This window comes from Martinezella sp. CNPSo 3957, assembly GCF_057784395.1.
Window position 1 is genome coordinate 112,759 of record NZ_JBXSOU010000005.1, and the last position, 55,263, is coordinate 168,021.

The window sequence follows — 55,263 nt, forward strand, 5'->3', positions numbered from 1 at the left end:
CTCGGGATCATGCCCTATCTCTCCGAGGCGGCCTTATCCGCTCCACTTGATGAATTGCGCAGCCAGTTTCCGCAATTGACGCTGCGCATCGTCACCGGCTGGTCGCCGCAGCTGATCGAGCAAGTCGCTCATAGTCAGCTCGATGCGGCAACCGTCTGCCTGGCGGAGGGGTTGCAGCCGCCCGACAATGTCATCGGCGAGATGCTTGGAGTCCATGCCGTCATTCTCGTCGCAGCACCGTCGCTTGGCGTCCCTAAGCAACCGAGGCTCGAAGATCTTTCCCGTTTTCCCTGGATCATGAACCAGAGCGGCTGCGGCTTCCGCGCCTTCATTCAGCATCGCTTCGAAGCCGAACGGCTGCCCTTCGATGTCGGGGTCGAGGCCATGAGCGCCGATCTGCGCATGTCGCTGGTTGCGCGCGGGCTCGGCATTGGCGTCCTGACGCCGGCGGCATTGGCGCACAGCCGCTGGCGCGATTTGGTCGAAATCGTCGAGGCACCGGATTTCAGCCCGAAAGTCGTCAACTGGCTGGTGCATCGACCGCCGGCCGGGCGGCTGGCGCGGCCGATCGAAACCTTTGGAGATGCGCTAAAGGAAGCGCTGAAATCGAAGAGACCGCTTCTGGCGTGAAGATTATGGAGCGGGTGAAGGGAATCGAACCCTCGTATTCAGCTTGGGAAGCTGCTGCTCTACCATTGAGCTACACCCGCCTGACACCCTGAGATGTCCAACAGTTGGCGGCCTCTGTCAAGGCCGCCAAAGTGTCGATCACAGCCGGAAGTGCTTCGAGAGCTTCAGGCCCTGTGCCTGATAGTTCGAGCCGAGGCCGGAGCCGTAGAGGCTGCTCGGCTGTTCCAGCATATGTTCGTAGATCAGGCGGCCGACGATCTGGCCGTCTTCCAGAATGAAGGGTACTTCGTGGCTGCGCACTTCCAGCACGGCGCGGCTGCCGCGGCCGCCGGCCGGCGCATGGCCGAAGCCCGGATCGAAGAAGCCGGCATAGTGGACGCGGAATTCGCCGACCAGCGGATCGAACGGCGTCATCTCGGCGGCGAAGTGCGGGGGAACATGCACCGCCTCGCGCGAAACGAGGATGTAGAACTCGTCGGGATCGAGGATCAGCTCGGTACGGCCGCGGCTATAGAGCGGCTCCCAGAAATCGAAAATATCGTGCTGGGCTTTCTTGTCGACATCGACGACGGCCGTGTGATGCTTGCCGCGATAGCCGATCAGCCCTTCCTTGTCGCCGGCAAGGTCGATCGACAGAGCGATGCCGCCGCCGGTGATGTTCGGCTTCTTGCTGGCAACCAGTGTTTCGCTCTCGTGCAGCGCCAGCAATTCCGGCTCGGTGAGCAGGGCCTGGCCGACGCGGAAGCGGATCTGCGACAGGCGCGAGCCGCGGCGCACGACGATCGGGAAGGTGCGCGGGCTGATTTCGAGATAGAGCGGGCCGGAATAGCCGGCTGGGATCTTGTCGAATTCCTGCGCCCGGTCGGTGATGACGCGGGTGAAGATGTCGAGACGGCCGGTCGAGCTCTTCGGGTTGGCCGATGCGGACATATCTTCGGGCAGGTCGAGGCGCTCCATCAACGGCACGATATAGACGCAGCCGGTTTCCAGCACCGCGCCTTCCGAGAGATCGACGACATGCAGCTTCAGCCGGTCGAGCTTGTCGGCGACCAGATGCGACGGGCCGGGCATGAAGCTGGCGCGAACGCGGAAAGCATGCGAACCGAGCCTGAGGTCGAGGCTTGCCGGCTGGATCTGATCGACGTCCAGTTCTCTCTCGCTCGTCAGCCGCCCTGTTTCAAACAGCGCTGCAATGGCCCGGTCGGCCAGAATTCCAGTATTGCGAGCCATCATGCTTCTCTCATAATTTGCCGCAGACAAAACCAAACTCAGGGAATTGACGCAAGCCGTCAACGGCAGTATTGCAACTTATCCCGTGGTGATTTGGCCGGTCGGCTTGCAGCCACGTTAAACAAATGGCTAAAAAGACCGGGGTTGAACCGGTCTGCTTTTGCGACCGGTTTTTTTGTTTTGAAAGTGGTGATGGCATGAGCAAGACTTGGCGCCCCGCAACCCAGCTCGTTCACGGCGGAACACTCCGTTCGCAATTCGGCGAGACCTCCGAAGCAATCTATCTTACCCAGGGCTTCGTCTATGACACGTCGGAGGCGGCGGAAGCCCGCTTCAAGGGCGAAACGGATGGGTTCATCTACGCCCGCTACGGCAGCCCGACCAACGACATGTTCGAAAAGCGCATGTGCGCTCTGGAAGGCGCTGAAGACGCCCGCGCCACAGCTTCGGGCATGGCCGCCGTTTCTGCCGCCATCCTCTGCCAGCTTAAGGCCGGCGATCATATCGTTGCCGCCCGTGCGCTCTTCGGCTCCTGCCGTTGGGTGGTCGAGACGCTCGCGCCGAAATACGGCATCGAATGCACGCTGGTCGATGGCCGTTTCACCGAGAACTGGGAAAAGGCCATCCGCCTGAACACCAAGGTCTTCTTCCTCGAAAGCCCGACCAATCCGACGCTGGAAGTGGTCGATATTGCCGCCGTCGCCAAGCTCGCCAACCAGATCGGCGCCAAAGTCGTGGTCGACAACGTCTTTGCGACGCCGCTCTTCCAGAAGCCGCTGGAACTCGGCGCGCATATTGTCGTCTATTCCGCCACCAAGCATATCGACGGCCAGGGCCGTTCGCTCGGCGGCGTCATCCTCTCCGACAAGCAGTGGATCGACGAGAACCTGCAGGACTATTTCCGCCATACCGGCCCGGCCATGTCGCCCTTTACCGCCTGGACGCTGCTGAAGGGCATCGAGACGCTGCCGCTGCGCGTTACACAGCAGACGGCGAATGCCTCCAAGGTTGCCGATTTCCTCGCCGAGCAGACCAACAAGGTCGCCCGCGTGATCTATCCCGGCCGCAAGGACCACCCGCAGGCCGAGATCATCGCCAAGCAGATGAGCGGCGGCTCGACGCTGGTCGCCTTCGAGCTGAAGGGTGGCAAGGAAGCGGCCTTCAAGCTGCAGAACGCGCTGGATATCGTGAAGATCTCCAACAATCTCGGCGACTCGAAGAGCCTGATCACGCATCCTGCCACGACGACGCACAAGAACCTTGCCGACGAGGCTCGCGCCGAACTCGGCATTTCGCCGGGCACCGTGCGCTTCTCCGCCGGCATCGAGGATAGCGCCGATCTGGTCGAGGATTTCGCCCGCGCGCTCGAGCAGGTTTCCGCCTGATATCCGTCGAGCCGCCCGGATTTTCTCCGGGCGGCTCGATCGCCTTTAGACAATTGGCAGCTCGTCAGCTGGCGACCTTGAATTCGACCAGGCCGTTGTTCAGGAAGACCATCTTGTCGAACAAGTTGAGATCCAGCGGATTCGGCAGGCGAACATCCGCAAGATCGGGCACGGGCTTCAACGCGGGATCGTAGGAACGGTCGATCTGCGAGATGAAGACGACGATAACGCCTCTGGCGCGCGCAAACGTCTTCAATATCTGAACCTGGATCATTAATTCCGGATTCTCCCGCTTCTGATCCAGCAGTTGCAGAAAATCGACCACTGCCAATGTACCGGGCGCCGCCGCAGTCAGCCTTTCGACGATATAATCGGCACTGATGGCATCCGAATTATCGAATTCGAATAGATCAGCAAATTCCGCATGATCGGCACCGATCACCGGGAAACGCTCCAGAACGACCTTTTCCGTGTCCTCCAACGTGAAGAAGACACCGCGATTGCCAGCCTTCATGGCTTCGACGGCGAGCCTCAGGCTCATCAGGGTCTTGCCGTGACCGCGCCGTGCGCCGATCAGCACCAGATCGCCCGGGCTTAAACGCGAATACAGCTCGCCGACGGGCACGGCTGAGTTCGTTTTGCTTGCAAGCAAACTCCAGCCTCCGAAACCCTCGACGGCCGCGACGCGATCCAGCGCGGCGTGCAGGGGGATGTTCTGCTGGCGGGACAGGAGCCTCGCCTTACGTTTCAAATGATATACAGGGGCAGAAAGCCTCATATAAACCTCCTATTGCGAGCAATGACCGCAACCCCTCCTTATGCCAGGCGCTCAAACAGTCGGTTTGGATGTCGACGGCCCTGCATGAAATATACTTTCCCGAATGGAGGGGGGAGGCATGGGCGATGCCAGAATCAGATGATAGCCCAAATCCTCCTGCAGGGGAATCTCATCCAAGCCCTGTCGGAGGAACATATAAAAGGAATGGGGGTTATATGGCTCGGAGGTTTTGATGCCGAGCGATCAGGTTGACCATCGATCACAGAAGTCCACGGACAATCGTGGCAAGCGTTTCCTGAGTACGGAGGATGCGCCCACCTCTACTCCGGCAGATAAGATCAAATCACGGTGACCTAGGATACTTGGGGATGACTTCGTTAACCTTCAACATGAGCCGCAATAGCTGGAATCGAAACCGTCCCAACCGTTCACGCAAGATTTCATTACGTCGTTCCTTGACGGAAAGCATCGGTTATAGGATACCGCTAAATATCCTGCACTTTGCGGGAATGGTGGAAAGCGGATAATATGCCGCAAACTTGAAAATGCTGAAACGGCGATGCGGCTTCAAGGAGCGCTCGACGTTTCAGGGCAGTGGCAAGGTGTCAGGCATGTATCGCGCCCTAACACGCGACATCGAGGTGGTTGTAGAGCCGTTTTATCTGGAGGAGCAATCCGACCCGGACGATGACCGTTATGTCTGGGGATACCGCATCGTCATTTCCAACCACTCGAAGGAAGCCGTGAAGCTGGTAACGCGCTATTGGCACATCACCGACATGAACGGCATCGTGGATGAAGTGACAGGCCCCGGCGTGGTCGGGGAGCAGCCTCACCTGAAGCCCGGCGATACCTATGAATATTCCTCGGGCTGCCCACTGGATACACCGTCAGGCATGATGTTCGGTCATTACCAGATGGAAACGGACGGCGGGGAGCAATTCCATGTCAAGATCCCCGCCTTTTCACTGGATACGCCTAACCTGCTGCGTACGCTGAACTGAGCGACCTCAAGCCACCTCTATTTCCGACACTTCGAAGCGATAGGTCGTCGAGCAGAACTCGCAGGTGACGGCGATCTCGCCATTCTCCTGGCTGGCCTCAATCTCCTCGGCTGTGAAACCTTTCAAGACGCCCTTCAGCTTGTCGCGCGAGCACGAACAGCGGTCATAGACGGCCTTCGGTTCATAGACGCGCACGCCGCGCTCGTGGAAGAGGCGATAGAGAAGCCGCTCGGTGCCAACCTGCGGATCCGTCAGCTCATCTGCATCGATGGTTTCCACCAGGCTGCGCGCTTCCGCCCAGGCGTCGTCCTCGGCATGATCGCGCCCGCCGGTATCGCCATCGCCGCCATGCAGGTCCGGCTGGCGCATGCGCTCGGGCGCTTCCGGCAAGAACTGCGCGATCAGGCCGCCGGCACGCCAGCGGTGACGCGGCTTGCCGTTCTCATCGCGATCGAAGAGCTCTGCAGCGCCCAGACGCACACGCGTCGGGATCTGTTCCGACTGGCGGAAATAGGTGCCAGCGATCTCTTCGAGCGAGGCGCCATCAAGCGCGACGATGCCCTGATAAGGCTGACTGAAGCGGCCCTGATCGATGGTAAAAGCGAGCACCCCCTTGCCCAGCAGCTGCTCAGGCTCGGTCCGGCCTTCCGCAACTGCCTTTGCCAGCGCCTCTTCATTGAAACGCGCATAGGCCCGGACGTTTTCCGGCGTCGAGAAATCGGCGACCAGAAGGTCGACGGGACCGTCGCCCTTGGTTTGCACGGTGAACTTGCCTTCGAATTTCAGCGACGTACCGAGCAGGACGGTCAGGACAATGGCCTCGGCGAGCAGCCGCGCAACCGGCGTCGGATAATCGTGCCGGGCAAGGATCGTGTCCAGCAGCGGACCGAGCTGCACGGCACGGCCGCGCACATCCAGACCTTCCACCTGGAAGGGAACGACATGATCGTCACCGGCGAAATCGAACTGACCCAGCGAGGCGGCATTTTCTGCCATTAGCTTACTCCTACTGCGCCCGCGCCCTTGAGACGCGGCTTGATATCTTCAGATCGCGCCCAGGCACCAAGCAAGAATCGACTTTTGCGCATGAAGGCGGTTTTCCGCCTCATCAAAGACAACGGATTGCGGGCCATCGATCACCTCGTCCGTCACTTCCTCCCCGCGATGGGCGGGCAGGCAATGCATGAACAACGCGTCTTTGCCGGCCTGTGCCATCAAAGCCTTGTTGACCTGATAGGGCTGGAAGACGTTGTGACCGCGTGCCCGGTGCTCCTGATTCATGGAAACCCAGGTATCGGTTACCACGCAATCGGCGCCGGCGACCGCACGGTCTGCATCATGCGAGAGCATGATTTCGGCGCCCTCGTTGCGGGCCCAGTTCAGATAGTGATCCTTCGGCTCGGAACCAAGGGGTACCGCCATATTCATGCGATAGCCGAAACGGGCGGCCCCTTCGATCAGCGAATGCAGCACATTATTGCCGTCGCCCGTCCAGGCAAGCGTCTTGCCCTTAATAGGGCCGCGATGCTCTTCGAAGGTCATGATATCGGCCATGATCTGGCAGGGGTGCGTGTCGTCGGTCAGCGCATTGATGACCGGAACAGTCGCATGTTCCGCCAGCTCCAGCAGGCGGGAATGATCGGTCGTGCGGATCATGATCGCATCGACATAGCGCGACAGCACTTTCGCCGTATCGCCGATCGTCTCGGCGCGGCCAAGCTGCATTTCGGTGCCGGAGAGGAACAGCGTCTCGCCGCCGAGCTGCCGCATGCCGACGTCGAAGGAGACGCGGGTTCGGGTGGACGGCTTCTCGAAGATCATCGCCAGCATCTTGCCGGCAAGCGGCTTGTCGGCCGTGCCGGCCTTCTGCGCGCTCTTTCGGACGATCGCGTCATCGATGATGTTGCGCAGATCGGCAGCCGGAACGGCAGAGAGATCGAGAAAGTGTTTCGGAGAAGCCATGTCCTTACCTGTACTCCAGAAAAAACAATAACGCCCGCGTGGGGCAGGAACGCCCCGACAGCGGGCGTTGAATTCAAGCCGATTTCTTGGTGCGGGCAGCGCGCGCACGCTCGGCGGCGCGCTCCAGGCGAGCGAAACCTTCGCGTGCTTCCTCGGCAGTGACGACCAGCGGCGGCAGCAGGCGGATGACGTTGTCGCCGGCCGGAACGCCGAGCAGACGCTCGGCACGGATCGCCTGCAGCAGGTCCGCCTGCGGAATGGCCGCCTTGATGCCGAGCATCAGGCCTTCACCGCGAACGTCCTCGATGATGTCAGGAAAACGATCCTTGAGCGAGGCGAGCCCCTGGCGGAAGACCAGCGAGACATCGCGCACATGCTGCAGGAAGCCTTCGGCAAGCACGATATCGAGAACCGCATTGCCGACTGCCATGGCGAGAGGATTGCCGCCATAGGTCGAGCCATGCGTACCGGCCTTCATACCGGAAGCGGCTTCTGCCGTCGCAAGGCACGCACCGAGCGGGAAACCGCCGCCGATACCCTTGGCGACCGCCATGATGTCAGGCTTGATGCCGGACCATTCATGGGCAAAGAGCTTGCCGGTACGGCCGACACCGCACTGAACTTCGTCGAGGATCAAAAGCAGGCCGTGCTCATCGCAGATCTCCCGCAGCCCCCGCAGGAATTCGTTGGTCGCCGGGCGGATACCGCCCTCGCCCTGCACCGGCTCGATCAGGATCGCAGCCGTCGCATCCGTGATGGCGGCGCGCACGGCGTCGAGATCGCCAAACTCCACCTGGTCGAAGCCCGGTGCCTTCGGGCCGAAGCCTTCGATATACTTCTCCTGGCCACCGGCGGCGATCGTTGCGATGGTGCGGCCGTGGAAGGCGCCTTCGAAGGTGATGATATGGAACTTCTCGGGATGCCCCTTGGCGAACTGATAGCGCCGCGCAGTCTTGATGGCGCACTCCAGCGCCTCCGCGCCCGAATTGGTGAAGAACACCTTGTCGGCGAAGGTCACCTCCGTCAGCCGCTTCGACAGCTTCTCCTGGCCGGGCACCTCATAGAGGTTGGACAGGTGCCAGACCTTGTCGGCCTGCGCCTTCAGCTCGGCGACAAGATGGGGATGAGCATGACCGAGCGAATTGACCGCGACGCCGGCTGCGAAATCGAGGTAGCGTTCGCCATTCTCAGTGACCAGCCAGACGCCCTCGCCTCGCTCGAACCGCAGCGGAGCGCGCAAGTAGGTGTCGTAAAGCGGCGTGGTCTCGGCCATGGCCATATCTCCTGATCACAACTTTAAGGACCGATCGCTTCCATTTGATGAAACGGGTCCGAAAAAATCAAAAATGCCGCCTTGCGGCGGCTTGGGCACTATTGATGTTTTGCACCGCGATGTCAACAAAACTGCCGTTTTAGCAGGTGCGAGAAAACGCTTGCCGGCAAAAGAGATGCATCGGGCGGCGCCTATGGCAGAAATGCCACGCCCGGACAGCAAGTTGGGGAAAACCTCGAAATCGATTCCTCAAGATTCCCGCGACTCTTGTCACGGAGTCAGCCTCACACTAGGTTAAAAACCAATTGCTAGACTGCATGCGGCGGAACTAGTCACCACAATTTTAGAGCGTTTCGCGCCTCGATACCATGCGAGGCAATGGTGAGGGATTCTGCCATCGGAAACGCGACAGCGGAGACAGGGCATGAATTGGACAGACGAACGCGTCGAGAAGCTGAAAAAGCTATGGTCCGAAGGATTGAGCGCCAGCCAGATCGCTGCGCAGCTCGGTGGCGTGAGCCGTAATGCCGTTATCGGCAAGGTGCATCGCCTGAACCTCCCCGGCCGAGCGAAGGCGGGCGGCACGACAACCGCAGCGCGCACGCCGAAGCGCAGCGCAGCGGCACCTCGCGCTGCGACCTACGGATCGCGCGTTGCTACCCGCACGGTGGTTGCCCGCCAGCAGGGCGCAACCATGCTGAAGGAAGAGATCGAGATCGATTCCGTCAATGAAATCCAGTATCGCCCGGCATCGAACGTCGTCGTTCCGATCTCCCGTCGCCTCGGCCTGACGGAACTGACGGAGCGTACCTGCAAGTGGCCGGTCGGCGATCCGCTGAAGGACGATTTCCATTTCTGCGGCAACGAGAGCCCAGATTCGTCGCCTTACTGCACCTACCATCAGCGCCTGGCCTACCAGCCGGTGCATGAACGCCGTCGGCCAGCGCAACCACGCGGCTGAGACGCGCCATCGATGAGATAAAAGAAACGGGCCCTGGGGCCCGTTTTCTGTTTCCGCCGCTATGTCGAATGCCTGATCGGGTATCCCCGCTCAGGCCTCCATGGAGTAGCCCGCGCCGCGAACGGTGCGGATGACATCCTGCATATTGGAGAAATTGAGCGCCTTGCGCAGGCGGCCGACATGGACGTCGACCGTGCGTTCGTCGACGTAGATATCGTGACCCCATACGCCGTCGAGCAGCTGCGAACGCGAGAAGACGCGGCCCGGCGAGGACATCAGGAACTCCAGCAGGCGGAATTCCGTGGGCCCCAACCGCACTTCGCGGCTCTTGCGGTGGACGCGATGGGTTTCGCGATCCAGCTCGATATCGCCGCAGCGCAGCACCGTGGAGAGAACCTCCGGGCGGGCACGCCGCAGCATCGCCTTGACGCGAGCCATCAGCTCCGGCGTCGAGAACGGCTTGACGACATAATCGTCCGCGCCGGTCGAAAGCCCGCGCACGCGCTCGCTTTCCTCGCCGCGCGCCGTCAGCATGATGATCGGCAGACGCTCCGTCTCCGGCCGCATACGCAGCCGGCGGCAGAGCTCGATGCCGGATACGCCGGGGAGCATCCAGTCGAGGATCAGGAGGTCGGGGATGCGCTCCTGGAGACGCAGCTCGGCCTCATCGCCTCTGAGGATCGTGTCTACCTCGAAGCCTTCGGCCTCAAGATTGTAGCGCAGCAGAACGCTGAGCGCTTCCTCGTCTTCTACAACAGCAACTCTCGGAACCATGCGCCTATGGTCTCCTTTCTTCGCTTTCGGATTATTCCGTCACTGCGCCGACGGTATTGGCGGTATCGTCCTTCGGGCGCTCGCCTTCCGGCTGCGCGCCCGTCGCCATGTAATAGATCGTCTCGGCGATGTTGGTGGCGTGGTCGCCGATGCGCTCAATGTTTTTGGCGCAGAAAAGAAGATGCGTGCAGGTGGTGATGTTGCGCGGATCTTCCATCATGTAGGTCAGCATCTCGCGAAAGAGCGAGGTGTACATGGCGTCGATTTCCTCGTCGCGTTCGCGGATCGACACGGCCTTGTCCGGCGAGCGGGTCGCGTAGACATCCAGAACTTCCTTGAGCTGGCTCAGCGCCAGTTCGGAGAGATGCTCGATGCCGCGAGCGAGACGGCGCGGGACACCGGTGCCCTGCACGGCGATGACGCGCTTTGCGGTGTTCTTGCCGAGATCGCCTACGCGCTCCAGATCGGAGGCGATGCGGATCGAGCCCATGATTTCACGCAGGTCAGCCGCCATCGGCTGACGGCGGGCGATGGTGACGATCGCCTTGTCGCCGACTTCGCGCTCGGCATGGTCGAGAACGACGTCGTCGGAGATGACCTTCTGGGCCAGGGCAGTGTCGCTGTTGACCAGCGCGCGTACGCTATCGCTAACCATCTGCTCTGCCAGGCCGCCCATTTCAGCAATGCGGCGCGTCAGGAACTTCAGGTCTTCGTCATAGGCAGAGAGAATGTGAGTGGAGACCATTTTTCTATCCTCAAGGTGAACTGTGTGAAATGAGCCGCGCGCCTGACATCATCAACCAAAACGGCCCATGATGTAATCCTGCGTGCGGAAATCGTCGGGATTGGTGAACATCTTATCGGTGTCGTTCTCCTCGACCAGGTGGCCGAGATGGAACATTGCGGTACGCTGCGAGACGCGGGCTGCCTGCTGCATGGAATGCGTCACGATGACGATGGTGAAATTCTCCCGCAGCTCGTGGATGAGATCCTCGACCTTGGCGGTTGCGATGGGATCGAGCGCCGAGCATGGCTCGTCCATCAGGATGACCTCCGGACTGACCGCGACGGCGCGGGCGATGCACAGACGCTGCTGCTGGCCGCCGGACAGGCTCGTGCCGGCATCATGGAGCCGATCCTTCACCTCGCCCCAGAGACCGGCCTTCTGAAGACTGCTCTCGACGATATGCTCGAGATCGGCCTTTGAGCGATGCAGGCCATGGATGCGCGGACCATAGGCGACGTTCTCATAGATGGACTTCGGAAATGGGTTGGGCTTCTGGAAGACCATGCCGACGCGGGCGCGCAACTCCACCACGTCGATGCTGTCGTCGTAGACATCCTGATCGTCGAGCGTGATCTTGCCGGTGACCCGGCAGGTCTCGATCGTATCGTTCATGCGGTTGAGGCAGCGCAGGAAGGTGGACTTGCCGCAACCGGAAGGGCCGATCAAAGCCGTGACCGTATTCGCGCGGATCTTCAAATTGACGTCAAAGAGCGCCCGCTTGTCGCCGTAGAACACAGAAACGTCCTGGCCGATCATCTTGTAGGGGATCGTCATCATCTTCCTGGACAATGCTTTTTCGCTGGCGGCTTCCGTCATCATGTTCATTTCGTGCGCCCTCCCTTACCAGCGCCGCTCAAAGCGGCGGCGCAGCAGGATGGCGCCGATGTTCATCGCGACGAGGAAGAAGAGAAGCACGATGATGGCGCCGGACGTCCTTTCGACAAAGGCCCGCTCGGCTTCGCTCGCCCACATGTAGATCTGCACCGGCAGCGCCGTCGAAGGTTCGAGCGGCGATGCCGGATAGTTGGCGACGAAAGCGACCATGCCGATCAGAAGCAGCGGCGCAGTCTCGCCAAGCGCGTGCGCAAGCCCGAGGATCGTGCCCGTCAGAATGCCCGGCATCGCAAGCGGCAACACGTGATGGAAGACCATCTGCATGCGCGATGCACCAAGACCGAGCGCCGCGCTGCGGATCGACGGCGGTACGGCCCGCAGCGCCGAGCGTGTGGCGATAATGATCATCGGCAGCGTCATCAGGCTCAGCACGAGACCGCCGACCAGCGAGGCAGAGCGCGGCAGTCCCATCATGTTGATGAAGACCGAGAGACCCAGCAGGCCGTAGACGATCGATGGGACGGCCGCGAGATTGTTGATGTTGACCTCGATCAGGTCCGTCAGCCGGTTCTTCGGTGCGAACTCCTCCAGATAGATCGAGGCGGCGACGCCGACCGGCAAGGCAAGCACGAGAACGGTCAGCATCAGGTAGAACGAGCCGATCAGAGCGACGCCGAGCCCGGCGGCTTCGGGTCGGCTCGAATTGCCCGACAGGAAGAGACCGCTGTTGAAGGCCTTGTAAAGCGCACCGCTTTCGCTGAGTTGCTTCATCCAGGCGACCTGGCGGTCGGATATCTTGCGATCCTTCTCATCGACCGTCAGATCGATCTGGCCCTTGTTGGCTGAATCGATATTGGAGCTGGCAAGGAAGGTGACGTTCTGCGTCGTCCCTATGATCGAGGGATTGGCGACGACCCTATCGCGCAGCGCGATCCTGGCACTGTCCGACACCATCGCCGTTGCCTCGCGAACGAGAGCGCGATTGGCCGGATCGATACCAAGCGCCTTCACCAGTGCATCGCGCACCAGTACCGGGTAGTTGGCAGCGATCAGAACCTTCGGATCGCTGGCGCGCTTGGCTGCAGGGTCGATCACCTTCTCGGTGAATTCGATCGGCAAGGTGATCGATGTCTGAACAAAAGCCGTGTAGCCGGTGCGGACCACGGTCGAGACCAAGATCATAAGGAAGACGAGACCGAAAATGACAGCCGTGATCCCATAGGCGCGAAAGCGGCGCTCGGCAGCATAGCGTTTTTTGATACCGATATCACGGCGCACCGACGCACCCGGCGTCAGGCCACGCGGCATGTTGAGCTGAGAGGAGGATACGACACCGCTCATTCGTATTGCTCCCTATATCGACGGACGATGTAGAGCGCGTAGACGTTGAGGCACAGCGTCAGGAAAAACAGCGTGATCCCGAGTGCAAAGGCGACGAGCGTCTGCGGCGAGGTGAATTCCAGATCGCCGGTCAGCTGGTTGACGATCTTCACGGTGACAGTCGTCATCGGCTCGAAGGGATCGAGTTGCATGCGCGCGGCAACGCCGGCTGCCAGCACCACGATCATGGTTTCACCGATCGCCCGCGACGCGGTCATCAGCAGTGCGCCGACGATGCCCGGAAGGGCGGCCGGCAGCAGAACACGCTTGACCGTTTCCGACCGCGTGGCGCCGAGGCCAAGCGAACCGTCGCGCAGCGAGCGCGGCACGGCCATGATGATATCGTCCGACAGCGAGGAAACGTAAGGGATGAGCATGACGCCCATGACGAAGCCGGCCGTCAAAACGCTCTGTGCCTCGATAAAGCTTCTGTAGTTTCCAGTCATCAGACCGTCGATCTCGGCGGAGATATCGCGCAGGAAGGGGCCGACGGTGACAAGGGCAAAGAAGCCGTAGACGATCGTCGGGATGCCGGCTAGGACCTCCAGCATCGGCTTGGCGATGGAGCGGACGCGCGCCGAGGCATATTCAGCCATGTAGATCGCCGCGAACAGACCGATGGGCACGGCGAAGAGCATGGCGACGAGCCCGATATAGATCGTGCCCGCCAGCAGCGGGATCAGGCCGAAGGTGCCTGAAGTTTGCGTGCCGGCGCCGGCGAAGCGCGGGTCCCAGACCGTGCCGAAGAAGAACTCGCTGGCCGGCACCATGCCGAAGAAGCGTGCCGCTTCCGAAAGCATGGAAACGACGATGCCGACCGTCGTCAGCACTGCGATGGAGGAAGCGACGATCAGTGCCCCGAGAATGACCTGTTCCACACGATTGCGGGCGCGAAAACGCGGGGCGATGGCGCGAAGGCCATGGGCTGCGCAAAGCAGCGACAGAACGATCGCCGCTGCCGACATGACTGTGCGGCTCACTTCGCGCATGCCATTATATTTGTTGGCAGCGTCGATCATGTAGCCCGTGGGGCGAACGGCAAGCGGAACGCCCTTCTGCGCCAGCAGCAACTGAAGATCGGCCTTGCCTGCATCGACATCGGCGAGCTCCTGGCTATCGAGCATGCGCATGCCGCGAGCGATGCTGCGCACCATGCCGTAGCTGAGATTGAGTTCGGCCGGTGGAAGAGACTGAACCTCCTCCGGGAAAGATTTCGTCACCAGGCGGTCGATGACGATGGGGCCGGCGATCAGCCAGACGCAGACGAGCGCTAAGGGCGGAAGCACCGCCCAGATAGCGGCATAGGCACCGTGATAGCCGAGCCGGGAATGCATGGACGAGGACCTGCCACCCGACAGCGCAGCCGCCCTCACCCGCCCCAGCACGAAAGCGGAGGCGCCGAAGACCGACAAGCAGAGCAGCAGCAGCGATACACTCATTCCCATTCCCCGGCGAACCCCGGCGTGGCGGAAAGCCGCACCGGTGCCCGACCCTTCCGCATTCACATGATCTTCCCGACCGCGACATCCTTACGGATCTGGTCGCGCTCAGCATCCGGCGCCGGCACGAGGCCATATTCCGCTAGCGGGCTCTCAGGTCCGATCATCTGATCGCTCGTGAAGAAATCGACATATTCCTTGAGCCCAGGGATGACACCCAGATGGGCTTTCTTGACGTAGAAGAACAGCGGCCGCGATACCGGATAGGTGCCATCGGCAATCGTCTGACCCGAAGGCACGATGCCGTTGACGGTGGCTACCTTCAGCTTGTCGGCGTTGTTCTGGAAGAAATACAAGCCGAACACACCGATGCCGTGCTTGTTGGCATTGATACGGGCCAGCGTTTCGGGATAGTCGCCGTCTATATCGACGGCGACGCCATCCTTACGCACGGCAACGCATTTTTTGGCCTGCTGAGCGGCGTCGGAGACTGCAGCCTTGATCACATCGGCGGCGCCCGAAGCCTTGCAGCCGGCGGCAAGCACCTTCTCTTCGAAGACTTCGCGCGTGCCGTGCTTCTCACCCGGAATATAGGTAGCAATTTCAAAATCCGGCAGCGATGGATTGATCTCAGACCACTTCTTGTAGGGGTTGGCGACGAGCTTGCCATCGACGACCACTTCGGCGGCAATCGCCTTATAGAGATCGACGGGTTCGAGCCTGATGTCTGGATTGCTCTTGTCGAAGGCAAAGACGATGCCGTCATAGCCGATCTTGATCTGCTGGATATCGGTGACGCCGGCGGCCTTGCAGGCTTGGACTTCGCTGTCCTTGATCGGGCGCGACGAATTGGCGATGTCGATCGAATCCGTTCCGACACCCTTGCAGAATTCCTTCAGGCCGGCTCCGGAGCCGCCGGACTCGACCACAGGAGTCTTGAAATCGGTAAAGGTCTCGCCGAAGGTTTCGGCAACGATCTTGGCATATGGAAATACGGTCGATGAGCCGGCGATCTGAATTTGATCGCGGGCGGTTGCAGTGCCCCCAAGGGCAGCCGATGCAACCAGCGCAAGAACGGACATTTTCAAAGCATTCACAACGAATCCCCCTGATGAGCTTTGAAGAGCGCCGAGGTGGAGGCTACATCCACTTTTTCAGCAGTCCATTCTTACTGATGAAAACACCGCCCTTTTATGTCAGGCGAGTGAAACAATTATGACAGATTATGTATCTGATATTGTTCTGGTAAATCGCCATCCGAATGAGGATGCGAGGTACTTCTCAGAAGCGAACCGTAAAATCGGTTCCTTTTCCGACTTCCGACTTTACGATCAGCCTGGCACGGTGGCGGGTCAGGATATGCTTGACGATGGCAAGCCCGAGACCGGTCCCCTTCTTGGACCGGCTGTCCTCAACGTTAACGCGATAGAAGCGCTCGGTCAGGCGCGGCACATGTTCTGCGGGTATGCCCGGCCCCTTGTCCGAGACGACCACTTCGACGGCCTGGCCGGCACCGCTGAGTAGCGAAACCTCCACCGACTTGCCTTCCTGGCCGTATTTGCAGGCGTTCTCGATCAGGTTCTCGAAGACCTGCACCAGCTCGTCTCGATCCCCCAACACCTCCACCTTGCCCACCGGCAAATGCAGATTGATGGTCACGTCGAGATCCCCCGCAAGCGGCAGCAGGGAGTCACGCACATGACCGAGCAAGGGGACGAGATCCACCTTCTGATCCGGCGCGATATGCGACTTCAGCTCCAGGCGCGACAGCGACAGAAGATCGTCCACCAGCCTGCTCATGCGGGTCGTCTGATCGAACATGATGCCGAGGAAACGCTGCTGCGCTTTCGGATCGGCTTTGGCGGGCCCCTGGATCGTCTCGATGAAGCCGCGCAGCGATGCCAGGGGCGTGCGCAATTCATGGCTCGCATTGGCAACGAAGTCCGAACGCATGCGATCGATGTGGCGCAACTCCGATATGTCGCGGAAAGAAAGCAGGAAGAGCGCATCTTCCTGCCTGTCGATCTCAGGCAGATCGATCGGCGCGATACGCACGACATAGACCCGCTCCGATGGCAGTCGCTCGGAATGCTCGATCTGGTTCGGCGCATTGGTGGCGATGGTCTCGCGTACCATGTCGAGCAAACCCGGCGAGCGCAGCTTGGAGGAAATATGTGCGCCGATCGGAAAGGCGCCGAAAGCTTTTTCGACGGCCATGTTCTGTACCAGCACGGACGCCTCGCGGTCGATGATCAGCACCGGCATATCGAGTGCCGCCAGTCCCGCAAAGGCGGTGCGCAACAGGGTTTGCGCATCGGCAGGCGCAGGTTCGGCTTGTGATGGCACCTCGACCCGCTCGACCAGCGGCGGACGAATGAGCGTGACGATCATGACGATCGCCCAGATCCAGAATACGGCGCCGGTGTTGATGCCTTCGACGAGGGCGAGCGCGGCAATCAGCGTCGCCAGAACCAGGATGGCACTCTCCTGCCGCAGCCGCACCGCCAACTTCCTGACAAATGACCATTCGTCTTCCAACTGCGCCGTCCTTCGCCTGCCATCATGGAACGCTGGATTCCGCGTCTTATCTGCGATTCATGACAGAAGTATTCGGCTCTATCCACAGAAGCCAGCAATTGGCAGAAATAAATGTAGCCGGCAAACGAGGGTGGCGGCAAAAGGCTTGAAACTATTGAATAAATGCCCCAGTTTTCTGGCCAAGCTTTTTGCCGCCGGCGGCGGCAGGGTTAACGCCATGTAAACAACCGAGGAGCCGACATATGGGGGAGAAGACAGAAAGCCGGGCGGTGGAGCTGGATATTCATGGCATCAAGCGCATATTCGATGTCGATAACCCCGTGCTGCCGAGCTGGATCGATGACGAGGCGCTGACCTCGGGTGGCTATCCCTACAAGAAGAAGCTGAAGGAAGAAGAATATCTCGATGAGCTGAAGACGCTGCAGATCGAACTCATCAAGGTGCAGTTCTGGCTGCAAGCGACCGGCAAGCGGGTGATGGCGCTCTTCGAAGGCCGCGATGCCGCTGGCAAGGGAGGCTCGATCGCAGCGACCTCGGCCCATATGAACCCTCGTCTGGCGCGCGTGGTGGCGCTGACGAAGCCGACCGACCGCGAAAGCGGCCAATGGTACTTCCAGCGCTATGTCGCCCAGTTTCCGACGGCCGGCGAATTCGTGCTCTTCGACCGCTCGTGGTATAACCGCGCGGGGGTGGAGCCAGTCATGGGATTCTGCACGCCGAAGCAATACGAGCAGTTCCTGAAGCAGGCGCCGCAGATGGAGAAACTCATCGTTCAGGACGGCATCCATTTCTTCAAATTCTATCTCGATATCGGCCGGGAGATGCAGCTGAAGCGTTTCCACGACCGGCGCCACGATCCACGCGCCGTCTGGAAGCTCTCCTCGATGGATATCGCTGCCCTGCCGAAATGGAAGGACTACAGCGAAAAGCGCGACCGCATGCTGAAGGATACGCATACGGACCACGCTCCCTGGACCGTCCTCCGCGCCAACGACAAGCGGCGCGCGCGCCTGAACCTTATCCGTCACATTCTGCTGACGCTCGATTATGACGGCAAGGACAAGGAAGCCATCGGCAAGGTCGACGAGAAGATCCTCGGGATGGGATCGGATATCCTCGCCTGACGAGTTCGACGCGTGGCCCAGACCTAAAGCAGTTCCAGGAAAAGTGCGTAGCGGTTTTCCGTCCGGAATGCGTTGGGAAATAAGAGCATGGAGCGTTTTCGCGATTCAAAGAAAAGTGGAAACGCTCTATTGCCCGGGCAGAACACGGATGGCGTAGATATTGACGCCGCGGGCCTTGCCATCGACATCGCTATTGATGATCAGGCGCCCTGAGCTGGTCGGCGCCATGGCACGATCGAACTTGACCTGGAACAGCGAATCCGTCTTTTGCCGGCTGACGGTAAAACGATGCCGACCGCAACGGCCGAGAGAACCGAAATCGCACTCCACCGTGATCTGCGTCGGTGCATCCGAGGTGGATTGCAATGTCAGTGCGATCGTCGAGGCCTTGCCGGCCATCTGCTGCAGTACATTGACGGGCACCTCGATCGAGCCGCTGCCGTCCGGGCCACTGCTGAGCGAGGTCAGCCTCACGGCCGGCCCTTCATTCTCCGATACGTTTTCGGCCTTCGATTGCGGGCTGGTGGCAACCTTCGGCGCGTCGGTGGGCTTCAATACCTCCAGCCATTCCGCGGAGAAGCTGTTCTGCGGATCGATGGTGGCAAGGCCCGGATTGACCGGGCCGCTATTGTCATCCTGATCCGACGTGTCCTCATCATTGCTGTTGCCGCTGAAATCCTGCGAATCGACATGCGCCGGCGGATTGGGCACGCTCGTATCCCGCTGGGCGGCGGACATGAGCACACCCGAGGTCTTGATCCACCAGGCACCGACGCCGAGGAAGGCAAGCAGAATGCAGAAGACGAGCAGGCGCGAGAAGAACTTGCGCGGCTTACGGCGCACGGCCGCGCGCTCCGGCTTGAAGTTCATCGACCGCGCCGGCCGCGCATCGGCCGTCGGACGCACATCGCTGTCCGCACCGAGATGATCGGCGGGGCCGGCGCGCATATCGCCGAAATCACCTTCGCGTCCTGCCCGCTCGGCCGACATCGGCTCCACCGGAACGGCAGGGCCAGCCGACATCGGGGGATCGCGTGTTTCCCCGCGCACGCTCATGACGGGCTCCTGCGGCCGTGCGGCTGCCTGCCTTGTTTCGGGTCTGGTTTCGGGCCTTGCTTCGGAGCGCGGTGCGGATGGAGAAACATGCGGAGCGTCCAGCGCCGGTGAAACCGGTATCGCCTGCGCGGGGCGGGCGCGCTCCTCGACCTCGATCTCGCGGATCGTCGCCTCAAGACGCTGGCGCTGGGCGGTTACGACATTGACGTCGGTAATGTCCTGCTTGCGAAGACCGGCTTCCAGCGCCTGCCGTGCCGACTGATAGATGCGAGCCCGGATTTCCGGATTGGCGCGATCAGACCGATCCAACGCGCTTCTGATGGCCGTTTCTAATCCGCTCACATCCGATCCTTTACGCTCACTCGCACCGTACTTGCATAGCCCGCTGGCAAGGCAGCCGTATTTTCATCAATCGTTAACCGGATTCGGTAACGCCCCGTTCTGCAATACGCAAGCCTCCGCCTTGGGTTAAGGGCACTCGGGCGGGGATAAATGGCAAAGACGACACAAATGGGGTGCCGGTAGGCAGCAGCAGTAGGCGAAGGTATAGGACCGGGACGGCCAGGCACTATTGCCCATTGCCTCCTGCTCTGCTTGCCTCCTCCACCATCTTCCCCTCTCGGCAGACATCTGCTATCCCTTTTGACGTTTTCGTAAACGTCAAAAGGGATGATGTTCATGCCCCTCCCCTCGATCCTGACCGAGCATCTGCGCCTGCCGGTCGTGGCTTCGCCGCTCTTCATCATCTCTCATCCCGCCTTGACGCTGGCTCAATGCAAGGCCGGTGTCGTCGGCTCGTTTCCGGCGCTGAACGCGCGCCCGGAAAGCCAGCTCGACGAATGGCTTGCTATGATCACCGAGGATCTTGCCGCCTACAATGCCGCAAATCCGGATCATCCGGCAGCTCCATTTGCAGTCAATCAGATCGTCCATACGTCAAACAAACGCCTGGAACACGATCTGATGCTCTGTGTGAAATACAAGGTGCCGATCGTCATTTCCTCGCTCGGCGCCGTGCCCGAGGTGAACGCGGCCGTGCATTCCTATGGCGGCATCGTGCTGCACGACATCATCAACAACCGGCATGCCAATTCGGCGATCCGCAAGGGTGCGGACGGGCTGATTGCCGTCGCTGCCGGCGCCGGCGGCCATGCCGGCCAGCTTTCGCCCTTCGCGCTCGTGCAGGAAATCCGCGAATGGTTCGATGGACCGTTGCTGCTGGCCGGTGCCATCGCCACCGGCGGCGCGATCCTCGCGGCGCAAGCTGCCGGCGCTGATCTTGCTTATATCGGCTCGCCCTTCATCGCCACGGAGGAGGCCCGCGCGGCCGACGCCTACAAGCAGGCGATCGTCGAGGGCACCGCTGCCGATATCGTCTATTCCAATTATTTCACCGGCGTACACGGCAATTATCTGAAACCCTCGATCCGCGCCGCGGGCCTCGATCCGGACAAGCTGCCCGAGGCCGATCCTTCCAAAATGGATTTCGAGGCCGCCACGACCGGCGTGAAGGCTTGGAAGGATATCTGGGGTTCCGGCCAGGGCATCGGCGCGGTCAGGTCCATCCAGCCCGTATCCGCTCTCGTCGATCGGCTGGAGAGAGAATACCAGCACGCACGGGCGCGGCTGGCGCTTTGACCGGCGCTGAAAAGCGGGGCTTTTTTCACAAGCACCTCGCTTTTTTGCCAAATGGCAATTTGAGCGCTTGAAATCTGACCGCATAGACTGTATCAGCGCCATGCAAATCGCGGGGCCGAACCGAATGCTCCGCAGAATGCCGCTTTAGCTCAGTCGGTAGAGCACATCATTCGTAATGATGGGGTCACGTGTTCGAGTCACGTAAGCGGCACCATCCATTTTTCCTGTTTGCCAGTGATGTTGAACCGCATGTTCGAACGCGGATCGAGATCGTTCGCGGCACGAGGCTGCCGCTTGCTTGGAATGAGCACGGAACTTTGTGTCCAAGCCCGATTTTCCCGCTTAGGGCCAGAGATTGATTGCGGAACGCCTAAAAGGGCGCCGGCGGATTAACAAAGTTAAATGCATCTCCAATGGCAGAAGGTCCAAAACGGCTGCGCCAAGGCGGAGTCTTCGACCATGAACATCGTGCCACACTTCCCTCCGATCCGCATCTTTCGCTGCGGATCTGGTGAAACGAAATCCGTCGGTACGGTGGAGGAAGTATGGAAGACGCTTCTCGATGACTGGCCTTCGGAGGAAGGTGACTGCTTTCTGTCGGCATTGCTTATCTGCATCGACGTCCAACGCGGCAGGCGAGCGCCGGAAGAAGCGCGCGTCGCCTTTATTGCCGCAGCGGCCGAAGCAGGAATTCCCTTGTTGTCGTGAGGGTGCGGATTCGCCCGGCGTGCCTCCGGGAACATTCCGGCCAACGGCACGTTGATCGCGGAAGGAGAAACTTCCATGGCGCAATGGTGGAGCAAACCCGTAATCGTCGAGACCCGCAAGACGGGCGACCGGCTGGTGATATCGAATGCGGAACGCGCCACGGAATACATGGCGAAGGAGTGGCCGACGCTTGAGGACGGACAAGCCTACAGGGTCGCCAGAAAAGCGCTGTTGGATGCACATGAGGGCAAGCTTGATGCCGAGAAAGCCAGAGAGGCTTTCATCGCGGCTTTGCAGGAAGGCGACATATTCATCTTCGACGATTGAGCTTATCGATTCCATGATCCGCGCCTTTAAAACCCACGTGAGCAACTGCCAAGCCGACGATGTCGGCCGATGCGGTCATTTCTCATCCGGCAACGAACGGCGCGGCGACCTGTTTCAGAACCGTAGATGCTGCAAGTTTCGGCATTCATGGCTTGTGTCACGCATTCGAGCCGATCACGAATGCCGACCTACGAGACGGATGCGCTCGTTCGAAACGCTCCGTCGACAGATGTAGCGGACCGGCCGCTGATAATGAAACGCCTTTCGCGCGCGATCCGTTGAATGCACGCGATTAACACAACCAAACATTCAGCTTTTGGTGGTTCCGTGCGCCTCGAGATCATATTCTGGGGGGTGCATCATGAAAATTGCCGTTGGCGTGGCGACATGCGGTCGCAAGGCGATCCTCGCCTCAATGATCGACAGGCTCGCGACACAGGCCCGCAAGCCGGATCACCTCTTCCTCTGCCCGACCAAGGATGACGATATCGACATGGCGCGCTTGAGCTCAGCGCCGTTTCCGGTGACGATCCTCTCCTCGCCACAGGGAAGCTGCCCGCAGCGCAATGCCATCATCGATGCAGCTGTCGGCATAGATGTCGTCGTCTTCTTCGATGACGATTTCTTCCCGGCAACGAACTATCTTGCCGAGACGGAAGCCCTATTCGAGGCGGATGAAGATATTGTCGTGGCGACTGGCGAAGTCGTTCGTGACGGTATCCTTGGCCCAGGCCTGACGGCGGACGAAGCGGATGCCGCACTCGCAGCCGATGCCACTCCCTTTCCAGCACCGACGATCGAGGCCACGCATAACGCTTACGGCTGCAACATGATCTTCCGCCGAAAAGCGATGCTGGCAAATGGTATCTATTTCGACGAGGATCTGCCGCTCTACGCCTGGCAGGAAGATGTCGATCTGTGCCGGCGGCTGCGTCCTTTCGGCAAGATCGTCAAGTTCAATCGCCTGCGTGGCGTCCATCTCGGCGTCAAGACCGGCCGCACATCGGGCCTGCGCCTTGGGTACTCCCAGGTCGCCAATCCGCTCTATCTCGTCAGGAAGCGCTCGGTATCGCTGAAATGGGCGCTAAAGCTGATGGGCGGCAATATCGCCTCGAATGTCGTTGGCTCGGTCAGCCCACCGCCTTATATCGACCGGCGCGGTCGCCTGCAGGGCAATCTCCTTGCAGTCAGCCACCTCCTGAGCGGATCGCTTGATCCGAAATACATCAATCGGATGTAAACCTGCCGGAAGCGGCGGGATTCGAAGCGCGATTAAAATGGACGTTCGGCATTCGGCTCCCGTCTTTCCGTGATAATGGTGAACCGGCCGCGCATTCGGCAGCGTCCGCTCGTTTCATTCGTATAGCTATCTTGCCAAGGACATGTCCATGATTCACGTACTCGCCATCCTTACCGCCCATCCCGGCAAGCGCGCCGAAGTGCTTAAAGCCTTCCAGGCGAATGTTCCGGCCGTTCACGCCGAAGACGGCTGCATCGAATATACCGCCGTTGTGGATGTCGAAGGGGCCGATCCAGCTTTTGGGCCTGACACCTTCGTCGTGGTCGAGAAATGGGAGAGCCTGGCGGCGCTGAAGGCGCATGCCGCCTCCGCGCATATGGCCGCCTACGGCGAGACGGTGAAGCATTTGATGGCCGATCGCGCCGTTCACGTCCTGAACCCGGCGTGAACCAACACTGCCGGACAGCTTATAAACTCATCCTGACACGGCGCCGAAAGGCGCCGTTCTGCTATCGGACAGACCCTCAGTTATGCGAGAAATGCGGCTCGCTATAATAGCGCCAATGGCCGCCGCCGCCATGCCATCCGTGATGACCGCCGGCATACCAGCCATGATGGTATCCGCGCCCGCCATACCAACCGTGGTGATGGTGATAGCCACCATAGCCCCCGAAAACGCCGAATACGCCCAAGGGATAGTAGGGCTGGTAATAGCCGTAATAGGGTCGGTCATAGCCATAATAAGGCGCGTAATAGCCGTAATATGGGCGATAGTAGTGATGGCGGTAATAGTAGTGGTGATGATAATACCGATGGACGAACACCCGATGGTGGTGTCCATGATGATGAGGACGCGCTTCGGCATAGGTTGCCGGCAACACGACCATACCTAGCGCAATCAGCGCTGTTGCCAGAATTTTCATTTCCAGCCTCCTTGAATGCCGGACGTAAACGCTACTCGGATTACTTGCGTCCTCCGGACGATATAATAAACGCAATAGCGCCTTCGAAAGTTCCGCTATCCCTTGAGGAGCAGGCGTTTTCGCGACATCGCCATCGGACCCGCCTGATCACGATCGCAGGCTCATCGGCCGGTGCGCTTCAACCGATATTAGCAGGCCGGAAGAAGAAGGACGCAATTGGCCAGTGGCCAAAAAAACGGCGCCCGAAGGCGCCGCTTTGATGCCTGTCCGTAGCGGTCAGGCATGCGAGAAATGCGGCTTGCTGTGCCAGCGATGATGGCCGTGGCCATGCCGCCAGCCTTCATGGCGATGCCAGCCATGATGATGAGGGCGATAGTCGCGATGATGGTGCTGATGCCAGCGGTGATGGTGATGATCACGCGCCTCGGCATAGGTAGCGGGCAGAACAATAATGCCGAATGCGACAAGCGCCGTTGCAAGAATTTTCATGTATGGTTTCTCCTTGGGTGCCGAACGCGCCCCCCGGCTGCGTACGCCCGGACTAACCTAACCGACCTAAACGCGAAGATGCCGCATTTGTTCCGCTAGCCGCGGGATGACGAGCGCTTTCGTGTCGTCCCCATCTCTCCAACCAGTTCGCGAACCGCCTGCTGGATCAGCCGGCACGCTTCAATCGAGGCTTTACGGCCATTATGGGCGAGGTGATAGGACAGCGGCAAAATCTCATCGGGATCGACGATGCGGACCTTGTCGGCGATCGGAAGCGCGCTGACGCGGCCGAGGAACGACACATAGCCGTGATTGGCGACGAGATCGACGATGACGGGCAGGGAATCGGCCGAGGTGATGTCGCGGCCGCGAAACCGGCGGCGGTCGCGGCTGTCGTAACCGAAGGCCGTCGCGGCATTGCCGATGCCGGTGCGCGGGCTCGGCACGCAGAGCGGATGGTTTTCCATGAGCGCGGCGAAGGTCTGCTCCGTGCTGTCGGGCGGGGCGATCGCCACCATGTCCGTGGCGACCAGTTCCACATGTTCGAAGGCGTCGAGGCCGAAGACGGAATCGACGATGGCGACATCGATGCGGCCGGACCGAAGCGCCTCGCGCAGATCATCGGCTGTCATCAGCAACAGCGACAGCATGTTGCTGTTACCGCCGATGTTCCAGCGCGATACCAGGCTCGCCAGCGAGCGCGCCACCCAGCTTTCCGAGCCTGTGGGAATGATCGAGCCGATGCGGACCGCGCGCGCAGTGCGCTGAAAGCGCTCGTCCGCCGCCGCTTTCATCTCGTCCCAGGCCTGCGCAATGGCGGAGAGGATAGCATGAACCTCCTGTCCGGCCTCCGTCAGCACGGAACCCTGCGCCTGCCGGGCGAACAGGCGGCAGCCGAACAGTTCCTCCAGATTGGCAATCTGCAAAGAGAGTTGCGGCTGACCCAATCTAAGGCGGCGGGCGGCGCGATTGATGCTGCCCTGATCGGCAACCTCAAGGAAGCGTTCGATGGTGGCGATCTTCAGCGGCAGGCGTGCGGCCCATTGGTCGTAGTCCTTTGGAGCCGGCGGTTCCTTCATCAGGGTCGAAAGCTGGCGCATGCCGGCGAGAATAGGCTGCAGCCCTTTCTGAACCTTGGAACTCGCCAGAAGGGTCGCAAGCTCACCGGAGGCACGCTCGACAAGCTTCATGGCAAGCTCCGTTTCGAGCCGGCGCAGGGCACCGGAGACGGTCGATGCCGAAAAAGATAGCCGCCGCGCGGTCTCCCTCACCGAGCCGACGGAGAACACCATGTCGGCTATGAACAATGCGCCGAGATACAAATCAGATCCCTCTCAGCCGCGGCGCGTATCCTGGCTCGACCGCAGCAATATCAACGATATCCCGACAATATGACGTGTTCTCAAAAAAAGATATCCCTAAGCCGAAAAGCGACAGCTATCGTTTCTTTGTCGCCCCACTGATCCAGCCGCAAAATGAGATCGGAACAGCGCCAAACGGGTAAGGGGAACAAAAACAAACGCACTTGCCCCCGAAAAAAGAAATCCAATTTCGCGCGAATGTCGAGTACGCTCGTCATAATCGCGCGACTGCAACGGGTATCGGAAGCGCATCGACTTTTCCGCGATGAGCGCTAGCTGCCTGAAGTAGCCATAAATTCGCTTGTGGGCCGCCGGCCCGCTCCAAGCCTGCCTGCCCGGACTGCGGCCCTTCAAGGCGCCGCGGGCAAGCAGCAAAACGATTTAACGGGGTACAAAGGGAAACATCATGTTCAAGAAGCTTGCACTTGCCGCCACGCTGACGGCCCTCCTTGCCAGCGGCGCCAGCGCCGCCGACGTCGTCGTCTCCTCGAAGATCGACACCGAAGGCACGCTGCTCGGCAACATCATCCTCGCGGCGCTCAACGCCAACGGCATCAAGGCGCAGGATCGCATCGCGCTCGGCACGACGCCGGTCGTACGCAAGGCGCTCACAGCAGGCGAGATCGACATCTATGCCGAATATACCGGCAATGCCGGCTTCTTCTTCAACAAGGCCGACGATGCCGCCTGGAAGAACCTGCAGCAGGGCTATGATCTGGCCAAGAAGCTCGATTATGACGCCAACAAAATCGTCTGGTTGACACCGTCGCCTGCCAACAACACCTGGGCGATCGCCGTGCGCAACGATGTCGCCGGCCCAGCCAAGCTGAAGACCATGTCGGACTTCGGCAAGTGGGTCGCCGGCGGCGGCCCGATCAAGATCGCGGCTTCTTCGGAGTTCGTCAATTCGCCGGCGGCCCTGCCTGCCTTCGAAACCACCTACAGCTTCAAGCTGAAGCCGGATCAGGAAGTCGTGCTTTCTGGCGGCGATACTGCGGCGACCATCAAAGCTGCGGCCGACCAGACCAACGGCGTTAACACCGCGATGGTCTACGGTACCGACGGCGCCATCGAAGCCGCCGAACTGACTGTCCTTGAGGACGACAAGAGCGTGCAGCCGGTCTATGCGCCGACGCCGATCATCCGTGAGGCCGTGCTGAAGGCCAATCCGAAGATCGAAGAAGTTTTGGCGCCGATCTTCAAGGGCCTGACTGCTGACGTGCTGCGCAAGCTCAACGGCCGCATCCAGGTCGATGGCGAGCCGGCGAAGGCTGTTGCCGAATCCTACCTCAAGGACAATGGCTTTCTGAAGTAAGGCATTGACGCTGCTCTGGCGGCTTCATTTTTGATAGAGTGAAGCCGCCGGGTTTCGATTGGGCATGATCTTGTCCGAACCCGCCTTGAATTCTGGGCTCATGCGCTGACGGAGCTTGCCTGATGGAAGATGCGCTAGCGGTCCGCAGAGTGGACCGTCTCGGAGTGGTATTGGTGGCCGGCGGCGGGCTGGCAATGGCCTGGATGCCATTCATCATCGTCAAGGCAAACCGCATCGCCGCGGGCAAGCCACAACTGCTGACGCAGCTCATTGCCCAGCCGACAGCGCTGATGCTGATCGCCCTTCTCGCTGCCGCGGCGCTTGCCGCGCTTTTCCTTCGCAATCAGGTGATCCGTCTTGGCATAGCCACGCTTGCGATCACTGCGCTGATCGTCACGCTCGGCCTCGTCTCGACCGTCGCAACCCCCGCAGGCAGCACTGTGGCACGAATTACGCCCGGCGGATCCTTCTGGGTGCTGCTTGGGGTCGTCGGGTTGATGATTTCGGACGCGCTGGTCAAGCTGCGGCTAACGCCTTGGCTGCGGGTGGCAGCGCTTGCTGTTTATGCCGCGCTGCTTGCCGTCGTCCTGCGCTCCGGCCTGCTGGACAATCTTTCGATCATGAAGGAATACGCCAACAACGCCGACAAGTTCTGGCATGAAGCGCTGCGTCACGTCTTTCTTTCCCTCGGCTCCGTCGCCATCGCCATCGTGCTTGCGCTGCCGCTCGGTATCTTTTGCTACTGGCAGCCGCGCCTCCGCGCCGTGGTGCTGCGGGCGTTGAGCCTGGTGCAGACCATTCCGAGCCTGGCGCTGTTCGGCATCCTCATGCTGCCGCTCGGCTATATCGCCGCCCATGTGCCCTTCGCCGCTGCTATCGGCATTCAGGGTATCGGCGTGGCGCCGGCGCTGGTGGCGCTTATCATCTATTCGCTGCTGCCGATCGTTGCCAATACCGTCGTCGGTCTTGCCGGCGTCGATCCCTCAGTGCGCGATTCCGCTGCCGGCATGGGGCTGACGCGCCGGCAGATCCTGACCGGCATCGACCTGCCGCTTGCCTTTCCGGTCATCCTCACCGGCATACGGATCGTGCTGGTGCAGGCGATCGGGCTGGTGACGGTCGCAGCCCTCATCGGCGGCGGCGGCTTCGGCCTCTTCATCTTCCAGGGTATCGGCCAGACGGCGAACGACCTCGTTCTGCTCGGCGCCGTGCCGACGGTCTTTCTCGCCTTCTCATCGGCCGTCATCCTCGATGCGGTCATCGACAGCATCCGGGGACAACGCGCATGACCAACATGATCGAGCTCAAGGGCGTCACCAAGCGTTATGGCAACGCCACCGTGGTCGACGATGTCAGCATGAGCATGGAGAAGGGCACGATCACCGTCATCGTCGGCACCTCCGGCTCCGGCAAATCGACGCTGATGCGCATGATCAACCGGCTGGTGCCGATATCGGCCGGCCACATCTCCGTTGCTGGCGAGGATATCATGAATGTGCCGGCGACCGAGCTTCGCCGCCGCATCGGCTATGCCATCCAGGGGCACGGGCTTTTTCCGCATCGCACGGTCGCGCAGAATATCGCCACCGTCCCCGAGCTGCTCGGCTGGGAGAAGACGCGCATCGACAGCCGTGTTGAAGAGCTCCTCAACCTCTTCCATCTCGACCCCAGCACCTTTGCAGGCAAATATCCGAGCCAGCTTTCCGGTGGCCAGCAGCAACGCGTCGGCGTCGCCCGCGCGCTTGCGGCCGAACCGGAATTGCTGTTGATGGACGAGCCCTTCGGCGCGCTCGATCCGGTCATCCGCGGCAAGGCACAGGACGACCTGCTGGCCATTCAGAAGCAGTTCGGCACGACCATCGTCCTCGTCACCCATGATATGGACGAAGCCTTTCATCTCGGCGACAAGATCGCGGTCATGAGCGGCGGCAAGCTCTTACAATGCTCAGAGCCCGAGAAGATCCTGACAGAGCCGGCCGATCCCTTCGTGCAGCAGTTGACCGGCACCTCCGATCGCGCCTTGAAGCTGATGTCGCTGCTGCCGCTGAAGGACAGCATGCAGCCGCCGCGGCCTGGCCTCGGGCACCGCCTGCCGGAGACCCTCAATCTGCGCGACGCATTGGCGGAATTGATCTGGCAGGGCGCGGACGAGGCGACGGTCGAAGACGAGCGCAAGGTGCCCGTCGGCTCGATCTCGATCCAGCACCTGATCGAGCTGGGCCGCAAAGCATGAGATTTCTGGCCGCCAATCTCTTTCGCGTCCTGGCCCTGGCCTTGCTGCTAGTCATGCTGTTCCGTCCGGAATGGCTGATGCCCGTGCTTGCGCCGCTGACCAAATTCGGAGCGTCGCCGATCTATACGCAGAACAGCCTGCCGAGCCTGGCGCTCAGCCATCTCGAGCTGATCCTTGTCTCGATCGCCGCGAGCGGCATTCTGGCGGTGCTCGGCGGTATCTTCGTCACGCGGCCGATCGGCGCCGATTTCCTGCCGCTGTCGCGGGCGATCGCCAATGCCGGCCAGACCTTCCCGCCCGTTGCCGTGCTGGCACTTGCCATCTCGACCACCGGCTTCGGCGCCGTCCCGACATTCATCGCGCTGTTTCTCTATGCGCTGCTGCCGATTTTCGAAAACACCGTCGCGGGCCTGCAACAGGTGCCGGCCTCCGTGCTCGATGCCGCCGACGGCATGGGCATGAACGGCTGGCAGCGCCTCTTCCGCGTTGAGCTGCCGCTCGCCCTGCCCCTCATCATCGAGGGGCTGAAGATCGCAACCGTTATCAATATCGGCACGGCGACGATCGGCTCCACCGTTGCCGCCAAGGGACTGGGCGAGGTCATCATTGCAGGGCTCATCAACGACAACACCGCCTTCATCCTGCAGGGTGGCCTGATTGTCGGCCTGATGGCGGTGCTGATCTATGACGGCATGGAGATGATCGAACGGTCGGTCACGAGCAAGATCGGCCTCCAATCCCACGGAGATTGAGGGCGATCACAGCCTGCCCTCAATTGCCTTCGCCTGACCGCAGGGATGCGCCGGGCAGATAGAGCGAAATCGGTCTGACTTCATAAACGGCGGTCGGATTGACGCGGCGCAATTCACGCGCTGCCTCGATTGCCCCTTCAATCGTTGGAAAATCGACGACGTAGAAACCGAGCAACTGCTCCTTCGTTTCCGCAAACGGCCCATCGATCACCATTCCCGCGCCTGGCCCCCGCAAGGTAACGGCGTTTTGGGTCGATCCGAGACGCGCGGCCGGTCCCAGCGATTTCTGCGCGACCAGGCGGTCATTGATCTCCAAAAGCTCCGTCATGAGCGCGGCATCCTCCTCCTTGCTCCAGGATTCGACGATACCTTCCTCGTGATAGGCCAGAATGGCGTAGTACATAGTTTCTCCCCCTTGAACCGCATAGTTGAGCGCCGGGAGTTAAGCAGACCGATCGCAATCCGGAAACCCTGGATCTATACTCGACTGGAGATATGGCGAGTTTCCCCATGCTTGCCTTCACCGGCTGCCGATGGCATTGGCTGCAATGACATGCCCTGACGATTTATGGAGACGCCGATGGCCAAGATGATCCACTCGATGATCCGCGTGCTCGACGAAGCGCGCTCGATCGAATTCTACGACAAGGCTTTCGGCCTCAAGGTTGCCGACCGCATTGCCTTCCAGACCTTCACCCTGGTCTATCTGAGCAATGCCGAGACCGGATTCGAACTGGAATTGACCGTTAACCAGGGCCGCATCGAGCCTTATGCGCAAGGGGATGCCTATGGCCACCTTGCAGTCTCCGTTGCGGAATTGGAGGACGAGCATGCACGCATGACCCAGCTCGGGCTCACCCCGGGCAACATCATCGAGCTCAATCGTGATGGGAAGCTTTTTGCATTGCTGTTCTTCGTCACCGACCCCGATGGTTACAAGATCGAGGTCGTGCAAAGGCTTGGGCGGTTCAAATAGCCCAAACAAGGCGCCGGCCCCGCCTCGGCGGGGCATTCCGGCAGTTCCGCCAGCGCGTTCACATCCAATAGGGAGGCACACCAAAATAATCGTGGCCCTTGTGGCCATGATTCTTATGGTCGTGATCGTCCTTGGCAGCGAAGCGGCACGCCTTTTCGATGTCGTTCTTGGTCATGCTGACGCGATAACCGTCAATGCGGGCATCGTAGCGCAGCTTCTCCCACGGCAGCCGGTAGTGCTCCTGGCCGATGCCGAAGAAACCGCCGAAGCTCAGAATGACGAAAGCGATGCGTCCATCACTTTTTTCCATCATCAGCCGCTCGATATGACCAATCTGCTTGCCGTCCGAGCCGTATACCCTGGACCCTTCGACGCGGTCGCAGGCGACCAGCATCGACATGTCCTTGATGTAAAGGTCACGACCCGAGAAATCGGCACTCTCTTTATGCATATGCGCACCTCCTTTTGGATACGCGTCACATAAACCATGGAGCGTCCGATCTGCTCTTTGAGGCAGCACGATGCTCCGATGGGTCTAAGCCCATGGCGCTATTAACGCTCCGTTGTCATAAAAGTTCCAGTACTTTTTTCAGGATTGTAAAAAAACGTGAGCACGCAACAAATATTGACGTTTACGTCAAGGTTATTGTAGCTTTCGTGATGCTCCAATGATTTAATTGAGAGCAACACTACGGCGATGTGAAAAGCGGGAGACTTTTTGATCGTCCAATGACACTCTGCATAGCCGCCGCATATGACGGCCGGGCGTGGTGATGGTGCGTAGAGGAGGAAATGCGCATGAATTCAGTCTCCGCTCCTTCGGATAAACCGCAGGTCAAGAAAATATGGCTCGCGTCTTACCCGGATATCGTACCGGCGGAGCTGCCGCCGCTGGAGCATGCCTCGCTCGCCGAACTGCTGGAGGAAAGCTGCGCGCGCTATGCCGACAGACCCGCCTTTACCAGCATGGGCAAATCCATCACCTATCGCGATCTCGACCTGCAGACGCGCAAGATCGCCGCCTGGCTGCAGAGCCTCGGCCTGCAGAAGGGCGATCGCGTTGCCGTCATGATGCCGAACGTGCTGCAAAACCCGATCGCGGTTTACGGCATCCTTCGCGCAGGGCTCGTCGTCGTCAACGTCAACCCGCTCTACACGCCGCGCGAGCTCGAGCACCAGTTGCGCGATTGCGGCGCCAAGGCGATTTTCGTTCTGGAAAACTTCGCCCATACGGTCGAGCAGGTTCTGGCCCATACGGATGTGCGCCATGTGGTCGTCACCGCGCTCGGCGACATGCTGGGCGTCAAGGGCCACATCGTCAACCTGATCGTCCGCAAGGTGAAGAAGCTCGTGCCGGCCTGGTCCATTCCCGGCCATCGCAGTTTCAAGAGCGTGATCGCCGAGGGCTCGCGTCTGCCCCTGAAGCTATCGGAACTGACCGGCAGCGACATTGCCTTCCTGCAATATACCGGCGGCACGACCGGCGTTGCCAAGGGCGCGATCCTCACGCATTCCAATCTGCTCGCCAACCAGCTGCAATTGCTGCTCTGGCTGCAATCCGCCTATATCAATAAGCCGCGACCGGAACAGCTGACCTTCGTCTGCGCCCTGCCGCTCTATCATATCTTTGCGCTGACGGTGAATTCACTGATGGGCATGTCGCTCGGCGGCCACAATGTGCTGATTGCCAATCCGCGCGACATACCCGCCTTCATCAAGGAACTCGGCAAATACAAGTTCGACATGTTCCCCGGCCTGAACACGCTGTTCAACGCGCTGATGAACAATCCGGAGTTCAGCAAGCTCGACCTGTCCAATACGGCAACGCTTGCCGGCGGCATGGCGGTGCAGCGGCCCGTCGCCGAACGGTGGCAGAAGATGACCGGCGCCTGGATCACCGAAGGCTATGGCCTTTCCGAGACGTCGCCGGTCGCAAGCGCCAATCGTTTCGACAGCCCGGAATTCACCGGCACGATCGGTCTGCCGATCACGGGCACCGATTTCGACATTCGCGACGAGAACGGCAATTCACTGCCGCTCGGCGAAGTCGGCGAAATCTGCATCCGTGGACCCCAGGTCATGGCAGGCTATTGGAAGCAGCCGGCCGAAACCGCCCGCGTCATGACGGAGGACGGCTTCTTCCGCAGCGGCGACATGGGCTTCATGGACGAGCGCGGCTACACCAAGATCGTCGATCGCAAGAAGGACATGATCCTGGTCTCGGGCTTCAACGTCTATCCGAACGAGATCGAGGAAGTCGCCGTCATGCATCCGGGCGTTCTGGAGGCAGCTGCGATCGGCGTGACCGATCCGCATTCCGGCGAGGCGGTGAAGCTCTTCATCGTCAAGAAGGACCCGGCTTTGACCGAGGCCGACGTCAAGGCTCACTGCGCTGAAAATCTTACCAATTACAAACGCCCGCGCTTCATCGAGTTCCGCACCGAACTGCCGAAATCGAATGTCGGCAAGATCCTGCGCAAGGAGTTGCGCGGCTGACATGATTCCATGTCATTCAGGAAGCCGCTCGTGCTTGTTTCACGAGCGGCTTTTTTCGTTTTGGGCGATAGGTGAACTTGATTTACGCCCTACATAGGGAATAGTTTTCGCGACCAAACTCAAAGCGCTTGGCCCGGTTTTGAAGGCCAGCAGCGCGAACCGCAAGGAGCCTCCCATGAACGCCCTCGTCGATCAACTGAAGAGCACCGCATCGGCAACGAAGGCCACGGATATTCGCGCAGCCTTCGCCGCCGATCCGAAACGCTTTTCCCGCTTCAGCGCCTCGTTCGACGACCTGCTGATGGATTACTCCAAGACAGCTGTTAACGACGATATCCTCGCCCTTCTCGAGAAGCTCGCAGCCGAGGGCGGCGTCGCCGCCAAGCGCGAGGAAATGTTCTCCGGCGTCGCCATCAATTTCACTGAAAACCGCGCCGTGCTGCACACCGCGCTGCGCAACCGCTCGAACAAGCCGGTGCTGGTCGACGGCAAGGATGTCATGCCTGACGTCAATGCGGTTCTGGCCGCCATGGGCAAGTTTGCCGATGGCATCCGCTCGGGCGCGCTGAAGGGCTCGACGGGCAAGGCGATCACCGATGTTATCAATATCGGCATCGGCGGCTCCGATCTCGGCCCGGTCATGGCGACACTGGCGCTCGCCCCCTTCCATGACGGCCCGCGCTCGCATTTCATCTCCAACATCGACGGCGCCCATATCGCCGATATCCTGAAGCTCGTTAAGCCGGAAACGACGCTCTTCATCGTCGCTTCGAAGACCTTCACGACCATCGAGACGATGACGAACGCTCAGACGGCGCGCAAGTTCATCGCCGATGCGCTCGGCGAAGCTGCCGTACAGCATCACTTCGCGGCCGTTTCGACGGCGCTCGACAAGGTCGCCGCCTTCGGCATCGACAGCGAGCGCGTCTTCGGCTTCTGGGATTGGGTCGGTGGCCGCTACTCGATCTGGTCTGCCATCGGCCTGCCGCTGATGATCGCGATCGGCCCGGAAAATTTCGGCAAGTTCCTCGATGGCGCGCATGCGATGGACAACCATTTCCGCCAGGCTCCCTTCAAGGAAAACCTGCCGATGCTGCTCGGCCTCATCGGCTTTTATCACCGCAACGTGCTCGGCTATCCGACGCGCGCGATCCTGCCCTATGATCAGCGCCTGTCACGCTTCCCGGCCTACCTGCAGCAGCTGGACATGGAATCGAACGGCAAGGGCGTTACCATCGACGGCACCCCGGTCGAGGGCAATTCCGGTCCCGTCGTCTGGGGCGAGCCCGGCACCAACGGCCAGCACGCCTTCTATCAGCTCATCCACCAGGGCACGAGCATCATCCCGGCCGAGTTTATGATCGCCGCCAACGGCTTCGAGCCGGAGCTGCGCCACCAGCACGACCTACTGATGGCCAATTGCCTGGCGCAGTCGGAAGCACTGATGAAGGGCCGCACCTTCGAGGAAGCCAAGGCTCAGCTCACCTCCAAAGGCATGGACGACAAAAAGGCCGATTTCATCGCGCCGCACCGCGTCTTCACCGGTAACCGCCCGTCGATCACCTTCGTCTATGACAAGCTGACGCCCTTTGCGCTCGGTCGCCTGATCGCGCTCTACGAACACCGCGTCTTCGTCGAAGGCGTGCTCTTCCGCATCAACTCCTTCGACCAGTGGGGTGTCGAACTCGGCAAGGAACTGGCAACGGGTCTGCTTCCGGTTATCGAAGGCAAGGAAAGTGCTGCCGGCCACGATTCTTCGACGCAAGGGCTGGTGGCTGCGTTGGCAAGCCGCGCGAAGTAAGGTTTGGGCGATGGGGTGGATTTTGTTCTGCCCTATCCCATCCCTCTGAATGCGGGGTGAGATACCCCCCTCTGTCACTATCGTGACATCTCCCCCACATGGGGCAGATTGGTGGTTTGGCACGTTCTCGCACCAAACAAATCTCGAAGTTTCTGAGAGAATTTCATCCCGTCACAGAATGTGCGGCAAACTCCCAATGATCTCCCCCCATGTGGGGGAGATGTCCCGATAGGGACAGAGGGGGGTACGGCCTCTCCGCACTCTCAAGGCCGATGAAGGATTACAGCCCGATCTCATGCGCCCAGGGTGGATTGGCTCCGGCGCGGGAGACCGTGACGGCCGCAGCCTTCGCGCCCAGAGCCAGCGCATCCTGCAGCGCCTTTTCGTTCAGCGAAGCCACCTGCGCCTTGGTCAAAAGGTTGTTCATCTTCAGCGACGCCAGAATGCCGGCATCGAAGGTATCGCCGGCACCCACGGTATCGACAACGGTGACGCGCTCGCTTGGCACCGAGACTTTCAGCGACTTGGTGTAGCCGGTTGCGCCTTCCGCACCCTTGGTGATGACGACGAGCTTGGCGCCCTGGTTAAGCCAATGGGCGGCCAGCTCATCGTGATTCCCAGCAATGCCGAACCATTCCAGATCCTCATCGGAGAATTTGAGAATGTCGGACATGGCAGCCATCCGGCTGATGCGGCCCATATGGGCTACCTTGTCCTTGATGAAGCCCGGGCGGATGTTCGGGTCGAGCGAGATGACCCGGCTCTGATGCTCGCGCTTCATCAGCGCCTCGTAGGTTCCGCCACACGGATCGGGGATCAGGCTGATCGCGCCGAAGTGCAGCGCTTCGCAATCATCGCCGAGCGTCGGGAGATCCGCTTCGGTGATCATGCGGCCAGCCGTGCCTTCGTCATAGAAGGCATAGGTCGCCTGACCGTTGACGAGTTTGACGAAGGCGATCGTGCTCGGCCGGGGTGTGATGGCGCAATAGCTGAAATCGACCTTGGACGCCGAGAGCGTGTCGCGCAGGATTTCGCCCATCATGTCATCGGCGATGCCGGTGAAAAAGCCCGTGGGAATGCCGAGGCGACCGAGCGCGATCGCGGTGTTGAAGATCGCACCGCCGGCATAGGGGGCAAAGCCCTTTTCACCCAGCGTCGTATCCCGCGGCAGCATGTCGATCAAAGCTTCGCCACAGCACAAAATCATTCCGGCCTCCCAAAGAGCGCGTCCATCGTGTCCATTACATAAATCGATTAGATAGATTCAATGCAAAAGCAAAGCGTCAGTTTGTGGGCAGCTCCGAAATGCCGCCATTCCAGCCGGACCAGGCGAGCGGCGCATTGAGAAAGGCCTCGACTTCCTCGAGCGTCTTGTCGTCGAACAGCTTCTGCTCCTTGGCGACGGCGAGCACTTCGCGCCACGTCGTGATGTATTGCAGGCTGACTTTCCGGTTGGCAAAGCGTTCGACCGCCCCGGGGAAGATGCCGTAATAGAACAGCGCCATGCCATGATCGACAATGCCGCCGGCTGCACGGATCGCGTCGATGAAGGTGAACATGCTGCCGCCGGCCGTCGTCAGATCCTCGATGACGAGCACGCGTGCGCCGTCCTTCATATCGCCTTCGATCTGGGCGTTGCGACCATGACCCTTCGGCTGCTTGCGCACATAGATCATCGGCAGGTTCAGGCGCTCGGCCAGGAAGGCGGCGAAGGGAATGCCCGCCGTCTCGCCGCCGGCGACGCAATCGAACTGCTCGAAACCGACGTTGCGCACGATGATGCTGGCTGCAAAATCCATGACCGTCGAGCGGATGCGCGGATAGGAGATCAGCTTTCGGCAATCGATATAGACCGGGCTCGCCATGCCGGACGCAAATTTGTAGGGCTTGTCGGCATTGAAGTGGACCGCCTTGATCTCCCAAAGCATCCTGGCCATCAGCTCGGCCATGACAGTGCGATCGGTGAATATCATCTGGGTCATGCAAGGCCTCCTTGGCGAGCGCTAATGTTCCAGCGGCAATAGCAGCAAGCGGGCCGAGTTTCCAGACATATGAAAGCTTTTGCGGATATCCCCTCGCTTGCCGTCTGCAGGGCGACCGGAAGCAATCAGCGCAGTGCTCCAAGATCGGCAGGGAGCATGGCCTTGAACAGCGCGATGACCTTGTCGCCTTCCTCCCGTTCGATCGAAATCGCATAGCGCACCGCAGCCGCGACAAGCTGCATAGTCAATCGGGCTGTTCTTGCAAGTTCGGAGTCGTCGCGCTCCGGCCATAGGCGTTTTAGGACGGTCAGAAACGCCTGCGAGTGCCATTCCATATCCTCGGCATCGACCTGCTGCAGCAGTTTGTCGGCATGGGTCGCGTGCCAGATGTCGCGCATGACAGGCTCTTCCAGAAACATGGCGTAGTAGCCATCGACGATGCGGCCGAGAGCGGGCTGCAGATGATCGCGGCTTTGGATCGCCACCAGTTCGTCTTCGACGCATTGCCGGCCCTGCTCGTTGAAGCGCTCGGCCAGCACGCGGATGATCGCCGTCTTGTCGGGGAAATATTGGTAGAGCGAGCCGAAGGAAACACCCGCCTTTTCGACGATCTCACCCATGCGCAACGCATCGCTGCCGTTTTTCGCAATCAGCTCGGATGCCACAGAAAGGATCAGATCCACGCGTTCGCGACCGCGTTGCTGACTGGGTATGCGCCGCGGCGTCCCCGCCTCGTCCTTGCTGCGCCTGCGTCTCGCTATCGGTTCCCGTGCCATTCCATTCCCTGCCCATCACTGTTGACAAGCAATATAAGAGAGTTTATCACATTTGCAAATGAGAGAATTTATCACATTTTATGCTGGAGGAGCTTGAAATGCAGATCTCGACAATTGCCGTCATCGGCGGATTGGGAAAAATCGGCGACCGCGTCGTCGAGCGTCTCGACGGCCGCAACTCGCCTGTCACGAACGGCATCGGCCGGATCCTCTGCAGGCAGCCGAAAGATTTTTTCGATTATGCCCGACAAACCGCCGCAACCGGCATCCGGAGTGCTCAGTCATGACCTTTCCGATCACGAATATCGCTCTCATCATCGCCGCGCTCAGCAGCGGGCTTCTCGCCGGCGTCTATTTCGCCTTCTCGACGTTCATCATGCAGGCTTTCGCCCGCCTCCCCGTCGATCAGGGGATTGCCGCGATGCAATCGATCAACACGACGATCGTGCGCTCGCCCTTCATCGTGCTGTTCCTGCTGACGGCAGCGCTCTCGATCCTCATCGCAGTGATGGCCATCCTTTACTGGCGAGGCGGCACCAGCGTTCTGATGCTGACGGGTGCAGCGCTCTATATCGTCGCGAGCTTTCTTTCGACCATGGTCTTCAATGTGCCTCTGAACGACGCACTCGATAAAGTGGACAGCCATTCCGCTGAGTCGGTGCAGCTATGGTCCACCTATATTGGCGACTGGACGCGCTGGAACCATGTGCGCACGGTCGCCTCGCTACTGGCCGCATGCGCCTTCGTAAAGGCCCTGTTCTGACAGCCTGTGACGAGAGACGGTCACCCGAAAACGACCGGCTAGACAGCCCGCAGATAGGCCGCGACCTCCACACGGTTGCGGCCGTTTCGTTTTGCCTCATAAAGCGCCTTGTCGGCGGCGCGAAGCACATCATCGAAACCGAGCCCTTTGGCGGTACCGGTCGCGATACCGGCACTGACGGTGCAGGCGAAAGATTTGCCTTCGATGCTAATCGCGTGTGCTGCAAAGGCATCACGCACCCGCTCTGCGACCTGCTCCGCGCGACCCGGCAGCGCGTTGTCGAGAACAAGCGCAAATTCCTCGCCTCCCAGACGCGCCACCGTGTCGGAAGGCCGCAAACCGAAGGCGAGTTCCTGGCCGAAAAGCTTGAGCACGAGATCGCCGGCGGCATGGCCGTGCTGATCGTTGATCGCCTTGAAACGGTCGATGTCAAAGATGATGACGGCCATCGAAGGGCCGAAGGACCGGCGGCCATAAAGATCGAACAGCGCGCGGCGATTAAGCAGTCCGGTCAGGGCGTCGGTGATCGCCTCCTGACGATGAAATGCGGCTTGGCGCCACTGGTGCAAAGCAAGGGACAGTGCCCCGATCCCGGTCATTCCGGCGATGCAGACGGCGAGGCTGACATCCTCCGCCCAGTTGTCCGGCGCATGACCGAGTACGAGCTTGCCATCGGCGATCAGCACGGCCGCGCATAAGGCAAAGGAAATGGCCGTCAGCGTGTAAAGCGCCGTAATGCCATAGAGCGGCGTCGGTGCCTCGCGCCGGCTGAGCCAATATTCGCGCGCCGTCAGAAGCAGAAGCACGCAGATGACAAGGTTATCGGCGATGAACGCCAGCCCGTCGTAGCCGGCAAGCATCGGTCCGATCGATGCTGACATGCCCGGCAAGCAACCGAGGGCAAAGCGGATCCTGGAAAGGCGACCCGTGCGAAACTGATAACCGGCCACCCAGATCGTCGTGAAGCCAAGGAAGAACAAGACGAACGTCAAAATGGCAAAAATCGGCTTGGGATGGTCAACATAGGCGCCGTAGACGAAGATGCCACCGACGATAGGCACAAGGCCGGCAGAACACGTCAGCAGGAAGGTGTCGGGCCGGCGCGAAAACCAGCTTCCGACCAACGTGACCGCAAGGCATGATGCGGAAACACCGAGGGCGAGAAGCAGGGAATTGTAATCGACCAGCATCATGCTCTTTCGACGGTTGGACTTCTACCGCAGGGTGTGTCGTCGGCACACTAGGCCTTCAGGCGTATCCAATTAGTTACGGCAAATAATAAAGAAAATATATTTCAACAAAATATACGTTTCATATTGCGGCAAACACCAACTGGTTGCCGCAATATCACTTCTATATTTTAATTTACTTATGTACGACCCGTCTAAATCTCGACATCCCAATGCAATGGGAACATCGGGTCGAAAACGGTGACCGGGCCGGCTCCGGTCTCGATCTTGGCAGGGAAAGTCACGGCCTCAGCCCGGCGTACCAGGGTGATGCTATCCTCGTTGACGGGCAGGCCATACCAGGCCGGGCCGTTCAGCGACGCAAAAGCCTCAAGCCTGTCCAATGCACCTTCCTGCTCGAAGACATGGGCAAGGCAGCTCATGGTGTTGATCGACGTATAGATGCCGGCGCAGCCGCAGGCGCATTCCTTCAGCGGATCGACATGCGGAGCCGAATCCGTGCCGAGGAAGAACCGGGCATCGCCGCTGGTTGCGGCCGCACGCAAGGCAAGACGATGGTTTTCGCGCTTGGCGACCGGCAGGCAGTAATAATGCGGGCGAATACCGCCGACCAGAATGGCATTGCGGTTGATGATCAGGTGATGCGTCGTGATCGAACCGGCGAGGTTTGCCTTTGCCGATTTGATGTAGTCGACCCCGTCCGCGGTGGTCACATGCTCCATCGTGACCTTCAGTTCAGGCAGGCGTTGGCGCAACGGATCAAGCACGGTCTCGATGAACACGGCCTCGCGATCGAAAATATCCACCTCGGGCGTCGTGACCTCGCCATGAACACAGAGCGGCAGGCCTATCTTCGCCATGCGCTCCAGCACCGGCATTGCCTTGTTCAGATCGCGCACGCCGCCATGCGAGTTGGTCGTCGCACCCGCCGGATAGAGTTTGACGGCTGATATAAGGCCGCTCTTCTTGCCTTCTTCGACGTCGTCGGGATTGGTGTGTTCGGTGAGATAAAGCGTCATCAGCGGTTCGAACCGATCGCCCGCCGGCAGCGCTTTCAGGATGCGCTCGCGATAGGCGGTCGCATCCGCCGTGGTCACGACCGGCGGCACGAGATTGGGCATGATGATGGCGCGGGCGAAATGCCTGGAGGTATCGGCTATTACGCCTTCCAGCATGGCTCCGTCCCGCAAATGCAGATGCCAGTCGTCAGGACGGCGGATGGTGAGCTTTTGCATGGGCGCGACCTCTGGAAATGTGAGCGCGATCCTACCCGAAAGCTGCTTCAGCCTTTTCGGGATCGCACTTTCTGCTATCGCGCTTCGATAGCATCATCCGCCCTCGCAAAACAATCCGCGACGGCGGTTAAATGATGGGCGAAGTCAATCCTGAACGATATCTATGGTGACGTCCGCGCGGCGCCGGTTCTCGAGGATGAGCCGGCCATTCGGCAGATCGTTGCCATAAACCTTGGCCCGGGCGGCTTCTTCATCGAGATCGTAGCCCCTCCAGCGCGCCCAAAGCCGCTCTTCCAGCACTTCCATCGGCGGCGCGAGCATGATCGAATAGTCGAACATGCCTTCCAGCTCCGCCCATTTGCCCTGGTTGAACAGCAGATAATTGCCCTCGATGACGATGAAGCGATGATCTGCCGAGACGATGCGGGCCGAGGCGATTGCAATCTCTCGCGAGCGGTCGAAGACCGGCACGAGGACCTCCTGATCGGCGGCGCGCACGGCCTTGACGATATCGAGAAAGGCGCGCACGTCGAAACTATCAGGCACGCCCTTCCGCTTTAAGAGTCCCTTCTCGATGAGGACGGCGTTATCCATGTGGAAGCCGTCCATGGGCAGGACTTCGGCGCTTTCGCCCCTCGCCTTCAACGCCTTAGCGACATTATCGGCCAGGGTGGATTTGCCGGCACCAGGCGGGCCGGCAATCGCGACCAGAAAGCGTTTCGCGTTGCCGGCGCGTGCGATAATCTCGCCGGCAACATCGTCAAGAGAAGCACTCATGCAGCGACGTTCTCGACCGGCGGAGCCTTGGCGCCGGTCATGAAGGCAACCGCGTCGGACATGGTGTATTCCTTCGGATTGATGACGGTCAGGCGTCGTCCAAGGCGATGGATATGGATACGGTCCGCAACCTCGAAGACGTGCGGCATATTGTGCGAGATCAGAACGATCGGCAAGCCGCGCGCACGGACATCGAGGATGAGTTCAAGGACCTTGCGGCTTTCCTTGACGCCTAGGGCTGCCGTCGGCTCGTCCATGATGACGACCTTGGAACCGAAGGCGGCGGCGCGTGCCACGGCAACGCCCTGGCGCTGACCGCCGGAGAGCGTTTCCACCGCCTGGTTGATGTTCTGGATCGTCATCAGGCCGAGCTCGCTGAGCTTGTCGCGGGCGCGCTTTTCCATGGCCGGCCGGTCGAGCATGCGGAAGACGGAACCGAGGAAACCGGGCTTGCGGATCTCGCGACCGAGGAACATGTTGTCGGCGATCGAGAGCGCCGGCGACAGCGCCAGGTTCTGGTAGACCGTTTCGATGCCGGCATCGCGCGCTTCCATCGGCGACCTGAAATGAACAGGTTTGCCTTCCAGCTTGATCTCGCCTTCATCGGGTGTCACCGCGCCGGAAATCGCCTTGATCAGCGAGGATTTTCCGGCGCCGTTGTCACCGATGACCGCAAGGATTTCGCCGGGATAGAGATCGAAATCAGCGTTGTCGAGCGCGGTGACGCGTCCATAGCGCTTGACGAGACCGCGGGCAGTGAGGATGGGTTCGACGGTCGTGGTCATGCCGATACCTTTCTGATCCATTGATCGATCGCGACGGCGCCGATGATGAGCACGCCGGTCAGAAGCACCTTCCACTGCGGATCGGCGCCGAGCATGTTGAGGCCCATGGAGACGACGCCGACGATCATGGCGCCAAAGAGCGTGCCGAGGATCGAGCCGCGACCGCCGAAGAGCGAGATGCCGCCGATCACGGTTGCGGTAATCGCCTGAAGATTGAAGTCCGTCACGGCCGAAGACGGTGAGACAGAGCCGTTGCGGCCGATCGAAACCCAGGCGGCAAAGGCCGCGATCAGTCCCGAAACGCCATAGACGGCAAGCAGTACCTTCTTGGTCTGGATGCCCGACAATTTCGCCGCTTCCGGATCATCGCCGACAGCATAGACATGCCGGCCCCAGGCAGTGTGATTGAGAATATACCATAGGCCCAGCACCAGCAGCACCATGGCGATGACGCCGAGGGTCAGCACCGCGCCGCCAAGCCGGAAGCTGATCGCGAAGAGATGCAGGAGCGGCGCCTTTTCATCGACATCGGTGTCGCGGATGGTTTCATTGGCGGAATAGATGAAGTTCGTCGCCATGACGATGTTCCAGGTGCCGAGCGTCACGATGAACGGCGGCAGCTTCATGTTGGCGACGAGGAAACCGTTGAGCAACCCGCAGATGCCGCCAGCGGCCATGCCGGCGATGATGGCGACCGGCGCCGGCAGGCCGTAAGTGACGGCGACGTTGCCCATGACGACGGAGGAAATGACCATGATCACACCGATCGAAAGATCGATGCCGGCGGTCAGGATGACCAGCGTCTGGGCAGCACCGAGAATGCCGACGATCGCGATCTGCTGCAGGATCAGTGTCAGCGTATAGGCGGAAAAGAACCGCCCACCGATCGCGATGCCGAAGATCACGATCGCCATTACCAATACGATCAACGGCACGGCGGCCGGCGTCGAATGCAGAAAGTGCTGCACGCGCTTGAGAAAAGAGACATCGTGCTGCTCGAACGACGCGACGTTCTTGTCGCTGCCGTCGAGAACACGTTCGAATTCCTGTGCTCCGGACATAATTATTCCTCCGCCACCGCGCACATGCGCGGAAACCGCCGGCTGTTAAAGGGCCCGCCGAGGGGATGAACCCCGGCCGACGTGACTGTTGCGATGGTCTGCTCCCTTATAAGGAGAGCCGCGCCAGCAGGCGCATGACGCGGCTCCCGAAGGGATTATATCACATTTCGCGAGGGGCTTAGCCCCAGCACTTTGCCGTGCCTTCCTTGGTGTCGATCGACTTCAGGCCGGAAACCGGCTTGTCGGTGACCAGGGAGACGCCGGTGTCGAAGAAGGACTTGCCTTCGGTCGGCTTCGGCTTCTCGCCGCTATCGGCGAACTTCTTGATCGCCTCGACGCCGAGGGCGGCCATCATCAGCGGATACTGCTGCGACGTAGCGCCGATCACGCCTTCCTTGACGGATTTGACGCCCGGGCAACCGCCGTCAACAGACACGATCAGAACCTGCTTTTCCAAGCCGACGGCCTTCAGGGCCTGATAGGCGCCGACAGCGGCCGGTTCGTTGATCGTGTGGATGACGTTGATGCTGGAGTCCTTCTGCAGGAGGTTTTCCATGGCCTTGCGGCCACCTTCCTCGTTGCCGTTGGTGACATCATGGCCGACGATGCGCGGATCGGTTTCGTCGCCGATCTTGTTCGGATCCTTCGGGTCGATGCCGAAGCCGATCATGAAGCCCTGGTCGCGCAGGACGTCGACGGAAGGCTGCGACGGCGTCAGGTCGAGGAAGCCGATCTTGGCATCCTTGGCCTTGTCGCCCAGCGTCTTGTTGGCCCATTCGCCGATCAGCTTGCCGGCAAGAAGGTTGTCGGTGGCGAAGGTCGCGTCGGCGGCGTCAGCCGGTTCCAGAGGCGTATCGAGGGCAATGACCAGCAGGCCGGCATCGCGTGCCTTCTTGACGGAGGAAACGATGCCCTTCGTGTCGGAAGCGGTGATCAGAATACCCTTGGCGCCGCTAGCGATGCAGCTTTCGATCGCGGCAACCTGGCTTTCGCTGTCGCCATCGATCTTGCCGGCATAAGACTTCAGCGTGACGCCGAGTTCCTTGGCCTTGGCGGTGGCGCCTTCCTTCATCTTGACGAAGAAGGGATTGGTATCGGTCTTGGTGATGAGGCAGGCGGATACGCCGGCGGCCTTGGCCGGAGCGGCAAATGCAACGCCGAGCGCCAAGGCGGCAACGGCTGCGGAAATAACGGATTTCTTCATTCAATCCTCCCGATGTTTAAAAGCCGGACCCTCCGGCCGTCGCGGGCTCACTTCGAACCCGGTTAAAGATGCGTCAAGCCTGTCGGATTGTTTTCGGTGGACCTCCTCCAAGGCTATGCGCGCATCCTCGACAGTCCGTATCAGAGCGTAAAGAAATCCGCCTGTCAATAAATAAATCCGATTGAATTATTAATTCGATGTGGCATTCTGCGGAAAAATAGGGCATGGCCATGATGGAAGGAGCAGGCCAATGTCTCTCGTGCATGACCCGGAGGACACACCCACAACGCTAGCGATTCTCGACCCCTCCGGGGGTGCGAACCAGCTTGGCGTGCGTGCTCACAATGAGCGGCTCGTGCTTTCGCTCGTTCGCCGCCACGGTGCCCTCTCCAAGGCCGATATCGCGCGGCGAAGCGGACTTTCGGCACAGACTGTGTCGGTCATCATGCGGGAACTGGAAAAGGACGGGCTGCTATCCCGCGATGCGCCGGTTCGCGGGCGCGTCGGCCAACCATCCACTCCGATGCGGCTCAATCCGGACGCGGTACTCTCCTTTGGCGTCAAGATCGGCCGGCGCAGCGCCGACCTCGTGCTGATGGATTTCGTCGGCAGCATCCGGATGCAGCTCCATCAGATCTACCCCTACCCACTGCCGCAGGACATCATCACCTTCGTCGCGGCCGGCATCAAGGAACTGGAAGGGCGCCTCAGCGAAGAGCAGCGCCGCAAGATCGCGGGAATGGGCGTGGCCGCACCGTTCGAGCTCTGGAATTGGGCCGAGCAGGTGGGCGCTCCGCCAGGAGCGATGGATGCCTGGCGAGGCTTCGATCTACGAGCCGAAATCGCCTCGCGTGTGTCTTACCCGGTCTTTCTGCAAAACGACGCTACCAGCGCCTGCGGTGCCGAACTGGTCTTCGGGATCGGCCCGCATTATCCGGATTTCGTCTATTTCTTCATAGGCTCGTTCCTCGGCGGCGGCATCGTCCTGAATTCGTCCGTCTTCGTTGGCCGAACGGGTACCGCCGGCGCACTCGGCCCCCTGCCCGTGCGCGGCCGCAACGGCGAGAACCGCCAGCTTCTCGAGATCGCTTCGATCTTCGTGTTGGAAAATCTATTGCGGGATCACGGTTTCGATCCACGCCCTCTTTGGTATTCGGCGGATAATTGGATCGATTTCGGCGAACCGCTGGAGATTTGGATCCAGGATACGGCCAAGGCACTGGCACAGGCGATCGTCGCCTCCGCCTCCGTTCTTGATTTCAGCGCCGCCGTCATCGATGGCGGCTTTCCCGGCTGGGTGCGGGAACGCGTGGTGCGCGCAACCATCAAGGCAGCGGCGGAACTGGATCTTCAGGGCGTCGTCATGCCCGAGATCATCGAGGGCGCCGTGGGGCCCCAGGCTCGCGCCATCGGCGGCGCCAGCCTGCCGATCTTCGCGCGCTACCTCATCGACCAGAACGTTCTTTTCAAGGAGATAGAGCATGCTGAAGGGCATTGACCCACTGTTGAGCCCGGAGCTTCTGGCGACGCTACGAGCCATGGGCCACGGCGACGAAATCGCCCTCGTAGACGGCAATTATCCCGGCCTCGAACATGGGCGCCGCCTCATCCGCCTCGACGGTCATGGCGTCATTCCCGTGCTCGATGCGGTGCTGAGCGTGCTACCGATCGACGATTTCGTGCCGCAGGCGATATTCCGGGCGACCGTCAAGCAGGACCGCGATGCCATCGACCCCGTTCATGCGGAGATGATCGAATGCTGCGCCCGGCATGTGCCCGAAATCAAGGTCGTGCCGTTACTGCCGTCGGAATTCTACGAGCGGGTGCAGCGTGCGCATGCACTGATACAGACGAGCGAGCCGCGGCTCTATGGGAACATCATTTTGCGCAAGGGTGTGATTTATCCAGCAAAATAGCATGCCGGCCCCTCATCCGGCCTTCGGCCACCTTCTCCCCGCTTGCGGGGCGAAGGGGATGGGCGCACCTGCAGCCTTCCCTCCGGCAAGTTGCCCAGACGAGAATGCAGAGCTAGTCCCCTCTCCCCGCCTGCGGGGAGAGGGTTAGGGTGAGGGGCAAACTCTCAAGATGGCAGAAGCCAGTCATCCGCCTACCCCTCAAATATCGCCCGCCGAAGGTCCCCAGACATCCGTCATGGCAAAACCTTCCGCCATCGGGTCGAACGGATCGAGCGCCACTTGGCTAAGACCGAATGTGAAGCCGCGGCCGGTGATGGTCGGGATAATCGCCGGCCTGCCGGCAACCTCCGTCTCCGCCTGCAGCCCTACCTCGAACTCCGAACCGATGATCGAGCGGGACTTGAAGATATCGCCGACCTTGGCCTTGCCACGGGCGTGCAGCGTCGCCAGATTGGCGGAATTGCCGGTGCCGCAGGGCGAGCGGTCGGCGCGGCCGGGCCACATGGTCGTGCAGGTGCGGATGGCGCCATCGGCATCGATATCGCGGAACATGACATAGGCAACGCCTGAGATCGCCGGGATTTCCGGATGAACCACGGACATGGTGCGGTTGATCGCATCCTTGAGGATCATGCCGGCCTGGACAAGGGCGGCCGCATTGGCCTTTTCGATCTTCAAGCCGATCTGGCCGACATCGACGAGCGCGTAGAAGATGCCGCCATAGCAGAGATCGAGCTTGATCCTGCCCCATTGCGGTGTGTCGAGCCCGACATCCAGTTCATGCACGAAGGACGGCACCATGGTCAGGCGCACCTTTTCACAGCGGCCGTCACGGCAGGTCGCGGTGGCGCGGACGAGACCGGCGGCCGTGTCGAGCGTCACGACCGTTTCCGGCTCCTTCATCTCGACGATGCCGGATTCCAGCAGCGCCGTGGTCACGCAGATGGAGTTCGAGCCGGAGCTTGCATGCGCCTGATCGGGTTGCAGAATGATGAAACCGGCATCGGCCTCAGGATGCTTGGCCGGCAGCAGCAGGTTCACCGATCCGATCGGCGCGCCGCGCGGCTCCAGCACGAGGAAACGGCGCAGCTCCTGGCCCTTTGGATCCGTGTTCAGCCAATGGAGCTGCTCGGCAATGCTGTTGCCGGGGATCTTCGGCACGCCGCCGATGGCAACCTTGCCGATCTCACCCTCGCAGTGAACATCCAGCAACTGGATCGTGCGCTTCCATCTCATCTCATCCACTCCAATCACACATGCCAGATGGTGCAGCCATCTGACTGCTTGCATCTCTGATATATCAGATGGCGAAACATGACTATCGCGTTTCGCAGCAACGATGAATGCGGCCGCTCCGGATCGCATCATGATAGCATTATTGACGCAATGCTTCGCCGACATTGCTGCCGGTCGCCTCGACGCTATCGCCCAGAGATCCCACCGTATTGCCGGCCGATGCGCTAACGCGACGCCATTGCTCGCCGTAATTCGCGCGGGTGCGAGGATCGAAAATGGCAATCGGAGCGCTGACGGCAGCACCCGCCACGCTCCCGACCGTCTGGGCAGCACCCATAGCAACTGCTCCGACGGCATCGCCGATACCGACATCGGAGTCCGTGATCGTCTGGCCGGCAATCAACCGCGCACCAATCAGCTTCACCACTTCCGGGCTTTCGGCGAACTTGCCGTGATTAAGACCATCGCCGGTCTTGAGCTTCGTGAGATCGAGTACGGTGATCCCGTGCTTTTCCAGCTCACTGCGATAGGGCTCAGCTGTCGGGTCGATCTGTCCGAGCCGGTCGATATTGCCGGAAATGCGACGTGAGAGTGAAAGCGCGCGATCGTCCCGCGAGACGAACAGCGTGAAATGCGGCTTGTCCTTGCCGAGTGCTGCGAACTGTCTTCCGAAGACATCGACGTCTAGATCGGGCGAAGCGAGGATGACATTGTTGATCTTCGGCGCGACACGACCGTTGCGGATCGCCATCTGTCGCAGCGATTCGACTGCGAGCCAGCTGCCCATCGAATGCGCCATGACGGTGATATCGCCGACGGCCGGATCAGCGGCGACGCGGCGCAGCAATTCCTCGAGCGAGTCACGGGAATAGTTTGTGCTCTCCTTGTCATAGGCATAGTCGAAAATGCTAGCGCGCGACGGCCAGGTAAACACGATCGGTACGACGTCGGCATGCGAATCGTGAACGATCTGCGCAAAGCGGTAGACGGCATCCTCATAGCGGTTGTTGAAACCGTGCACGAAGATCAGCACCCGCCTGTTCTTCGGCAATTCCGCATGCACCCAGGCCCGCCCATCCGCCTCCGTCGCCAAAGGCTTGACGGCGGTGGTGACGAAATTTTTCAGCGGATCGCCTGGCAAGCGGCTCGGCCACTGCACCTGGCCGACCTTGCGATTGGCCTCTGGCGGAATGGAGACGCTGACGGCATCCACCTTGAGCCCCGGCCCGCGCTCACCCGAAAACAGGATGGCCGGATCCTTGTCCGGCAGGCGCGTTGTGGCGACGAGCAGATCGACCTTGGATGTGCCAGGCACGTTTTCACTGATGGGCTGCATTACCCCGATAGGGCGACCGCATGCGGCGAGCGACAATGTCGCAACGACGGTCATAGTCCGGAGAAACAGCTTTCCCCGCCGGTCCGAACCCGCCATGCGCTGCATCATGCAACCCTTCCATACCGCCATAACGTCGCGCCACTCTACGCATGGATACCTGCGGTGCAAGCCGCTCCCGCGGCTTATGGCCACATGACGCGACGCTAATTCGCGGCGGCATTGCAAAGGCGCAACGCATTCTGACAAGTCACTCACGATGGGAAGATAAAAAAAGAGCCCGACGCGGGAGGAGGATGCATCGGGCTCTTGATCCGGATTGGCAACTGGGAGGAGGAGGAGTGTTGCCAATCATTGAAGGAGCGCTGGGAGGAGGAGTGCGCTGCCTTCGAGGGATTAGATATAACGAGCGGATGGGGATGAACAGACCGGCTTTCGCAATGCAGCAATGCGCTGAGCGCATGGCTTTCTCCTCAGAAGCCGAAAATATCGCATACCGCCGGCGTTCTGAACGTTTTACCGCCTATTTTGCAGTCGTTATCGATCCTAATCCTAAGATTCACATGATTGTGATCGGCGTTTCTGCATGGGAAGCACCCTCGGCCGCTTGTCCGATCAGCAACCGCCGATCGAACAAGCGAATTTCGGTTTAGGCGGCCTTGAAGGCTTTCTTGCCTTCAGCATCGAGCGCAGCAAACTCCTCGTCGGACAGAACGATATCGACCGCGGCGGTGTTTTCCTCGAGGTGCTTAACCTTGCCCGTTCCGGGGATCGGCAGCATCACGGGGCTGCGCTTCAGCACCCATGCAAGCGCGATCTGGCTCGGAGCGGCATTGTGCTTCTTCGCGATGGTATCGAGCAGCGAGCCCTCCTTGGCGAGATCGCCGGCGGCCAGCGGGAACCAGGGGATGAAACCGATGCCGTGCTTTTCGCAATAGTCGAGCACGTCCTCGCTGGTGCGATCGACCAGATTGTAGCGGTTCTGCACCGTCACCACCTTGAAATGCTTCGACGCCGCCTCGATGTCGGCAATGGAGACCTCGCTCAAGCCCGCATGACGGATGATGCCGTCGCTCTGCAACGACTTCACGGCATCGAACTGCTCGGCCGCCGGCACCTTGGAATCGATCCGATGCAACTGCCAGAGATCGATGCGATCAACGCCGAGGTTGCGCAGGCTCTTGTGCGCCTGCTGGATCAGGTATTCGGGACGCCCCACGGGCACCCAGACATTCGGGCCGGTTCGGGTAAGACCGCCTTTGGTAGCAACCACGAGACCGTGACCGTAGGGATGAAGAGCCTCCTTGATCAGACGTTCGGAAACGTCCGGGCCATAGGAATCGGCGGTATCGATGAAATTGATGCCGAGTTCCGGCAGCCGCCTCAGCGTACGCACGGCTTCGTCATGGTCCTCCGGCTCACCCCATATACCGGCGCCGGTGATGCGCATGGCACCGAAACCGAGGCGATGAACGGGGAGATCACCACCGATCTTGAACTGACCGGACTTGGCTGCGTCGAATTCTGACATGGTTATAGTCCCTTTTTGCTGATCTGAAATGTATCTGGCGTTTCGGGCATCCGCGGAGGAGCCGAGACTTGAAGTGCAAATCGAGGGTTTCGCGAGAGATGCAGTCGCGACCCGATACTACATGGGTCTGCATCGCGGCATATGCAATGCATCGCGATGCACGATGCGTCGCGACCGATCAGGGCGGCTTCCCTGGGTTAGCCCGGCGCAGTCATGGGCGCCGTTGCACCTGCTCGCCCAGATCGGCAAGCGCTGCCCAAAGCTCATCGAACATGGTGCGAGCGAACTGCTCCACCGAAGCATTCTGCGGAGATTGCGTCCAGCGCTCACCGCCGATGCGCAGCATTGCCACGACCGCCGCCGCAAGCATGCCGAGGCGCAGACGCTCCCCCTGGCTGCCGCTGCGGGCAAACAGCGCGTCCGCGAGCTTCCTCTCCAGCTTGGCATATTTCAGCTGATCGCGGGCTTGAAGAGTTGGCGTATTGCGGATCAGGGCGACGAGAGCAAGGCTTTGCGGATCGACGATGGCAGTCTGAAGGGCGGAATTGACGGCGGCTTCGATGACCTCGACGATCGAAGCATCTTCGGGCTGTGCGGCGACCGCTGCGATCAACTCGCGGGCAAAACCATCCTGCCAGGCGGCAACGACCTCTTCCTTGCTGGGGAAATAATCGAAGAAGCTACGCTTGGAAACGTCGGCCGCCTCTGTGATATCTTCGATCGTGGTAGCGTCAAAGCCGCGCTCGAGGAAAAGCTTCAGGGCGGCGGCTTCGATGCGTTCGCGGGTTTGACGGCGCTTGCGCTCGCGCCGGCCTTCCTTTACCGCGCTGTCGACATCCGGCTTTTTCGCCATCCTCTACCCCCGGCATTCACTTCAGGCCGCCCAAATCGGCCTTACCGGCTTCAGGCGCTGATTCCGGCATTCTCTCCGGTGCTACGATATTTGGAGCCGATGATCGAGAGCTCCAGAGGATTTTGCCGCGATATCCTGTAGACGCCGGCCGGCGGAATGTTGCGCACGGTGCCGCCGATGCGCTTTGCAGTGAGCCCGAGGCTTTCAAGGATCGGTTTCTGTACCGGACAGCGCGGGCCGTAGGTGAACTGATAGAAAGCTCCTCCCGGCTTCATCGTTTCGAAGGCACCCCCGACGATGCCCGCGACTTTGGCGGGCGGCATGGATAGCAACGGCAGGCCGCTAATGACGGCGCCGAACGGCGCGTCATCGAAAAGACCGCATTGGCCGAGCTGCGCCGCATCCATATGCACGACCCTCGCCGCCGGAAAACGCTCACGCAGGCGGACGGCAAACTCCTCGCCGAACTCGACGAGCGTCAGCGCGCTCTCGGGAATGCCTCGCGCCAGCAGCGCCCGGGTGAATACTCCGGTGCCTGGACCGAGCTCAAGGATCGGGCCATCGACCGGCCCGATCTCCTGGGTCATCAGTCTTGCCAGACTCTCGCCCGAGGGCGCGACCGCCGCAACGCGCATCGGATTGCTCACCCAGGAGCGGAAGAACTGCACAAAATCAGCGCATGAGGTTTTTGTCGTCATTCCGCAAATCCAATCTTCGGCCACAAGGCATGATGAGTGCCGAACAGCATGGCAATTCAAAGGCATGCCGCGCCATCCGGCTACGGAAAGTCCCTGATACGCAAGTGTTGTCGCGTATTTCGAGCTTCTATATTTTCATTCGATGCAAACTTGCATTTAGTATATGAATTACCAGATACAATGGGCAAATGCCAAATCTCTTCACAGGAGCCCGCAATGCCAGACTGGACAGTGAAAGATATTCCGCCGCAGACAGGCCGCATCGCAGTCATTACCGGCGCCAACAGCGGTATCGGCTACGAGGCGGCAAAGGCTCTGGCAGCGGCCGGCGCCAAGGTCGTCATCGCATCGCGCAATGAGGCCAGGGCCAACGAGGCACTCGCCAGGATCCGTGCGGCCACACCGGGCGCAGACGTGACATTCGAGGCGCTCGATCTTACCAGCCTCGATTCCGTCGCGCGCACGGCAACCCGCATCGCTGATAGGCTGCCGCACATCGACCTGCTCATCAACAATGCCGGTGTCATGGCCATTCCGGACCGGCACGAGACCGAGGATGGCCTCGAGATGCAGATGGGCGCCAATTATATTGGCCATTTCGCCTGGACGATGCGGCTGCTGCCGAAGGTCTCTGCGGCCGAAAATCCGCGTGTGGTCACGGTCAGCAGCCTGGCGCATCGCAGCGGCAGGATCAATTTCGACGATCTGCAGTGGCGCAAGCGCTATCGGCCCTGGCCCGCCTATTGCCAATCGAAGCTGGCAACGCTGCTCTTCAGCCTGGAGCTCGATCGCATCGCACGCGCCGAAGGCTGGAAGCTGAAAAGCATTGCCGCCCATCCCGGCTATGCCGCGACCGGCCTGCAGACCACGGGTCCGCGCATGGGCCGCGATCGGGCCGGCAGCCTCGAAATCGCGACAAGATTGCTGGGGCCGTTTCTATCGCATACGGCAGCAGCCGGCGCCCTCCCGACCCTCTTTGCGGCGACCGCGCCGGAGGCGGAAGGCGGCGCCATGTATGGCCCGAACGGTTTCTATGAACTCAAAGGCCCGCCGGTGCGAGCCAAGATTGCCGCTCATGCCCGCGATCAGGCCATCTGGCGACGGTTGTGGGATGTTTCCGAACAGTTGACCGGCTGAGACAGCCCTTGCCGCAGCGGTCTGAAAGAAATCTCCCTCCACAGAACGGAGAGGGATTTCGATCTGTTTCACATTACGGGCTGACGCACTGACGCCGCGGACCATTGGTCGGCTGATAGGTATTGTCCGATGCACGATAGGTCTTGTAGCGACTTGCGCACCAGCGGACATGCGCGCTGCCGCGCGGCGGCTGTGCTACGGCCCCGCCGATGATCGCGCCGGCTGTGAAGGCGGCCATCGGATACCACCAGCCGTCATGACGCCGATAGCCGGGGCGATGATAGCGATAGCCGCGATGGCCGTGCCAGTAGCCGGGGCGATAGTGCGGACGATAATGGGGGCGATGCCGCCCGCGATAGTGCCTGTTGTGATGACGGTATTGAACTTCCGTCAGGCCGGCGGGCTGCTCACCCGTCTGCTGGATGGCCGGCTGGGTTAGCGGCTGGATTGGGGCGGCGGCCACCGGATCGAAAGACGTAACGGCAAGCAGGGCACTCAAGGCAGTTACTGTTACGGTTGTCAGAAATCGTTTCACAGCTCTTCTCCTCCCGTCGAGTCGTAATACTGATGAACAACGCGCAATGATTGAAAATCTTTCACAATATTATTGCTTGCGCAAGTACATGCCACGCGATAGGTCTATAGATAGGAAGCCTATCTATCTATCAGTGAGAGACGTAATGGGTAAAGCCGACCCCCATCAGGGCCACGAGGATGCCTACGCGCTGGCCGAGGCTTTGCGCCCTGCACTCCATCGACTCTATCGACAATTGCGGCGCGAGAGCGACGAGGCCGATCTGTCGCCGCTGCATGCCCTGCTGCTCGTCGCCATCATCCAACAGCCAGGCATCGGCGTTGCCGAACTAGCTCGGCTGGAGAGACTGAGAGGACCGACGATTTCAGGCCATGTGAAGGCGATGGAGCGGGATGGCCTCATTGCCCGTTCGGAACCGGACCCGAGCGACCGTCGCCGCAATGGCCTGGTGGCGACCGAGAAAGGTGAGGAAATCATCCGCAGCCTGAAACGGCGGAGAACGGACTGGCTCGCCTCAGAACTCGCCAAACTGTCGCCGCAGCAGCGCGCCGCCATTCGCGCCGCCATCGAACCGCTCATGGAGATCGGGCAATGAATGCGCCGCTTCCGGATAGTGCCACGCCATTGGCTTCGGCAGCAGACGTCCCGCCCGATCGCCGCGAGATCCGCGCCGTTATCTTCGGGCTGATGATCGTTCTCGGCCTCGGCGCCATCGACCAGAGCATCGTCGCAACGGCGCTGCCACGCATCGTCAGCGATCTCGGGGGCCTGACGCATCTCTCCTGGGTGGTCAGCGCCTATGTCCTCGCCTCGACCAGCACCATGCCGCTCTACGGC

Annotated in this window: 59 protein-coding genes, 2 tRNA genes and 1 riboswitch (2 of these 62 cut by a window edge); of the genes, 27 read left to right on the forward strand and 34 right to left on the reverse strand. The window is 60.5% G+C overall.

The genetic code is table 11. The features are described from left to right. A protein-coding gene (locus AC13QE_RS14275) for a LysR family transcriptional regulator (RefSeq protein WP_488484170.1) crosses the window boundary here: on the forward strand, positions 1-630 show its 3' portion. The gene continues 279 nt to the left of window position 1, outside the view; 630 of the gene's 909 nt are visible here — the last part of the coding sequence; its start codon lies beyond the left edge, outside the window; it ends in the stop codon at positions 628-630. Positions 631-636: 6 nt separating this feature from the next. Here the strand turns inward: AC13QE_RS14275 and AC13QE_RS14280 are convergent. Together AC13QE_RS14280 and AC13QE_RS14285 are read right to left on the reverse strand one after the other, a co-directional pair. Then, positions 637-710, reverse strand: a tRNA-Gly gene (locus AC13QE_RS14280). Positions 711-768: 58 nt separating this feature from the next. Beyond that, positions 769-1,863 (reverse strand): 2'-deoxycytidine 5'-triphosphate deaminase, encoded by a 1,095-nt coding sequence (locus AC13QE_RS14285; RefSeq protein ID WP_069611245.1) that lies wholly within the window; start codon positions 1,861-1,863, stop codon positions 769-771. Positions 1,864-1,935: 72 nt separating this feature from the next. Beyond that, positions 1,936-2,014: riboswitch (SAM riboswitch) on the forward strand. 43 nt (positions 2,015-2,057) lie between these two features. On the opposite strand from AC13QE_RS14285, the gene AC13QE_RS14290 reads away from it, so the two are divergent. After that, the gene (locus AC13QE_RS14290) at positions 2,058-3,245 is read left to right on the forward strand and encodes an O-succinylhomoserine sulfhydrylase (protein ID WP_488484171.1); all 1,188 of its coding nucleotides are present in this window, start codon (positions 2,058-2,060) and stop codon (positions 3,243-3,245) included. 64 nt (positions 3,246-3,309) lie between these two features. Here the strand turns inward: AC13QE_RS14290 and AC13QE_RS14295 are convergent, their stop codons facing one another. Next, positions 3,310-4,023, reverse strand: a complete 714-nt coding sequence (locus tag AC13QE_RS14295) for a DNA helicase (protein ID WP_488484172.1) — start codon at positions 4,021-4,023, stop codon at positions 3,310-3,312. Between the two features lie 611 nt (positions 4,024-4,634). On the opposite strand from AC13QE_RS14295, the gene apaG reads away from it, so the two are divergent. Then, positions 4,635-5,027 carry a Co2+/Mg2+ efflux protein ApaG gene (gene apaG / locus AC13QE_RS14300; protein WP_015338724.1) on the forward strand — a complete coding sequence of 131 codons (393 nt, stop codon included), beginning with the start codon at positions 4,635-4,637 and terminating at the stop codon, positions 5,025-5,027. A 6-nt stretch (positions 5,028-5,033) separates the two neighbouring features. Here the strand turns inward: apaG and AC13QE_RS14305 are convergent, their stop codons facing one another. The 3 genes from AC13QE_RS14305 to AC13QE_RS14315 form a co-directional block, all read right to left on the reverse strand. Further along, positions 5,034-6,023, reverse strand: a complete 990-nt coding sequence (locus AC13QE_RS14305; RefSeq protein WP_488484173.1) for an Hsp33 family molecular chaperone — start codon at positions 6,021-6,023, stop codon at positions 5,034-5,036. A 48-nt stretch (positions 6,024-6,071) separates the two neighbouring features. Further along, positions 6,072-6,989, reverse strand: a complete 918-nt coding sequence (gene argF, locus AC13QE_RS14310) for an ornithine carbamoyltransferase (protein ID WP_069611241.1) — start codon at positions 6,987-6,989, stop codon at positions 6,072-6,074. A 73-nt stretch (positions 6,990-7,062) separates the two neighbouring features. Further along, positions 7,063-8,262 carry an aspartate aminotransferase family protein gene (locus tag AC13QE_RS14315; RefSeq protein WP_132715756.1) on the reverse strand — a complete coding sequence of 400 codons (1,200 nt, stop codon included), beginning with the start codon at positions 8,260-8,262 and terminating at the stop codon, positions 7,063-7,065. On the opposite strand from AC13QE_RS14315, the gene AC13QE_RS14320 reads away from it, so the two are divergent. Next, entirely contained in the window at positions 8,261-8,560 is a 300-nt protein-coding gene (locus AC13QE_RS14320) for a hypothetical protein (RefSeq protein ID WP_165915183.1), read from the forward strand. The two genes, AC13QE_RS14315 and AC13QE_RS14320, sit on opposite strands and share 2 nt — an antisense overlap. Before the next feature lie 126 nt (positions 8,561-8,686). Then, entirely contained in the window at positions 8,687-9,223 is a 537-nt protein-coding gene (locus tag AC13QE_RS14325) for a GcrA family cell cycle regulator (RefSeq protein WP_112336597.1), read from the forward strand. Positions 9,224-9,313: 90 nt separating this feature from the next. On the opposite strand, the gene phoB is transcribed toward AC13QE_RS14325, so the two are convergent. The 7 genes from phoB to phoR all read right to left on the reverse strand — a co-directional run bounded on the left by phoB (position 9,314) and on the right by phoR (position 16,945). Next, positions 9,314-9,997, reverse strand: coding sequence for a phosphate regulon transcriptional regulator PhoB (gene phoB / locus AC13QE_RS14330; protein WP_004128368.1), 684 nt, complete (start codon positions 9,995-9,997; stop codon positions 9,314-9,316). 31 nt (positions 9,998-10,028) lie between these two features. Then, positions 10,029-10,742 (reverse strand): phosphate signaling complex protein PhoU, encoded by a 714-nt coding sequence (gene phoU, locus AC13QE_RS14335; RefSeq protein ID WP_037155605.1) that lies wholly within the window; start codon positions 10,740-10,742, stop codon positions 10,029-10,031. A gap of 51 nt (positions 10,743-10,793) precedes the next feature. Then, positions 10,794-11,609, reverse strand: a complete 816-nt coding sequence (gene pstB / locus AC13QE_RS14340; protein WP_112336598.1) for a phosphate ABC transporter ATP-binding protein PstB — start codon at positions 11,607-11,609, stop codon at positions 10,794-10,796. A 15-nt stretch (positions 11,610-11,624) separates the two neighbouring features. Then, positions 11,625-12,926 (reverse strand): phosphate ABC transporter permease PstA, encoded by a 1,302-nt coding sequence (pstA, locus tag AC13QE_RS14345; protein WP_132716666.1) that lies wholly within the window; start codon positions 12,924-12,926, stop codon positions 11,625-11,627. Positions 12,927-12,955: 29 nt separating this feature from the next. After that, entirely contained in the window at positions 12,956-14,437 is a 1,482-nt protein-coding gene (gene pstC / locus AC13QE_RS14350; RefSeq protein WP_488484174.1) for a phosphate ABC transporter permease subunit PstC, read from the reverse strand. A gap of 62 nt (positions 14,438-14,499) precedes the next feature. Further along, on the reverse strand, positions 14,500-15,519 hold the full coding sequence (locus AC13QE_RS14355; protein ID WP_488484175.1) for a substrate-binding domain-containing protein: 1,020 nt from the start codon (positions 15,517-15,519) through the stop codon (positions 14,500-14,502). A gap of 199 nt (positions 15,520-15,718) precedes the next feature. Next, a complete protein-coding gene (phoR, locus tag AC13QE_RS14360) occupies positions 15,719-16,945 on the reverse strand; it encodes a phosphate regulon sensor histidine kinase PhoR (RefSeq protein ID WP_132716665.1) in 1,227 nt (408 codons plus the stop codon). Positions 16,946-17,217: 272 nt separating this feature from the next. Here phoR and ppk2 point away from each other — a divergent pair, with 272 nt between their 5' ends. Beyond that, positions 17,218-18,099, forward strand: coding sequence for a polyphosphate kinase 2 (gene ppk2, locus AC13QE_RS14365; protein ID WP_132715753.1), 882 nt, complete (start codon positions 17,218-17,220; stop codon positions 18,097-18,099). 126 nt (positions 18,100-18,225) lie between these two features. Here the strand turns inward: ppk2 and AC13QE_RS14370 are convergent, their stop codons facing one another. Beyond that, positions 18,226-19,497, reverse strand: a complete 1,272-nt coding sequence (locus tag AC13QE_RS14370) for a serine/threonine-protein kinase (protein WP_488484176.1) — start codon at positions 19,495-19,497, stop codon at positions 18,226-18,228. A 336-nt stretch (positions 19,498-19,833) separates the two neighbouring features. Between AC13QE_RS14370 and AC13QE_RS14375 the strand changes: the two genes are divergently transcribed. From AC13QE_RS14375 to AC13QE_RS14400, 6 genes are all read left to right on the forward strand, one after another. Continuing rightward, a complete protein-coding gene (locus AC13QE_RS14375; protein WP_488484177.1) occupies positions 19,834-20,793 on the forward strand; it encodes an NAD(P)H-dependent flavin oxidoreductase in 960 nt (319 codons plus the stop codon). Between the two features lie 138 nt (positions 20,794-20,931). Next, positions 20,932-21,007: transfer RNA gene (locus AC13QE_RS14380), tRNA-Thr, on the forward strand. Between the two features lie 245 nt (positions 21,008-21,252). After that, positions 21,253-21,501 carry a DUF982 domain-containing protein gene (locus AC13QE_RS14385; RefSeq protein WP_112607995.1) on the forward strand — a complete coding sequence of 83 codons (249 nt, stop codon included), beginning with the start codon at positions 21,253-21,255 and terminating at the stop codon, positions 21,499-21,501. 75 nt (positions 21,502-21,576) lie between these two features. Further along, positions 21,577-21,828, forward strand: coding sequence for a DUF982 domain-containing protein (locus AC13QE_RS14390; RefSeq protein ID WP_132715749.1), 252 nt, complete (start codon positions 21,577-21,579; stop codon positions 21,826-21,828). Positions 21,829-22,189: 361 nt separating this feature from the next. Further along, positions 22,190-23,068, forward strand: a complete 879-nt coding sequence (locus AC13QE_RS14395; RefSeq protein ID WP_132715748.1) for a glycosyltransferase family 2 protein — start codon at positions 22,190-22,192, stop codon at positions 23,066-23,068. 148 nt (positions 23,069-23,216) lie between these two features. Then, positions 23,217-23,516 carry a putative quinol monooxygenase gene (locus tag AC13QE_RS14400; RefSeq protein WP_488484178.1) on the forward strand — a complete coding sequence of 100 codons (300 nt, stop codon included), beginning with the start codon at positions 23,217-23,219 and terminating at the stop codon, positions 23,514-23,516. Positions 23,517-23,592: 76 nt separating this feature from the next. Here AC13QE_RS14400 and AC13QE_RS14405 read toward each other — a convergent pair whose 3' ends face one another. From AC13QE_RS14405 to AC13QE_RS14415, 3 genes are all read right to left on the reverse strand, one after another. Then, positions 23,593-23,991: a hypothetical protein gene (locus AC13QE_RS14405; RefSeq protein ID WP_132715746.1), complete on the reverse strand. Its 399-nt coding sequence runs from the start codon at positions 23,989-23,991 to the stop codon at positions 23,593-23,595. A 276-nt stretch (positions 23,992-24,267) separates the two neighbouring features. Continuing rightward, entirely contained in the window at positions 24,268-24,480 is a 213-nt protein-coding gene (locus AC13QE_RS14410; RefSeq protein ID WP_132715745.1) for a hypothetical protein, read from the reverse strand. Positions 24,481-24,575: 95 nt separating this feature from the next. Beyond that, positions 24,576-25,802 carry a LysR family transcriptional regulator gene (locus AC13QE_RS14415; RefSeq protein ID WP_488484179.1) on the reverse strand — a complete coding sequence of 409 codons (1,227 nt, stop codon included), beginning with the start codon at positions 25,800-25,802 and terminating at the stop codon, positions 24,576-24,578. Between the two features lie 445 nt (positions 25,803-26,247). Here AC13QE_RS14415 and osmF point away from each other — a divergent pair, with 445 nt between their 5' ends. From osmF to AC13QE_RS14435, 4 genes are all read left to right on the forward strand, one after another. Further along, complete coding sequence (gene osmF / locus AC13QE_RS14420; RefSeq protein ID WP_132715743.1) at positions 26,248-27,156, forward strand: glycine betaine ABC transporter substrate-binding protein OsmF; 909 nt, start codon at positions 26,248-26,250, stop codon at positions 27,154-27,156. 122 nt (positions 27,157-27,278) lie between these two features. Further along, the gene (locus AC13QE_RS14425) at positions 27,279-28,445 is read left to right on the forward strand and encodes an ABC transporter permease (RefSeq protein WP_488484180.1); all 1,167 of its coding nucleotides are present in this window, start codon (positions 27,279-27,281) and stop codon (positions 28,443-28,445) included. A gap of 5 nt (positions 28,446-28,450) precedes the next feature. After that, the gene (locus AC13QE_RS14430; RefSeq protein WP_488484354.1) at positions 28,451-29,389 is read left to right on the forward strand and encodes an ABC transporter ATP-binding protein; all 939 of its coding nucleotides are present in this window, start codon (positions 28,451-28,453) and stop codon (positions 29,387-29,389) included. Next, positions 29,386-30,141 carry an ABC transporter permease gene (locus tag AC13QE_RS14435; protein WP_488484181.1) on the forward strand — a complete coding sequence of 252 codons (756 nt, stop codon included), beginning with the start codon at positions 29,386-29,388 and terminating at the stop codon, positions 30,139-30,141. The genes AC13QE_RS14430 and AC13QE_RS14435 overlap by 4 nt, the downstream gene beginning before the upstream one ends. Positions 30,142-30,160: 19 nt before the next feature. On the opposite strand, the gene AC13QE_RS14440 is transcribed toward AC13QE_RS14435, so the two are convergent. Continuing rightward, entirely contained in the window at positions 30,161-30,544 is a 384-nt protein-coding gene (locus AC13QE_RS14440) for a YciI family protein (RefSeq protein WP_132715739.1), read from the reverse strand. A gap of 177 nt (positions 30,545-30,721) precedes the next feature. Here AC13QE_RS14440 and AC13QE_RS14445 point away from each other — a divergent pair, with 177 nt between their 5' ends. Further along, positions 30,722-31,117 (forward strand): VOC family protein, encoded by a 396-nt coding sequence (locus AC13QE_RS14445; RefSeq protein WP_488484182.1) that lies wholly within the window; start codon positions 30,722-30,724, stop codon positions 31,115-31,117. 58 nt (positions 31,118-31,175) lie between these two features. Here the strand turns inward: AC13QE_RS14445 and AC13QE_RS14450 are convergent, their stop codons facing one another. Continuing rightward, positions 31,176-31,568: a PRC-barrel domain-containing protein gene (locus AC13QE_RS14450; protein WP_183713212.1), complete on the reverse strand. Its 393-nt coding sequence runs from the start codon at positions 31,566-31,568 to the stop codon at positions 31,176-31,178. A 347-nt stretch (positions 31,569-31,915) separates the two neighbouring features. Between AC13QE_RS14450 and AC13QE_RS14455 the strand changes: the two genes are divergently transcribed. Next, on the forward strand, positions 31,916-33,613 hold the full coding sequence (locus tag AC13QE_RS14455) for a long-chain-fatty-acid--CoA ligase (protein ID WP_488484183.1): 1,698 nt from the start codon (positions 31,916-31,918) through the stop codon (positions 33,611-33,613). 175 nt (positions 33,614-33,788) lie between these two features. Further along, on the forward strand, positions 33,789-35,414 hold the full coding sequence (pgi, locus tag AC13QE_RS14460) for a glucose-6-phosphate isomerase (RefSeq protein WP_183713215.1): 1,626 nt from the start codon (positions 33,789-33,791) through the stop codon (positions 35,412-35,414). 280 nt (positions 35,415-35,694) lie between these two features. On the opposite strand, the gene AC13QE_RS14465 is transcribed toward pgi, so the two are convergent. The 3 genes from AC13QE_RS14465 to AC13QE_RS14475 form a co-directional block, all read right to left on the reverse strand. Then, positions 35,695-36,621, reverse strand: coding sequence for a carbohydrate kinase family protein (locus AC13QE_RS14465; protein WP_488484184.1), 927 nt, complete (start codon positions 36,619-36,621; stop codon positions 35,695-35,697). Positions 36,622-36,697: 76 nt separating this feature from the next. Then, complete coding sequence (locus tag AC13QE_RS14470; protein ID WP_488484185.1) at positions 36,698-37,396, reverse strand: orotate phosphoribosyltransferase; 699 nt, start codon at positions 37,394-37,396, stop codon at positions 36,698-36,700. A gap of 125 nt (positions 37,397-37,521) precedes the next feature. Beyond that, the gene (locus AC13QE_RS14475) at positions 37,522-38,172 is read right to left on the reverse strand and encodes a TetR/AcrR family transcriptional regulator (RefSeq protein ID WP_488484186.1); all 651 of its coding nucleotides are present in this window, start codon (positions 38,170-38,172) and stop codon (positions 37,522-37,524) included. A gap of 98 nt (positions 38,173-38,270) precedes the next feature. On the opposite strand from AC13QE_RS14475, the gene AC13QE_RS14480 reads away from it, so the two are divergent. Together AC13QE_RS14480 and AC13QE_RS14485 are read left to right on the forward strand one after the other, a co-directional pair. Further along, positions 38,271-38,459, forward strand: a complete 189-nt coding sequence (locus AC13QE_RS14480; protein WP_488484187.1) for a hypothetical protein — start codon at positions 38,271-38,273, stop codon at positions 38,457-38,459. Continuing rightward, entirely contained in the window at positions 38,456-38,935 is a 480-nt protein-coding gene (locus tag AC13QE_RS14485; protein WP_488484188.1) for an anthrone oxygenase family protein, read from the forward strand. Before AC13QE_RS14480 ends, AC13QE_RS14485 begins: the two co-directional genes overlap by 4 nt. Before the next feature lie 38 nt (positions 38,936-38,973). Here the strand turns inward: AC13QE_RS14485 and AC13QE_RS14490 are convergent, their stop codons facing one another. From AC13QE_RS14490 to AC13QE_RS14515, 6 genes are all read right to left on the reverse strand, one after another. Beyond that, a complete protein-coding gene (locus AC13QE_RS14490) occupies positions 38,974-40,125 on the reverse strand; it encodes a GGDEF domain-containing protein (protein WP_488484355.1) in 1,152 nt (383 codons plus the stop codon). Positions 40,126-40,319: 194 nt separating this feature from the next. Further along, entirely contained in the window at positions 40,320-41,360 is a 1,041-nt protein-coding gene (gene pyrC, locus AC13QE_RS14495; protein WP_488484189.1) for a dihydroorotase, read from the reverse strand. A gap of 144 nt (positions 41,361-41,504) precedes the next feature. Beyond that, entirely contained in the window at positions 41,505-42,137 is a 633-nt protein-coding gene (locus AC13QE_RS14500; RefSeq protein WP_488484190.1) for a nucleoside triphosphate hydrolase, read from the reverse strand. Next, a complete protein-coding gene (locus AC13QE_RS14505; protein WP_181476231.1) occupies positions 42,134-42,943 on the reverse strand; it encodes an ATP-binding cassette domain-containing protein in 810 nt (269 codons plus the stop codon). Before AC13QE_RS14505 ends, AC13QE_RS14500 begins: the two co-directional genes overlap by 4 nt. Beyond that, entirely contained in the window at positions 42,919-43,983 is a 1,065-nt protein-coding gene (locus tag AC13QE_RS14510; protein ID WP_132715727.1) for an ABC transporter permease, read from the reverse strand. Before AC13QE_RS14510 ends, AC13QE_RS14505 begins: the two co-directional genes overlap by 25 nt. Before the next feature lie 178 nt (positions 43,984-44,161). Beyond that, positions 44,162-45,187, reverse strand: coding sequence for a sugar ABC transporter substrate-binding protein (locus AC13QE_RS14515; protein WP_112336625.1), 1,026 nt, complete (start codon positions 45,185-45,187; stop codon positions 44,162-44,164). Between the two features lie 250 nt (positions 45,188-45,437). On the opposite strand from AC13QE_RS14515, the gene AC13QE_RS14520 reads away from it, so the two are divergent. Both AC13QE_RS14520 and AC13QE_RS14525 read left to right on the forward strand, forming a co-directional pair. After that, entirely contained in the window at positions 45,438-46,685 is a 1,248-nt protein-coding gene (locus AC13QE_RS14520; protein ID WP_488484191.1) for an ROK family transcriptional regulator, read from the forward strand. After that, a complete protein-coding gene (locus AC13QE_RS14525; RefSeq protein WP_488484192.1) occupies positions 46,669-47,103 on the forward strand; it encodes an RbsD/FucU family protein in 435 nt (144 codons plus the stop codon). The genes AC13QE_RS14520 and AC13QE_RS14525 overlap by 17 nt, the downstream gene beginning before the upstream one ends. A gap of 198 nt (positions 47,104-47,301) precedes the next feature. On the opposite strand, the gene AC13QE_RS14530 is transcribed toward AC13QE_RS14525, so the two are convergent. Continuing rightward, positions 47,302-48,339: a 4-hydroxyproline epimerase gene (locus AC13QE_RS14530; protein ID WP_132715723.1), complete on the reverse strand. Its 1,038-nt coding sequence runs from the start codon at positions 48,337-48,339 to the stop codon at positions 47,302-47,304. 139 nt (positions 48,340-48,478) lie between these two features. Beyond that, positions 48,479-49,771: an alpha/beta hydrolase gene (locus AC13QE_RS14535; RefSeq protein WP_488484356.1), complete on the reverse strand. Its 1,293-nt coding sequence runs from the start codon at positions 49,769-49,771 to the stop codon at positions 48,479-48,481. 320 nt (positions 49,772-50,091) lie between these two features. On the opposite strand from AC13QE_RS14535, the gene AC13QE_RS14540 reads away from it, so the two are divergent. After that, positions 50,092-50,325: a hypothetical protein gene (locus AC13QE_RS14540; RefSeq protein ID WP_488484193.1), complete on the forward strand. Its 234-nt coding sequence runs from the start codon at positions 50,092-50,094 to the stop codon at positions 50,323-50,325. Here AC13QE_RS14540 and AC13QE_RS14545 read toward each other — a convergent pair. The 3 genes from AC13QE_RS14545 to AC13QE_RS14555 form a co-directional block, all read right to left on the reverse strand. Then, positions 50,322-51,203 carry an aldo/keto reductase gene (locus AC13QE_RS14545; RefSeq protein ID WP_488484194.1) on the reverse strand — a complete coding sequence of 294 codons (882 nt, stop codon included), beginning with the start codon at positions 51,201-51,203 and terminating at the stop codon, positions 50,322-50,324. The two genes, AC13QE_RS14540 and AC13QE_RS14545, sit on opposite strands and share 4 nt — an antisense overlap. Positions 51,204-51,414: 211 nt before the next feature. Beyond that, the gene (locus AC13QE_RS14550) at positions 51,415-52,056 is read right to left on the reverse strand and encodes a TetR family transcriptional regulator (protein WP_488484195.1); all 642 of its coding nucleotides are present in this window, start codon (positions 52,054-52,056) and stop codon (positions 51,415-51,417) included. 50 nt (positions 52,057-52,106) lie between these two features. Continuing rightward, the gene (locus AC13QE_RS14555) at positions 52,107-52,754 is read right to left on the reverse strand and encodes a class I SAM-dependent methyltransferase (protein WP_488484196.1); all 648 of its coding nucleotides are present in this window, start codon (positions 52,752-52,754) and stop codon (positions 52,107-52,109) included. Between the two features lie 216 nt (positions 52,755-52,970). Here AC13QE_RS14555 and AC13QE_RS14560 point away from each other — a divergent pair, with 216 nt between their 5' ends. Then, a complete protein-coding gene (locus AC13QE_RS14560) occupies positions 52,971-53,891 on the forward strand; it encodes an oxidoreductase (RefSeq protein WP_488484197.1) in 921 nt (306 codons plus the stop codon). A gap of 73 nt (positions 53,892-53,964) precedes the next feature. Here AC13QE_RS14560 and AC13QE_RS14565 read toward each other — a convergent pair whose 3' ends face one another. Further along, a complete protein-coding gene (locus AC13QE_RS14565) occupies positions 53,965-54,426 on the reverse strand; it encodes a BA14K family protein (RefSeq protein WP_488484198.1) in 462 nt (153 codons plus the stop codon). Between the two features lie 145 nt (positions 54,427-54,571). Here AC13QE_RS14565 and AC13QE_RS14570 point away from each other — a divergent pair, with 145 nt between their 5' ends. After that, positions 54,572-55,021, forward strand: a complete 450-nt coding sequence (locus tag AC13QE_RS14570; RefSeq protein WP_488484199.1) for a MarR family winged helix-turn-helix transcriptional regulator — start codon at positions 54,572-54,574, stop codon at positions 55,019-55,021. After that, positions 55,018-55,263 carry the 5' end (the start) of an MDR family MFS transporter gene (locus tag AC13QE_RS14575; protein ID WP_488484200.1) on the forward strand. Its footprint extends 1,311 nt past the window's final position, so only the first 246 of its 1,557 coding nucleotides appear in the window; its start codon is at positions 55,018-55,020; its stop codon lies beyond the right edge, outside the window. Before AC13QE_RS14570 ends, AC13QE_RS14575 begins: the two co-directional genes overlap by 4 nt.

Coding starts and splice junctions, on each gene's coding strand:
- AC13QE_RS14285 (WP_069611245.1), bottom strand. CDS start 1,863: ATGATGGCTCGCAATACTGGAATTCTGGCCGACCGGGCCATTGCAGCG.
- AC13QE_RS14290 (WP_488484171.1), top strand. CDS start 2,058: ATGAGCAAGACTTGGCGCCCCGCAACCCAGCTCGTTCACGGCGGAACA.
- AC13QE_RS14295 (WP_488484172.1), bottom strand. CDS start 4,023: ATGAGGCTTTCTGCCCCTGTATATCATTTGAAACGTAAGGCGAGGCTC.
- apaG (WP_015338724.1), top strand. CDS start 4,635: ATGTATCGCGCCCTAACACGCGACATCGAGGTGGTTGTAGAGCCGTTT.
- AC13QE_RS14305 (WP_488484173.1), bottom strand. CDS start 6,023: ATGGCAGAAAATGCCGCCTCGCTGGGTCAGTTCGATTTCGCCGGTGAC.
- argF (WP_069611241.1), bottom strand. CDS start 6,989: ATGGCTTCTCCGAAACACTTTCTCGATCTCTCTGCCGTTCCGGCTGCC.
- AC13QE_RS14320 (WP_165915183.1), top strand. CDS start 8,261: ATGGCCATATCTCCTGATCACAACTTTAAGGACCGATCGCTTCCATTT.
- AC13QE_RS14315 (WP_132715756.1), bottom strand. CDS start 8,262: ATGGCCGAGACCACGCCGCTTTACGACACCTACTTGCGCGCTCCGCTG.
- AC13QE_RS14325 (WP_112336597.1), top strand. CDS start 8,687: ATGAATTGGACAGACGAACGCGTCGAGAAGCTGAAAAAGCTATGGTCC.
- phoB (WP_004128368.1), bottom strand. CDS start 9,997: ATGGTTCCGAGAGTTGCTGTTGTAGAAGACGAGGAAGCGCTCAGCGTT.
- phoU (WP_037155605.1), bottom strand. CDS start 10,742: ATGGTCTCCACTCACATTCTCTCTGCCTATGACGAAGACCTGAAGTTC.
- pstB (WP_112336598.1), bottom strand. CDS start 11,609: ATGAACATGATGACGGAAGCCGCCAGCGAAAAAGCATTGTCCAGGAAG.
- pstA (WP_132716666.1), bottom strand. CDS start 12,926: ATGCCGCGTGGCCTGACGCCGGGTGCGTCGGTGCGCCGTGATATCGGT.
- pstC (WP_488484174.1), bottom strand. CDS start 14,437: ATGAGTGTATCGCTGCTGCTGCTCTGCTTGTCGGTCTTCGGCGCCTCC.
- AC13QE_RS14355 (WP_488484175.1), bottom strand. CDS start 15,519: ATGTCCGTTCTTGCGCTGGTTGCATCGGCTGCCCTTGGGGGCACTGCA.
- ppk2 (WP_132715753.1), top strand. CDS start 17,218: ATGGGGGAGAAGACAGAAAGCCGGGCGGTGGAGCTGGATATTCATGGC.
- AC13QE_RS14375 (WP_488484177.1), top strand. CDS start 19,834: ATGCCCCTCCCCTCGATCCTGACCGAGCATCTGCGCCTGCCGGTCGTG.
- AC13QE_RS14385 (WP_112607995.1), top strand. CDS start 21,253: ATGAACATCGTGCCACACTTCCCTCCGATCCGCATCTTTCGCTGCGGA.
- AC13QE_RS14390 (WP_132715749.1), top strand. CDS start 21,577: ATGGCGCAATGGTGGAGCAAACCCGTAATCGTCGAGACCCGCAAGACG.
- AC13QE_RS14395 (WP_132715748.1), top strand. CDS start 22,190: ATGAAAATTGCCGTTGGCGTGGCGACATGCGGTCGCAAGGCGATCCTC.
- AC13QE_RS14400 (WP_488484178.1), top strand. CDS start 23,217: ATGATTCACGTACTCGCCATCCTTACCGCCCATCCCGGCAAGCGCGCC.
- AC13QE_RS14405 (WP_132715746.1), bottom strand. CDS start 23,991: ATGAAAATTCTGGCAACAGCGCTGATTGCGCTAGGTATGGTCGTGTTG.
- AC13QE_RS14410 (WP_132715745.1), bottom strand. CDS start 24,480: ATGAAAATTCTTGCAACGGCGCTTGTCGCATTCGGCATTATTGTTCTG.
- osmF (WP_132715743.1), top strand. CDS start 26,248: ATGTTCAAGAAGCTTGCACTTGCCGCCACGCTGACGGCCCTCCTTGCC.
- AC13QE_RS14425 (WP_488484180.1), top strand. CDS start 27,279: ATGGAAGATGCGCTAGCGGTCCGCAGAGTGGACCGTCTCGGAGTGGTA.
- AC13QE_RS14430 (WP_488484354.1), top strand. CDS start 28,451: ATGATCGAGCTCAAGGGCGTCACCAAGCGTTATGGCAACGCCACCGTG.
- AC13QE_RS14435 (WP_488484181.1), top strand. CDS start 29,386: ATGAGATTTCTGGCCGCCAATCTCTTTCGCGTCCTGGCCCTGGCCTTG.
- AC13QE_RS14440 (WP_132715739.1), bottom strand. CDS start 30,544: ATGTACTACGCCATTCTGGCCTATCACGAGGAAGGTATCGTCGAATCC.
- AC13QE_RS14445 (WP_488484182.1), top strand. CDS start 30,722: ATGGCCAAGATGATCCACTCGATGATCCGCGTGCTCGACGAAGCGCGC.
- AC13QE_RS14450 (WP_183713212.1), bottom strand. CDS start 31,568: ATGCATAAAGAGAGTGCCGATTTCTCGGGTCGTGACCTTTACATCAAG.
- AC13QE_RS14455 (WP_488484183.1), top strand. CDS start 31,916: ATGAATTCAGTCTCCGCTCCTTCGGATAAACCGCAGGTCAAGAAAATA.
- pgi (WP_183713215.1), top strand. CDS start 33,789: ATGAACGCCCTCGTCGATCAACTGAAGAGCACCGCATCGGCAACGAAG.
- AC13QE_RS14465 (WP_488484184.1), bottom strand. CDS start 36,621: ATGATTTTGTGCTGTGGCGAAGCTTTGATCGACATGCTGCCGCGGGAT.
- AC13QE_RS14470 (WP_488484185.1), bottom strand. CDS start 37,396: ATGACCCAGATGATATTCACCGATCGCACTGTCATGGCCGAGCTGATG.
- AC13QE_RS14475 (WP_488484186.1), bottom strand. CDS start 38,172: ATGGCACGGGAACCGATAGCGAGACGCAGGCGCAGCAAGGACGAGGCG.
- AC13QE_RS14480 (WP_488484187.1), top strand. CDS start 38,271: ATGCAGATCTCGACAATTGCCGTCATCGGCGGATTGGGAAAAATCGGC.
- AC13QE_RS14485 (WP_488484188.1), top strand. CDS start 38,456: ATGACCTTTCCGATCACGAATATCGCTCTCATCATCGCCGCGCTCAGC.
- AC13QE_RS14490 (WP_488484355.1), bottom strand. CDS start 40,125: ATGCTGGTCGATTACAATTCCCTGCTTCTCGCCCTCGGTGTTTCCGCA.
- pyrC (WP_488484189.1), bottom strand. CDS start 41,360: ATGCAAAAGCTCACCATCCGCCGTCCTGACGACTGGCATCTGCATTTG.
- AC13QE_RS14500 (WP_488484190.1), bottom strand. CDS start 42,137: ATGAGTGCTTCTCTTGACGATGTTGCCGGCGAGATTATCGCACGCGCC.
- AC13QE_RS14505 (WP_181476231.1), bottom strand. CDS start 42,943: ATGGATCAGAAAGGTATCGGCATGACCACGACCGTCGAACCCATCCTC.
- AC13QE_RS14510 (WP_132715727.1), bottom strand. CDS start 43,983: ATGTCCGGAGCACAGGAATTCGAACGTGTTCTCGACGGCAGCGACAAG.
- AC13QE_RS14515 (WP_112336625.1), bottom strand. CDS start 45,187: ATGAAGAAATCCGTTATTTCCGCAGCCGTTGCCGCCTTGGCGCTCGGC.
- AC13QE_RS14520 (WP_488484191.1), top strand. CDS start 45,438: ATGTCTCTCGTGCATGACCCGGAGGACACACCCACAACGCTAGCGATT.
- AC13QE_RS14525 (WP_488484192.1), top strand. CDS start 46,669: ATGCTGAAGGGCATTGACCCACTGTTGAGCCCGGAGCTTCTGGCGACG.
- AC13QE_RS14530 (WP_132715723.1), bottom strand. CDS start 48,339: ATGAGATGGAAGCGCACGATCCAGTTGCTGGATGTTCACTGCGAGGGT.
- AC13QE_RS14535 (WP_488484356.1), bottom strand. CDS start 49,771: ATGGCGGGTTCGGACCGGCGGGGAAAGCTGTTTCTCCGGACTATGACC.
- AC13QE_RS14540 (WP_488484193.1), top strand. CDS start 50,092: ATGAACAGACCGGCTTTCGCAATGCAGCAATGCGCTGAGCGCATGGCT.
- AC13QE_RS14545 (WP_488484194.1), bottom strand. CDS start 51,203: ATGTCAGAATTCGACGCAGCCAAGTCCGGTCAGTTCAAGATCGGTGGT.
- AC13QE_RS14550 (WP_488484195.1), bottom strand. CDS start 52,056: ATGGCGAAAAAGCCGGATGTCGACAGCGCGGTAAAGGAAGGCCGGCGC.
- AC13QE_RS14555 (WP_488484196.1), bottom strand. CDS start 52,754: ATGACGACAAAAACCTCATGCGCTGATTTTGTGCAGTTCTTCCGCTCC.
- AC13QE_RS14560 (WP_488484197.1), top strand. CDS start 52,971: ATGCCAGACTGGACAGTGAAAGATATTCCGCCGCAGACAGGCCGCATC.
- AC13QE_RS14570 (WP_488484199.1), top strand. CDS start 54,572: ATGGGTAAAGCCGACCCCCATCAGGGCCACGAGGATGCCTACGCGCTG.